This window comes from Paenibacillus algorifonticola (genome assembly GCF_000971975.1).
GTDB lineage: Bacteria > Bacillota > Bacilli > Paenibacillales > Paenibacillaceae > Pristimantibacillus > Pristimantibacillus algorifonticola.
Map to the genome: position 1 here is coordinate 57,672 of NZ_LAQO01000018.1, position 57,671 is coordinate 115,342.

Genomic DNA, 57,671 nt, shown 5'->3' on the forward strand with positions numbered 1-57,671 from the left:
AAGAGACCCGCTTTGATGGCATCCTGATAGTCTCTGCCGTTGGTGCCGAACACAACTAGATCGCCTAGATCGCCGGAGGCCATCATGGTCGCGATTTTTTGCTGTCCGCCAGCTAGATTGGAGGCGATGATGTTGAGCTTAATATTGAACTTGTCTTTCACAAGCTTGGCAAACCATCCAGGCTGCTCCCCGGCATAGTTAGCCAGCATCGAGAACACATCAATGGTGATCTCTTCTCTATCTGGGTTTTCGTTGTTACCGGAAGCGGCTGGAGCCTTTGTACCGCCGTCCGCCGAATTCCCTCCATTATTATTGCTGCAGGCTGAAGTAAATACGAGCATAGCGCACATTAGGATGAGCAGCGCAGAGCCATACCATCTTTTTTTCATATTTCCAAAATCCTCCCCTGTTCATACTCTTTGGCTGTCCTTCTTGCATAAAACAGACGTTCAGTAGAAGAACTTCACCTCCTTCAAGCAATTAACATCGGCCGTTTAGCCTTTGACTGCGCCAATCATAATGCCTTTGACAAAGAATCGCTGGAAGAACGGATACACGAGCAGGATCGGCAGCACAACGACCATGGACACGGTTGTGCGGATGGAGGTCGGCGTTGCCATATTGGCCAGATCCAGATCCATCGCGCCTGTAGATTGCTTCATTAGTTGGGCAATTGAAGTCGCTTCATTCATGTAGCGGTACAGAATGAACTGAAGCGTGAACATCTTCTGATCCGTGACCAGAAATAGGGTATCCGTGAAGCTGTTCCACTGGGTGACCGACGAGAAGATTGCAATGGTTGCCAGAATCGGCGTAATCAGTGGCAATATAATACTTGTGAAAACCTTGAAATAACCGGCCCCATCTATTTGTGCAGACTCCTGCAGGGCGAGCGGCGTAGACTCCACAAAGGTTTTGACGAGAATGATAAAGAACGGCTGGACGATGAACGGCAATACATAAGCGGCAAAATTATTGGTCAGCCCCAGATTCAGCATCGTTAAATACCACGGAATCAAACCGGCGTTAAAATACATCGTAATGACCAGATAGCGGTACCAGAATTTGCGTCCCCACATTTGCTTGGTGAACAAGTATCCCAGAAAGGCGGAGGCGGCAACCGTCAAAATGGTGCCAATCACCGTACGCCCGACCGACATAAGCGCTGCCTGTCCTAGACCGGGAATTTTAAAGACATCCATGTAGTTGGTAAAATGGAGGTCTTTCGGATAGAACATAATCAGTCCTCTGCTGCTGAGGTCATTATTGCTGATCGTATTAATGAACAGATAATAAAATGGAAATACACAAATGAGCGTGATGATCGCAAACACGGCATAGTTAATGAAATGGAACAACGTAAATTTCTCTTTGGCAGGCATGATGTCGCTTCTCTCCTTTTCTGTCTGTCAGATTAAAAGATGCTGTCACCGCGGATGATTTTGGACATGCTATTCGCTACGAACAGCAGGAACAGACTAACCAGTGATTTCAGCATGCTTACAGCTGTTGCGAAACCGAAGTTCGAGTTCGTCATGCCGATGTTGTATACATACAGGTCCAGAACCTCGATATGATTCGTATTCATCGCATTCTGGAACACATAGAACTGCTCCATCCCGTTATTAATGAAGTTACCGATCGAGAGCAGCAGCAGCACGAAGAATGTAGGCATAATGCCCGGTACAGTTACATGCCACATCAACCGGAAGCGTCCGGCACCATCGACTCTTGCTGCCTCATAGATCTCCTGATCAATGCCTGTAATAGCGGCAATATACATAATCGCGCCCCAGCCTAATCCTTTCCATACACTCCACAAGGTCATCGCCATCCAGGTATGATCATCGGAGGCGAGAATATTCAGCGGCCTAGAAATCCACCCCAAGTCCAGCAGCAGGTTATTCAGAAACCCGTTATCTACCGAGAACAGCATGAAGGCAAAGGAATAAACGAGTACCCAGCTGATGAAGTTCGGCAATGTTGTAAGCGTTTGTACAATTTTCTTGAATCTAGTGCTTCTGAGTTCAACTAGAAAGACTGCGAAGATGACCGGCAAAACGGAAGTCGCAATATTTAAAGAGCTGATGGCGAAGGTGTTGCGCAGCACTCTCAGAACTTCCTGACGCTGAATTTCATTGGATATCATTGATGTGAACCAGTCAAAGCCCATGAATTCGGAAGCAGAGAGCGGAATGCCGGGCCGGTAGTCATAGAAGGCATAGATCCATCCGTAAAGCGGCAGGTACGAGAATAAAAAAGCCAGAACCAGAAATGGCAATGCCATCAGAAATAAATAGTACTTGTCTTTGCTTTGAAACCGTTTGGGGGATTTTGCATCCACCATGGTTTTACTTGCCGTATTGATGTCCATAGTTCTCCTCCACTGTTTAATTCAATTTATATACTATTAAGTAAAATATTAACATTAAAAACGTGTGCGAAGCCGCGTCCGGGCCCCAATACCAAGCAGTCTCGGGTCCAGCATTATTTTATTCCTACTATTCAAAACAATTTATGGCGCCGGAAGCTGCTCCAGCGCCACGCTGGGAACATTCATGCTGAGCTTATCGGTTCAATTCATTTACTTCCCGAGTAATCTGTTCCCCGCCTTGCTTGATCCACTCCTCAGTAAACTGGTCAAAGGCATCCAGCGGAGCTGCGCCGAGAATAATCTTCAGAAAGGTCTCCTCTTCAAGCCGCTGAAGCTTTGGCCACCTGCTTTCCATGGTTTTGGTTTGGGCATAGGTGGCACTGAATATTCCATTAATCTCGTTGTCTACCAGCGGCGAACCGCCCACCATCAAGGAGTAGCCGCGTATCCACATCGCCCTGTTTTTATCAGGAGCCCAATACTTGATATCGTATTTGTCATAAGGTCCCAATTTGACTGGGCCAATATTCCGGATATCCGATAGCAGCATTTTGTATTCGGGCTTATCCAAGAAATCCTCAGCGGTGCTGGTTCCCGCCAACACCTGCCGGAGCGCCTTCACTTCATATTCGGTCTCATCGGTCGGCGCATAAGTTAATCGTAAAGGATATTCTGTGGGGCCCCTTTCGGTTGTGAAGGTTCCCTGGCTTTCCCCAAGAACCAGATTGTTAAGAATTAACATTGCGGCTTCCGGATGCTCATATCCTTTACGGACCACGACAAATTGACTTGTGGATGTACTCATGTGAGGACGATATTCGCCATTCCGGTTCAGCGGGAGCGCATAGGCCTGCCAATTGGCCTCGGGATTGCTCCTGACTGCATCGTCTATAGGTCCGTAAGGTGCCCACCACGGCGCAAAGAACATCCCCGTCTTTCCGCTCACAATGGATTCACCCGGATCTTCTCGCACCCCCATTTCAGGATCAATGAGTCCTGCCAAATACATTTCTCTTAATTTCCCCAAAGCTTCCTTGGTTCCCGGCTGGACTGAGCCATATACCACCTTGCCGCTATCCTCCAGCCAATAGCCCGGATAGGCATCATAGGCGGCAAAGATTCCGTCAAAGCCATATAAATTGTTGGTTGAATGAAGAAAATTCGCATACAGCCTGCCCGTCAAGCTTGGTCCAGCCAATCCTATCGTATCCCGCTCGTTGTTGCCGTCCGGATCCTGTTCCACAAAGGCTTGTGCAGCCGCTTCCAGCTCTTCCATCGTTTGGGGCGGCTCCATATGCAGCTTGTCCAGCCAATCCTTGCGGATCCATAAGAGATGGACTCCATCCGCACGCAGCTGTACATTGGGGAGTGCGAGAATTTTTCCGTTAAACGTTACGCTGTTAAGCGCTTCTCCATCTGTGCTGTCCACAATCCTCTTGATTACCGGAGAAGCATACGTATGATACACTTCGGTCAGATCCATGAGCTGATCGGCCTCAATCATTTCTTTTAACTCAACAGGACCTACAACCATCGCATCCGGCAAATCACCGCTGGCAATAGCCAGGCTTACTTTCTGGTTATAATTCGCCGGCGACGCTTTGAAAGAATAGTCGACGATAATATTCAAATTATTTTTGATATTTCGGGTATATTGATTATCGACAAGGGTTTCGCCCTCCAGCAGTGACTTAGTAGACTCGACGGTCGTACCAATTCTAATGGTAACGGGGCTCTCATATTTTCCGGATGAATCGGGAAGCAGCCTGGCATTTTGATCGGTGTCTGGATTGGAGCTCTTGGAGCTGCTGCACGCGCTTATAAACAGTATGATGACGATCAAAGCAATCATCCTATGTCTTCTGTTCATCTTACCTTCCCTTCCTTCAGTAAGATTGCCTTGTTACCTGAGTATACAGGATAGAAACCGCCTTCGTGGCAGAAAGCGGCTTTCAGTTTGGGTAGAGATATGGAGGAAGTTAGAGCCGCGTTAGTGGACATTTGTCCCCCTAAACATCGGACATTTGTGCCCCGGATTGGGCGGATTGCCGGTACTCACTGGGGAGCATGCCTGTTTTTTCATAAAACACCCGGCTGAAGTATTTCTGATCCGTATATCCGGTATGCTCGGAAATCCATTGCATGTTTTTTTGCGTATACTGCAGGTATTCCTTGGCCTTGTCCATCCGGATAGAACGTAAATACTCATTGAAGGTCATACCGACCATGTCCTTAAAGCACTGGCTGAAATAGCTGCGGCTCATATTCACTCTTTTGGCCATCTCGGAAGCAATGACCGGATCCGCTAATTCCTCATGCATGGCTTGCACCGCTTTCGCAATGCATTCCTTGACCTCCTCCGAATATTGGGGCTTGCCAATGGCAGCAGCCAGGGATGCTCTCGCTTTACGCAGACATTCCTCCACTTCAAACCATGCACCGAAGGTTTCCGGCAGCTCGATTTGCTGCTTGGTTACCGAGGCGTAGATCCGGTTCCATCCCAGCAATAATGCATGCAGGAACGCGGTCAGTCTTGCAGGCGGCAAAGCTGCCCTTTTCAAATTCTCCAGAAATTCGTCAAACTCGGATGCTTTGTGAACCCAGACCAAGGCGAGCCCCTGCTTCTTCAGATCAGCGAGCAAATTTTCATTATCTGGCGTGGGCAAAAATGATTTATCCTGGCTTGCGTCATCCAGTTTTTGACCGGGAACGGCATCATAGAAGCGGTTATTTGTTAGCTGCACCTCATCGGTTATGACCGGAGCAGCATTCTTCGTCTTCTCTTCCAGTATTCGTCCTCTGATTCTGCCCATTACCTCATCATAGCTGTCCGTTTCCAGTTCAACCTTTGCGATATAATCAATAGCCCCCAGTCTTAGGCAATCCTGAATATATTCAAAGTCCTGATGGAGCGTCAGCACAACTATAGAGATGTGGGGATATTGCTTCCGGACGGCCCGCATCAGCTCCATACCTGACATGACAGGCATTGCCAGATCAGTGAGCAATAAATCGACCTTCTGCGCAGCGAGAAATTCCAGAGCCTTTTCACCATTCTTCGCTTCTCCCACCACTTCCATACTGTATTCCTTCCAGGGAAGCATGGATCTCAATCCTTTGCGCACCAGGTTGTCGTCATCCACAATTAAGACTTTAATCATTCGGCAGAACCTCCATGCTCGGTAATTTCAGAAAGACGGTCGTTCCTTTGCCCAATTCACTTTGGATCTCAAGACTGGCCAGACCGCCATATTGGTTCTCAATCATTCGTTTGACATAGCTCATTCCAATCCCCATCCCGGCCTTCTGCTGTTCAACCTGCTTCTGATGGAGCAGCTTCGCGATCTCCTCTTCCGAAATGCCTGCGCCATTATCATAGACAGTTATTATAATTTGTCCTTCGTCCTTCCCCACCTCCACTTGAATATATCCCTCATCATGAAGACCGTGGTAAAGGGAATTCTCCAGAATCGGCTGTAAAATAAACCGTGGAATCGCAATATCGAGCACATCGTCATCCACATGGATCCGCACATCAAAGGCGAAATCATACCGGATCTGCTGGAGCGTTAAGTATTGCCTGATGGAGTCGATCTCTTCACGGATAGTGGAGACTTGTCCTCTTTTGCCCAGATTGTAATACAGCAGCTTATTGAGCGAGACCACCAGCCTGTCGATGTCCTTCTGTCCGTTCATCACGGCCAGCCAGTGGACCGTATCCAGCGTATTCATCAGAAAATGCGGGTTGATCTGGTACAGCAGCTTCTCCACCTCAAGGTCGGCTCTCCCTTTCTCTTTGACCTCCACCTCCTGGATCAGCTCAGAAATCTGGTTTTTCATATTTTGCAGCTGCTTGAGCAGAAAATCAAACTCTGGAATCTTGATACGCGGTACTTCGGCAAGAGCTGTGCTCCGCTGTGTGATGGATTTGATCTGATGATTGAACTGCTGCAGCGGAATGTATACCATCTTCCACAGGAACCAGGCAATCAGCAAGCTGACGGCAAGAAACAATAAGAACAAATAGATCATTTGGATGACCCAGCGATTTTTCTCCTTGTTATATTCGTCTTTGGGAATGAGCGATACTACGCTCCACCCCTGGTTGCTGGTGCTTTCAAACCAATAATACCCGTTCAGCAGACCGGACCCGTTATTGCCCCTGCTGTCATTAAAGTACTGGTTCATAGCAAAGTCAGCAGGCACATCGCTGTACGCAATCCTCTTGTCGTTATCCAAAATCAGATAATAGGAGGCACCCTCCAGTTTATTCTCAAAGATAGACGGGGTCATCTTAAAGCCTGACTCGACGTACACATACATATCATCAGGATCTCCGGGCAAATCCACCTTGCGGAGCGCTGAGATCACATATTCGTCATTATAGCGCTCATTGCTGATATGAGGCCCAAAATAAGAGATTCTAAAGTACTCAGCAAGCAGTGGCAAGCCATTTATTTCATAATCCTCTTTTACGATAGTACTGTTGAACATGTAGGTGCCTTTAGCTTGGGAATAATACATCATGAGGCCAATGGTCGGGTTGGTAAAAGAGATCAGATTAAGCTCCGTATTAATCTCTTCCGTCAGCACAGCTCTTTCAAATTGATTATCGGAGGAGAGGAGCGAATCTACTTTTTTGCCGATACTGCCCTGCAACGCAAGCTGCTGGGAGACGTGATTCAAGTTGCTGATGGTTTTTTCCAAAGAGAGTTCTGCCTGCTTCAGATTACTGCGCACACTGCTCTCCAAATTGCCCGACAGAATCGAAGACATCGTATGATAAGACAGCAGCGCGACACAAATAAAAGGAACCAGGGTGCCGCTTGCAAAAATAAACATGATCCTCTTCTTCATCGTCGCCTGCTGAATATAATTCACAATCAGCTTAAACATTCCTCCCACGGACATGCCCCCTTCTTGCCACATTTACCTCCACCTATTATCGCACCTATCATTCGACAAATTAAAGGGCCATACCTGCACGTTCTTATGAAGTGATGCTGAATTCTTATTAACATTAATTCAAAAAACAAAAAAGCTGCCCCTAAGATGACCATCCTCATTAAATAGCAAAGGAACCCCCTAACATAGAAGAGTTCCCTTGCTGGTTTTTATTATCCTCATATGGTCAAAACCCCTTTGTATAACAAGGTGTTGCGCGTAATGATATTGGCAACCGACAAAATTCGTCAGCTTCGTAGGGCTGCGGATAAGCAAATCATCTCCTTTTAACATGCTCTCAGTAAAAAAAAGAGCAGAAGCCGCCTGTTATGCTAGGCGACTCCTGCTACAAGAATATTGATTCCTTCATACAATAAGTTAATCTTCTGACACATCCACCCGTACAGGCCCAATTAGCCCGCTCGGTTCCTGCTGCGAGAAAGCCGACAAGTAGTCGCGCTGGTCCTTTACCAGCGTATTCGTAACTTCAATGACAAGCTTATTTTTTCCTTTTTTCAGCAGACCACCGATTTCGAACTGGTATGGTGGACATATACGCACGCCAGCTTGCTCTCCGTTTAACCACACTTCTGCCGTTTCATAGACTTCCCCAAGATTTAATAAAGCTTGATCCCTATGTTCCGTACATTCAAACTCCGTTTCATAACGAAAGGTGCCGGAAAATCGCGGTAAATAATCTGGCTTGCTCATGTTCGTTAAAATCGTCAGACTCCCCCATTGATTGAAAGAAGGATAATGCTCTGCAGCAGCGGTGGAAATCGTCCATTCGCCAGCTATATCCATTCCAGTTACGGATCGCTGCTCTGGAAGCAAGGTGAAGTCTCCAAGATCAGCTCCATGGAGAAGAACAATCGATTCATAGGGATGAAGCTCAAGCTGCACCGCTCCTGTCTCCCTGTTTGCCTTGCATTTGGTCAACCGATTCAGAAAGGCATCATAGGCATATATTTCGCCTTGGACAGGCAACGCAATTTCCGTAAAAATGCTTTGATGCGGATGCTCGTTAAAAAACATGAATACAGCCAAATTTTCATGAACATAATGATAATTCCGGAGATATGGCTCGTAACTTGCAGCTTTAATATCGTAATATCCATCAGCCATTAATTGTTGTGCTAGTTGGTCTAATGATACAAGCTTTACGTTCCGATGATGGGCAAGACTAGTTAGCTCGGCAGACACGTCACTGCCTTCGCTCGAACGTACAGGCCAGCCATCAACAAAGCGGACGGCAAGACCTTGATCGGCGAACTGGACCAAACCCCGGAGCATTGCCGCTGGCAGCGCCTCTGCATAAGGCACGATGAGGCAATGATAATCTTCTTGATTAATCAGCAGCTTGCTATCCTTTACACTCGCCGCCTCCATAAGAACATCAACGGGAACAACATCACAGTCGATCTGATTTTGCATCAATTGCTTGACGGGCTTATGAAAATACATCGCCTCCCCTGACCATTCGGCTTCAGCATGATAAACGACTGCTGTGGTTGCCACATGTCTTCCGCCTGAAATCAAGTGACTTATCCGATTCATATATTGATTCAGATGCTTATAATATCGGTATTGCGGATTTTTCCCATTTGCATACAGATGCGGCGGGCAATCGGGATCCGGAAACGTTTTTTGGCTGAATGCATGTGGAACAAAGTAATTGACGCCACGAACGAGCATATGGTCGGTGAGCCATTTCATCAGCTTTAGCCCTTCTGCCCATCCATAGGCTCCATACAATTCGCACATCGTCCGGCCCTTTTTTTTCGGATCGATATGCCCCAGCGACACACCTAGCTTTGCGAGGCCATAGTGGAAAAATTCACTGTCTGTCTCCCCTGCTGGCCAGCGAAAAGACATTTCATCGAAGCCCGGAACGATCTGCCACAGCACCACATCGAGACCCGACATATCTTGACCCCAAAGCGAGCGGAAGAAGTGACCTGCGCCGGAGCCAAGCCTTGCATGGACGTTATTATCTTCAAGCACATGTCCAATGTATTCTACCCCGTGGGCTCTGCACCACTCTCCGATCTGACTACAGAAGCTTTCCCCGTAAAGCTTGCTGACAATATTCATATAAGCATACCGAACAATGCTCGACTTTTCCCCCGCCTCATGCCAGAGGAGATGCAGGTGCTTACGGTAATCCTCACCCAACACTTGTTCAAGCAGGGCTGGCATTTCCTCGCTCCAAGGCAGTGACACTCCTTGTTTCCCCAGCTTCGAATTGAAATCAAAGGTCGCCTTATCGTTGTAGAACCCGGGTTCGTCCGAAAAAAAGCCAGCAAATGTCTTTCCAAAATCCGCGTGGTACCGATTATAAAAAGCCTCATAAACCGTATCGAGCAGAATGCGAACCGAATCCCGAACGAGCGGGTTTAAATAATCCTCCTGTGCCTTGCTGCCGCCATCTTTGTTTTCTGAAACAATGATTACCCGCCAATATCCTTCAGGAATATCCCAATATAGGATTCCGTCATGCACAAGCTCAGTTAGGTCGATGCAGTCACTGGTTAACGTTTCATGGGTTGATTCTCGACGAACAGCGACAACTGAAGTGAGCTTGTTTTTGCCGGTCGCGTATTGGCTCTGCGAAAAAGTAGGCCTAAGTCCGCTCATCAGTAATGTATCCAGCAACAGAGATGTGCCTTTGGCAGGACCGATCGTATCGATAAAACGTTCACCCAGGAACTTGCGATGAAGCTCCTCTGGAGCCTCCTTCACTTTGCCCGCCGCATGTCCGGTTGGAAAATGGTCGTCATCCAGCATCCATACCTTCATGCCGCGCTTTCGAGCTTCATCCATAATGATGTCCATGTCCGACCACCACTTCGGCCCAAGGAAATCAGGATGAGGCCGCGCCTCTACACAAACGGCACCGATTCCAGCCTCATGAATACGCGCCATCTCTTCGCGAATCGCTTGCTCCTCCTCGCCATGCTGCCAGAGAAAGGGAAGGATATAATTATGTTCTCGACCCTCAAGCACTTCCTTCAAAAGATTGCTCATCATAGCCTCCTGATTCAAATCCTTTATCTTTAGTGGATTAATTCTTTACTTTGGCATACCAGTCTCTGGCGCGCTTCGTCACTTCTTCTCCACCTGATTTGTACCACTTGTCTACGAATTCATCGAATTTGCTGATTGGATATTGTCCAAGTATAATTTTGGCAGCGTATTCCACGAACAGCGTCCGATTGTTAATATCCGGATAACCCTCGTATACGCTGGCAGACATACCATCGCCGGCAATGACCTTCGCATACTTTTGGGCTTCCTGCATATTATTAGTCACCTGATCGACGATCCACTCACTCTCTTCCGATGCGGTGCTTTCGAAGAGATCAATTGTAAAATCAAGGGTCGCTGAGCTTGAATATGGATTAATAACTAGATTTTCCTGCGTACTCTTATCGTCCGGAAGCTTGACAGCTTTGCCGTCCTTCATTGTATAGTGCATGCCTTCTACACCAAGGTACAGCGCTTTAAAATTATTTTTGTCATACATATTGTTCAGCAGCTTTAAGGTTGCCATCAGTTTCTCTTCATCCTTGTTGTTCTTCACGACCCATTGCGGGGGAGCAAATCTCTTCCCGGTGTAAAAGCCCTCATAACCCTCAACTTTAGGTACGGGGAGCACCGAAAATTCTGCTTTCACACCCGTATTTTTTTGTAGGTTTTCCAAATTGAGATTGAGCTGCTCTACCCAGTGGAAGTAGTTGCCGGCCTTATTGGACGTAATTTTCCCATCCCACTTTGCCTTGTCGTTCAGAAGCGTCTCCTTATCCAATAATCCGTCCTGATACAGCTTGGCGATGAACGCTAAAGCGGCTTTCATATTCGGTGTTACCGCTGAATAGGTCAGCTCACCATCGTACAAATCCCACTCCGGGTACCCTTCGAACATGGCGACACCGTACATGGCGAACAAGTGGTCCATCCATCGAGCATCTTGACGGCCGCCAGTAGGAAGCTCATCTTTCTGACCGTTGCCGTTAGGATCCTGATCCCGGAACGCCTCAAGTACTTTGACGTACTCGTCTTGCGTTGTTGGCATTTGCAGGTTCAGCTTGTCGAGCCAATCTTGACGAATCATCCCCGCATATCTTCCGTAGTCGACCGAGCCAGGGATGTAATAGATTTTCCCTTGACCGGTTGGATCGTTGGCCTTGACAACATCCCACATTTCAGTTGGTATCGTTTCCCAAAGATTCGGGGCATATTGCGGCAACAGCTCCGTCAGGTCGGCAATTGCGCCATTTTTGGCCAAGCTGTCTTCCATGCCCTGTTGGGGAGTAAACAAATCTGGCATTTCGTTGGCCGCGATCTTCAAGTTCAGCTGATTCAGATAATTCGTTCCGCCGTTCCATTCCACATAAGGATGGATGACGCCTACGCCAAGCTTTTCCTTATAAAATTCATACAGCTGGCTGCCTTTGGTGATCGGCTTGTAACCGATGTTGGTGCCCCATACTTCAATATCGACTATCCCATCTGTACTGCTCGTTTGACTCTGGGCAGCATGATTCGAAGTGTTCGCGTTGCCGCTGCAGCCATTTATAACCGTAACGGCCAAAATTCCCGCCGCTAAGGTTAACCCCATTTTTTTAATGTTCATGTGTTTTCCCCCATATCTTTCAGTAATATGTTTAAGGCTGTTTGCCTAAAAACCTAAAAAGGATGACTAGCCTTTTACCGAACCGATCATAGCCCCTTTAACAAAATACTTCTGTAAGAAAGGATACACCATAATGATCGGAAGGATCGCGAATATAACAGTAGCCGCTCTTAAGGTTCGCTCGTTATAGTTAAGATCAACCGTTGATGCAGCGCCCGCCATAATGACGTTATCGTCTGTAATAAACTGCCGAATCTTAATTTGCAGCGGAAACCAGTCTGTATTTTGCAGAAAAAGGAGAGGATGCTGGAACTGATTCCACAACACCACGCCGTAGAACAAAGCCAGTGTCGCAAGGACTGCCTTGGACAGTGGAAGCACCAATTGAAACAGCATTCGGAAATATCCACAGCCTTCAAGCAAGGCCGCTTCCTCCAGCTCCTTCGAAAATTGTTTAAAGAACGTTCTCATGATAATCAAATTAAAGGGGTTCAGAATATGCGGTATGATCAATACCAATGGATTATCATAAAGTCCTATGCCGCGAATCGTCAGGAAATAAGGTACGATAGGGGCTTTGAAGATCATGGCGATTACGACGCTGATCATGATTACAGACCCCCAGCGGAACTCCGACTTCGAAAGCGGGTAAGCAAGCAGCGCGGTCATTAGCAGCGCCAAAACCGTTCCAATCACCGTCGTGACCAGAGTCAGGAAGAACGATTTCCATAAATCAGGACGATCGATAATATAACTCCACGAGTCGAAGGTAAACTGCTTCGGCCATAAGGTGACCAAATTCATATCCACAGCGTTTTTGGAGCTAAGCGAGGTAGATATGACAGACAACAGCGGGATGAGAGCTATGACGGACAGGAGGATGAGAACGATCGTAATGCCTGATACAAATATTTTTTCGCTTCTCGATTCGAACATGTCTACCAGAGCCCCCCATCCGATACTTTCTTCGACATTCGATTGAATATATACACCAGTATCAGTCCAATAATCGACTGGAATAATCCAACCGCCGTGGCGAAGCTGTACTGCGCTTGCTGAATGCCGGTCCGGAACACGTACGTATCCAGGATATCTCCTACGTTGTAGGTCATCGGGGTGATTAGATTATAGACCTGATCAAAGCCAAGATCCAAAAAGTTGCCGATTTCAAGGAGGAACAGTACCAGTACGGTAGGCAGCAGCAGCGGGAATGTAATATGACGAATTTGCCGGAATTTGGACGCCCCATCCATCATCGCCGATTCGTACAGTTGAGGGTCAATCGCACTGATCGCCGCTATATACACAACGGTTCCCCAGCCAGCATCCCTCCAGATGGATGAAAGCACGTAAATGGGCCGGAAGTATTCGCTCTCCTGCATCGCCAGCAGAGGTTCAAAGCCGAACCAGCCAATAACGATGTTAAACAATCCGCTTAATGAAAAAAAATCAAAAACAATACCAGCAACGATTACCCAAGACAAAAAGTGCGGAATATACAAAGCGGTCTGTATTCCTTTCTTGAGCGCCGATTTTCGAATCTCGTTGATCATCAGCGCCAGAAGAACCGGCACTGGGAAAACCAGTGCGAGCTTGAGAAAACCTAGTATCAGCGTGTTTCCGAACACTCGGGCAAAGTCAGGATGCTCCAGCAAAGTCTCAAAGTGCTTGAAGCCTACCCAAGGACTATCAATCAGCCCTTTGAACACTGAATAGTCTTTGAAGGCGATTACAGCACCAGCCAGTGGAATATATTTAAATATAATGAGAAAAACGATTCCCGGAATCGCCATCACATACAACGGCCAATACACCTTCATTCGATAAAATGCAACTTCTTTCAACTGATCACCTCCAATATCTCGTTGTTGAATTCGCTTACATGAATAATATACAACTAGAGGTTGTGTCTCTCAATTGGGCATTTTTAAGGATAAACAAGGGCATTTTTAAGGGAAATAGAAAACCACTCCTACAGGGAGTGGCTAAAAAAGGCTAGCTGCTTGGCAGCCGCTTGCGATATTCACTTGGTTTGCAGCCTGTTAGTTTCTCAAACAACCGTGCAAAATGCTGCGTATCCGAATAACCTACCCTTTGGCAGATTTCGTACACCTTTAAATCGGTCCTTTCAAGAAGCTCTTTCGCTTTGCCAATGCGAATTCGGCTCAAAAAACTTACGTAGGTTTCTCCCGTCTTTTGTTTGAAAAACTGGCTTAAATAATAAGGGCTGATAAAAAAACGCGCAGACAAATCCGCCAGTGTAATCGGTTCATTGTAATGGGCGGATACATATTCCTTGATCTCTGCAATGATATCCTTCTTCTTAGGTATGTTATGCTCCAGCTTGAACTCAATAATTCTTCTAATGACTTGAATCATCCATTCCTCCAAGCATTCTAAGGTCCGAAACCGGGATATACCGTCCAGTGACAAAATATGACGGCCCAAAAAATCATTTTGCTGCAGCTGCTGAAAGGACATTTTCCGAATACTCGCTAACAGGATGTTCACGCATTGCATCTGTAAATCCGCGGGGGTCATGCTTGGTTCGGCTTCCATCAATTGAAAAATATCGTGTATGATGCCTGCACATTCCTTTTCATCCATGTTCTCAAGGGCCGCTTCCAGCTTGGCGATTCTCTCTTCTGGAACAGCTTGAATCCGTCCTGACAGATTTATAATATCAGTAAATGATATTACCGTGTTCGCCCCCTTGACGACTTTATAGCTTAGCGCATATCGGGCTTCTTCAAAAGACTGGCTGATGCCAGCGGCCCTTTCCTGAATCGTTCCAACACCGATGGTCACAGAAAGCTCCAGCTTTAGGTTTACTTCCTCTTTGAGACGTTGCACCGAACGAAGCAGCTCCGCATAACGGATAGGCCCCCCTTGAGTAACTACCACTGCAACCTGCGCACCTGTATAACGAAACCGATACACTCCGTCATACTGCTCAAGAGCCAGATCTACCTGACAGAACACCTGCTGAAGACTGACTTCCTTTAGAGCATCGAGTTTACTATCAAATTCAAGCACAAACCCCGCGAACCCGTTTCCCTTTGTCGGGATTTGTGCCATTTCAAGCAACTCTTCCATAAGCTCCGTATTATCGCTGCCGACATCAAGGATATCCCGCAAAGCGTTCTCTTGAATAAGATGACGGACCTCCTGCTTCAAGTCATCTACTTCCTGCCGCTTAGCCCGATCAGCACGTATCGCTTTCATGGCTTGCTGAACGCAGCTTTGAAGCTCCTCTTCCTCAACCGGTTTATTGATATAGGATTGTACGCCTAATTGCATACCTCTCCGTGCATATTCAAAGTCAGCATATCCACTTAAGAGAATAAATTTAGTCTGGCTGCCCTTGTCTTTCAGCCATTTAATCATGTCGAGGCCGCTAACTTGCGGCATCCGAATATCCGTAATCACAATGTCCGGCTGCAATTCCTGAATTAAGTTTCCACCCTCTAAACCATTATAGGCTACTCCGACAATTTCACATTCCGGGATATATCGGTTTATGATGATTTTGATGCCATCCACAATGCCCTTCTCGTCATCAACCAAGATCAGCTTCATGCCAAAACCCCTCTCCTTCTTCTGGTGCCGAACACCATCCTACCGTGTAGGAATTAATATTTCGACGATCGTTCCACGATCAAGTCTCTGGCGTATCGTTAAATAATAATCAGCACCATAATGGAGTTTGATACGCTCGGCTATATTTTTGAGGCCTATCCCATTACCCTCCGCTTCATCAGCTCCACCTAGTTTATATTTGTCCGATTCAGCATGCTCCAACAAGGCACGCAGTTCTTCTTGCTTCTCCAATGAAATGCCGATTGCATCATCTTTTAACCGAATGAGCATTTCTCCTTTATCCGTCCAAATGCCTTCAATCTCGATATTTATTATCCGGCTGTAGTCCTCAAATCCATGATTGATGCTGTTTTCAACAATAGGCTGAAAGATCAGGGGAATGATGCTGCAATTCAGCATCTCTTTGGGCATGCTGATATCCAGTCTGAACCGATTATCGAATCGGATATTTTGCAGCTCTAAATAGTTAGAGGTATATTCCAATTCATGCTTCACGGAATGATGCTTGCCTTCTTTACTTAAAGCCAGCCGAAACATGCGCGCCAAAATTTTAATCATATTTGAGGTTTCCTCATCCCCTTTAACGAGCGCCTTCATGCGAATAGATTCCAACGTATTGTAAAGGATGTGGGGATTGATCTGATTCTGGAGCGCCATGAATTTGGCCTGTCGCTGCTTGATCTCCGCAATATACACATCATTAATTAAGGTTCGAATCGTTATAATCATTTTGTTGTAGCTGTGCACCAAGCTGCCGATCTCATCGTTAGCCTGCTCTTTCTCTATGGGCAAGTATTGGCCTACCTCTGCCTGCTTCATGCTTCTGCGGAGGGCTTTAATAGGCTTCGTAATCTTATAGCTCAAACTAAGCGATATAAGGGTTATGACGAGACAGCTCATCAGAATGACCGACACCGTCACTCCTTTGATTTGATTGATGTTGTGCAGCAGCTTCGAGCGGGGGATCTCGGTTCTAATAAGCAAATTCCCCTGTGTGGTGCTTCCCGTTAAAATAATGCTGTCATCGCTGCCGTTATCCTGTAGAAGCTCTGTACCGGATTCAAGTACTTGCTGCCAAGATAAGCGGCCGCTGGCCGCATCGGAATGATAGACGATTTCATTTTGGTTATTGCTTATGATGACACTCATACCATATTTGTCCCGAGCCAAAACAAATTCATGATCAAGCCTCAGCAAGGTAAACGGATCCAAATCTATGAGAAGAAGGCCTGCATAGGCTCCGTCCGAACTGAACAATACCCGTCCGACCGTTACTACGGCTCCTGCCCCCTTATCCTCGTAATAGGAACGATCATGCAGCCCTGTAATAAAAAAAGTATCCTTTGAGCTGCTGAGCTGCTTATACCATTCACGGGACAACAATATATCCTCCACCACTCTGCTTGTTGTAGTCGTATATTGATACACATTGGTATCCCGGCTGATTAGCATCACGGTGCTGATTTCTGGTTTGAGCAATGCCACGCGCATTAATAGCCGCTGCACCTCAACTTTCTGAACGATTAATTCATCCATTGGCAAGCTTCGTTTATCTCCAATTCTGTAGATCAATTCGTTGTCAACCAATACCGACTTGGTTACCTTGTCATATTCCTCAAGAAATTCGTTCAATGTCGTCTTGAGCTGCGACGTGTACAGAGAAGCAAATTCTTGAGAGGAATCCTCCAGCGCCTCCGCCGATTGACGAAATATGATAACGCTTACAAACAATAAAGGAATAACACAGGCCAGCAAGTAGCCCATTAATAATTTGTATTGAAACCTCATATTTTTTATTTTCAACATTACCCTTCGCATCCAGCTCATATGCTCCATCCCCTAGCCCTTCCATGTCAAACCCCTCGTCTAACTATTGTACATGCCTCGCTGCGTGGACGCTACCGAAGAGCATCGGACAAAAGCTGGAACAGCTTTGTATCCAATTACACGAAAATATACGTTATAAATCGCAATTAATCAAAGGGGCATTTTTAATTTTCTACAGGGGCATTTTTATGGATTGTTAAAAACACTACTTAAGCATCTTCAAATGCATGTCTTTGAATTAGACGATGTGCACTCCTCCTTGGAAAAAAAATCAGGCCATGTCGAGAAAATGCTAGACTGGGTCGAAGTCCATTTCCGACAGCCCTTTTCTTTAGAGTCGTTGTCCCGGGAGCTGCATTTATCTCCGTATCACATTTCGCATTTGTTCAAGCAGCAAACGGGTATAACTTTATCCGATTATGTGGCTGGCCGTCGAATCCGTGAAGCGTGCGTACTGCTTGAGAATACAGATTTCAATCGGTGAAATTGGACGTATCATCGGGGGGTTCAGTGCGCCATATTTTTCTCAGCTTTTCAAAAAACATAAGGGGATAACGCCCAACTCCTATCGAATTGCAATTAAAAATACGTATCGGTAACATTTCATTCCAATAAAAATAAAGCGCTATTATTGTTAACTCCATTATGATACCTGATACAAAAAAGGTGATGACTGGTTTAATTTCAGTCATCACCTTAAGTGTAAATCCGGTACAATTGCAGTTGCCAGCCAAGCGTCGGTTTTTGCGGCAAACTCGCTTCTATATTAACTTTCTCTTCTTCTATATCTGCGATACTACAAGAATAGGAATAAGTAATTCATTTGATAACCGATTTTATCCTTCTTCTCTGTACTGCCCCGGCGTCTTACCCACGAGCTTGCGAAAGGAACGTATAAAATTGGCAGAATTATTATACTGCAGCCGTTCAGCTATTTCTATGATCTTTAGGTCGGACTCCTTCAGCCATTTCTTCGCTATATCAATCCGATACTGCGATAGATATTCCCCGAAATTAATGCCCGTCTCCTGACGGAACACACGGCTCACGTAATGCGGGTGATAGTTGATGCGTGAAGCGCATTCCTCTAGCGTAAGCGCCGAATCAAATTCTCTTACAATGATATCAATTACTGCTTCGGAAATATGCTTGAATTGAGAGTCCCGGCGAGTTCCTAACTCCTGGATATATGGCAGCACGAATATGGACCAGAACCAGTGCTCCATCTCCTGTACGTTTCGAAGCTTGAACAGCGACTGAATTAACGACGCTTCATCCTCCGGAATCCGCTCCATCGGAATAGATAATTCCTGTCCAAACTTGAGAAGGGCAATCAGAAGGCGCAGCAATGACAATTGATAATCACGATGTTGCGCTTGAGGCCGAAACAACTCGCCAATTAATTGCTTCAAAGCGCTCTCTGCCTGCTCCTCATTTCCAACCCGAATTGCATCTAACAAGGCTTGCTCGCCCACAATCGGGTATCTGTTCAAATTACTCTTCTGCGGCTGCACGTCTTCAATAAACAGGATCGATTCCTGCCCTAATCCTACTCTGGCCTTAAGGGCGGTCGTTGCCTCATGAAGTGCTTGCTGCGTCTCTGCAAACGACATGAACGGACGGCTAATACCGATACTTATTTTAATTTCCAAGTACTGGTATATGGCCTTCTGAATTTCGTCTGACAAGTTGAAAATCTGCTCTTTAAAGCGCTCCCCCGTCTCCGTGGAACCGATAAGGGTCACTTGGTAGTCCGATTTGACGATCGGCTCCAATCTTTGCTCGGAAAGGATCAACTCACCAACGATGTTGTTAATAGCGAACATCAGCAAATCCCGATTTCCTTCCGCGTACCTCGTATCCTTAAGCGTATCGATTTGAACCGCAACGACGCACATAGATGGCCACGGCTGCTCCAAACCATACAAGCTCAGCTTCTCAAAAAAATCATTAGGCTGAATCGTGCCGCCAAACAATTTTTGCATAAAAAATTCTTTAAGCTGAGTTTGCTGCCCCTTCAACTCATTCATAATGAGAGACTGATTACGAATCAAATAGTCAACGCGTTCGCCGATTACCTGAAGCTCGCCGCTCGACTTCACCTTTTCATTCATTGAAGGAACAACCGTTAACGCGGAATAAAGGGATTGAATGGGACTGTACATTTTTTTGGATCCAAACCAAGCAACGATGAGCGTTACGAGCAGAATAATCAAGCATACGAGCATGGTAATCCAGCCGATTATTTTATTTTGTTCGTATACCTGCTCATTGGAAATGACGGATACATAGCTCCATCCGTTATAGGCGGATTTACGAAAAGTGACAGTAACAGCCTCTCCGTACCGATTAGTCGCGTATTGACCGATAGTCTCATTCGTATCGACAAATGATTTCAGATAGGGTTCATCCACGATTCGGCTTCCCAGTTTATCGTGGTCACGGTGAACAATAATGTTGGCATTCTGATCCACGATAAACGCGCTGCCAAACTTACTGTTCAAAAACTCGTCCATATTCTTCATCACATCGGAGGACAACACCACACAAATAATACCTGTCGGGTTGGGAGAGTTGAATGGATACTTTTTCACAAAGTAAACGGACTGGAACGAATTAGGGAATTCTACTGATCCGCTGCTCCAGAACGAGCCCTTCGCGTTTCGTGAAAATGATTCGAGTACTGGCCTAAACTCAGGAAAGCTGTACTCGTTTACGCCGCTGCTCGAAACGATCCAATCGTTGTTCAGGCTAAATAGAAACACTTCCTTGATGCCGAGCTCATACGTTTGTATCTGCGAGATTCCTTTATATAGCTCTTGCACCAATTGGAAATCATGATTTGATAAACTTCGATTGAAAGCGCTTGTAACATTTTGCGACTGGAGCAGCTGTGTAGCAGAATTATCGATCGTCCTGAGTGTTTGCTCCGTACGCACCTGCATTTGTTTTAACAGCAGCTTGTTGCTCTCGTCCACTTTTTCCTGCACCGTTCTGGAGGCGTTAAAATAGGCGAACGTGCCTAGCGTAATGACCGGAAGCGTGCCGATCAATATAGACAATAGCATCAGCTTCAATAAATAAGACGGGGACCGGAATCTCATAATGCCTCCAATTGGTCGTTTCCTGATATTCCTTAAAGTGTACAAGAAAACTCCATATTAAGCCATGATACGGATCCTGACTTCCGGCAAGTAAGATTCTATCTTGAACGTGCCAGATCTGATTAATGCTTCATCGAATGCGAATCTGAGCTTTGCTATTTATGTTATTTCCCTGCCTGCTTGGCGTATTCGGCGTTCATTTCTTCAATCACTTTGCTGCCGCCGCTTTGAAGCCATTGATTGATCGCACCGTTCCAATCTTCCTCGTTGACCGCACCCATAATGAATTTCACGGTTGCGTCAGCAATGATTTTGGACAACTCCTTGCCTTTCTCAATATCCGTGTTTGAAATGAACGGCGCGGCCGGGTTTGGCACGGCGAACGTCGCATTGTCCTGAAACAATTTCGAGCTGAGCAACTCCAACTCGGTTCCGTAATTGACAACCTCATCCTGTAGGATCATAAATTGACCACCGTCCGTAATATCTGCTCTGAGCTTCGCATCTGAACTTGGAGTATACACACCGCTTTCTATCGTGTATTGCTGGCCTTCAATACCGTATTTCATCAGGTTCTGGTTTTCCTTCTCAGACACTTTATCAAAATATGCCAATATTTGCTCAAGCTCTGCTTCCGTTTTGACGCTTGTTTTCGGAATCATATACATGCCGAGATAACCAGAACCAGCGCGCGTACGATCGCCCAACGGTCCCTCGATGCGGTTAATTAAGTTGATTTTGGCGTTTGAATCGACCTTCTTGATGTTGTCCTCAATGTTTTTACCGTCTAGCATATTATCGATCCATAGCCCTGCCTGACCTTTATACATGACCGAACGGCCGTCCTGAACGGTTGCGAAGTCCTGATTAATGATTTTTTCGTCGTACAGCTTTTTGTAAAACTTCATTGTATCCAAATAGGCTTGCGTCATATGAGCCGGAACGAGCTTGCCATCCTGAAGCTCCCACTCGTTAGGGCCGCCCATATAAACGAGAATGTCTTTGAAGCCTGCGATGTTGTTTCCTTGCATGCCAACGGCGAGACCAATCGTATCCTGCTTACCATTTTTGTCTGGATCTCCGGTTGTAAAGGCTTTCAGAACATTGTAAAGCTCATCTACGTTTTTAGGCGCTTCAACCCCCAGATCGCTAAGCCAATCTTGGCGGATCATCAGCCCGAAGCGAGCGAGATCACGCTCGCGATACAAGCCGTAAACTTTCCCGTCAATCGAAACGTTGCCTAAGACGAGCTCCGACATTTTGCTTAGGTTTGTATAGTTCTTCAGATACGGCCCGACTTCCCAGAACATACCAGAACGGGCGGCGTTAACGATGTAGGATGCTTTCGGCTCCAGTGCCACGAACGTTTTTGGCAATTCGCCGGATGCGATAGTAGCGCTGAGCTTATCCGTATAAGAGGAGGATGGAACCCAGGAGACGCTTAGCTTTGCGCCTGTTTGCTCCTCCAGCATTTTCAGAACAGAACTGTTGGCCGGCATTTGCTCCGGGCTGTAGGTTGGGAGCATCATTGTCAGCTGAAGCGGTCCTTGTGCATCTCCTGAATTGCCGCTGCTTTGCGGATTTCCTTCATCGTTTCCTCCGCAGGCCGCAACGGTCAGCGCGATTGCGACCAGCAATGCCCCTGCTTTCGCTAATCTTCTTTTTTGATATTTTTTGTTCATACTTACATCCTCCCTTTATCTAAATACTATTATATCTTCATCCCTTAACCGAGCCCAGCAATACCCCTTTTGCAAAATGCTTTTGCAAGAACGGGTATACGAGCAGAATCGGAAGAGTTGAGACCACGATTACCGCCATCTTCACAGCTTGATCCGGCGGAGCGACATAGTCCAATTCCATTGAACTGGAGTCCCCAATGCCGCCCGAGGCCAGGATGACGATTTGCCGCAAGAGCACCTGGATCGGCCATTTGGTGTTGTCGTTGATGTAGAGAACCGCACTAAAGAACGTATTCCAATGGCCTACCGCATAAAATAACGAGAAGGTCGCGATGGCAGGCATCGATAGCGGCAGCACGATTTTGAGAAAAATGCCAAGATCGTTGCAGCCGTCAATTTTAGCCGATTCCTCCAGCCCATCCGGCAGCTGTTGAAAAAAATTGCGGATAATGATTAAGTTAAAGGCACTGATCGCTCCGGGAATAAGCAAGGCCCAATAGGAATCGATCATGCCGAGCTCCTTCACAACGAGGAAAGTCGGAATCATGCCTCCGCTGAACAGCATGGTGAACACAACCAACATTAAGATCGGCTTTTGAAAGTCCATATCCTTGCGCGCCAACGGATATGCCATCAAGCATGTGAAAAAAAGGTTAATCAGTGTGCCCACAACCGTAATGTAAACGGTTACCAGCAAGCTTCTGACAAGGGTTTGCGTAGAGAAAATGTACTTGTATGCATCCAAAGAAAATTCTGTCGGAAATAAAATGAATCCTTGTGTTAGCAATTCCTTCTGGGTGGCGAATGAGCCAGCAATGACGTAAATGAACGGAATTACAGTAATCAAAGCGAAAACAAGCAGTAATACGACGTTCACGCTGTCGAAAATCCGGCTCCCCCAGCTTTGTTTGATTGGCATGGCGGTTCAACACTCCCTTTCTCTAATAGATGCCTTCTTCTCCGAATTTTTTGGCAAGTCGGTTTGCTACAACGACAAGAATCAGACCAACGATCGACTTAAATACGCCTACCGCCGTGCTGAAGCTATATTGCCCTTGGCTGATTCCGACGGAGTATACGTACGTGTCGAACACCTCTCCAACCTCACGGTTCATTGCATTAAGCATGAGGAAAATCTGCTCAAAGCCCGTGTCGAGAAAGTTGCCGAGACGCAAAATGAGCAAAATAACGATGGTGCTGCGAATGGCTGGCAGCGTAATATGCCAAAGCTGGCGAAGCCTGTTCGCTCCGTCCATGCGGGCCGCTTCGTAGAGCTGAGGGTCCACGCCAGACAATGCCGCAAGGAAAATAATCGTGCCCCAGCCTGTTTCCTTCCACATAACCTCAGCCGTAATAATCGTACGGAACCATTCATTGCTAACGAGAAAATTAATCTTTTCGCCTCCAAAGCGGACTAGCAGCTCGTTCATAATGCCGCCTTCCGTCGTCAGAAACATGTAGGAGATTCCTACGACGACGACCCAAGACATAAAATGCGGAATGTAAATGAGCGTCTGCACGATACGCTTTGTAAATTCCAGTCTCAGCTCGTTGAGCATAAGCGCAATGATAATCGGCAGCGGAAAGAAAAAAAGAATGTTGTAAGTCGCAAGAATGATCGTATTCCGAAACAGAATAATAAAGTTGGAATCGCTGAACAATCGCTCGAAATGCTTCAACCCTACGAATGGACTGTTCCAAAAGCCGAGAAAAGGCTGAAAATCTTGAAAGGCGATGAAGATTCCGTACATCGGCCAGTACTTAAATATAAGAAAGTACAATAATCCGGGGAAAACCATCATATAGAGCCACCGGTTCCGCATAAGTCTGCCGACCAATGTAGATGACATGGATGTCCGCGGCGCGGGGACTTGCACTGACTCTGTATTTCTTTTTAACATGCTGCTGCCTTCCTTTCTTTGCATAGGTAATTGAATCTGCAGCCTCATCATACGGGCTAACCGTAATTACCGTCGATAGTCCCTACTTGATCTAATTGGCCAGTTATGTGCCATTTTTGCTGTAATTGCAGGGCATTGTCATTAGTTGAGGTCGCTGTCTTTGGATGCTTTTTCGTGTTTTTGCCCATGAAAAAAGGGCCCGCAGTATGCAGACCCTTCATTTCATATCAGATTGCTATTTGTCAGCAAGATAGCCTAAATCGTATTTATAAAGAGCACTGGAAGTTACAGGAAGCATAAATGTAACATCCGGTAAGCTGCCGTCTGGTTTTCTAGCAGCAGATAATTGGGTCGTATCCAGGCTTACAAAGTCATCGGAAGTGATCGTAAGACCATCATCTATGGTCCAAGAATTATTGGTTACATTTTCCGGCAAGTTATTATCATTTTTTATAGTTGTTCCCATATAAGCAATGTTATTATGCAGCACTTCTCTGTAGCCAGGAATGTTGTTTATATCCGTTGGACTAACACGCTCAAGCATATAGAAATTAGCAAACCATTATTATAAGCCGTGTTATTAGTCCAGTTAGCGGACTGCCCTGGCATATGATTAGCATAAAATCCATTCGCTCCATTATTAACAGCTAAAGAATATCTAACGGTATGAACGGGCAATGGATCTGGAATTCCGGTTGTTCTATAAGCATATCCGCCGACTTTAAACCCATTTTGGTCGCCTATCCCATCCTGATTGCCCCTGTTATTAAACGCCCAACAATGATCATAAATCACTGGTCCATTTGAGCTGATACTGTCGAATCCATCGTCACTGTTATTCCATGCACGGGATTTAATGAACGAAACAGCCCCTCCATGAGCACCCAAACCATCTGTATTTTTAGCGGATACCTCAGTTGGTCCAATGTTATGTAAGCATCAGAATTAAGAACAGTTCCTGTTCCACGTCCAGTAAAGTAAAAACCAATTGCCTCAATATCATGAGCAGCCACATTCACAATATCGGCTTGACCCCTGATTCTAAAAGCTTCAGATTGCGCTTGATCACCTACTTCAATCCCTGTCACATCAAATCCTTTGAAAGTGACTCCCGTTACTTGATCTTCAACAAAAAAAGCAGCCACACGCAAATTAGTTGGCACATTTTTGAATTCAAATACTGGCCTTTCTCCAGCATAAGCCTTGTAAGTAATCCCACTCTTCGTAATATCATTTACATAATTATAAATGCTATCGATTTTTGCAATATCAAAATCGTTATAAACTCCTCCTCGAATATATACGGTATCCCCAGAGGCAGCCGCTGATTGTGCTTTCATCAAACTTTTAAATGGTTTACTTTTAGTTCCTGCATTGCTATCACTGCCAGTTGGTGAAACATAATAACTTGTTGTACTTGTCGCTGCATTAACAGAAATTGTCATAAACAATGCTGCACACATAAAACCGATCACAAACAAACTACCCATTTTTTTCACAAAAAACTTCTCCTCACATCAATCATTTATTGGATTACAAATTATTAAATCGTGATTTTCCACAATTTTTATATTAGGAAATTTAACCTAATTTGTTTAATTAAAACCAATTGATGCAAAAGGAAAAGAGCTGATATAAATGGTCGAGTCGGATAGTTATAGTTGTTCAGTAAAATAGTTCCCCTCCTATTGCCCGATAAAACAACCTCACAACCGATTTGGGAGAAGCATATCCAGAAGCATATCCAGCAATATGAGGCCAATTCCCGAGTCAAAGCGATTTAAAATAATTTGTTGATGAACTTCTTCGATAACTTCAAAAAATTGGAGCAAAATAAGGTCTTTCTGAGAGGATAGCCATTTAAAAATCTGTTAAACCTACAATTTTGCTTAAACGATCAATCTCCTCACTTGGATAACCGCTGCCATCCTCTCGTTCATGATGCTGAAGTGGATCGGCTACACTTAGTTGGACAATAAAAATGAGGGCTTGTAGAATAAACCTATCATGCTAAGGAGCGGATCTCAGGAACTTAATTATACCGCCGCTGCCGCATCGCCTCATACAGCAGCACTGTCGCCGCCATCGCCACATTCAGTGATTCTGCCCGCCCGTGCATCGGAATAATAACCGTCTCATCCGCTGCCGCAAGCGAGCTTGCCGAGAGCCCTTCCGACTCATTGCCGAGCAGCAGCCAAGTCGGCGCTGTCCAATCATACGAATAACAAGTATGCGAGGCTTCAAGGCTTGTCCCTACCAGTGCAAAGCCGCGATCCTGCGCTGCAGGCAGCAGTTCCGTCAAGTCCGCCTCTATAATCGGCAAATGGAACAAAGAGCCCATCGTGGAGCGCACCGTCTTCGGATTGTACAGATCAGCACAGCCTCTGCCGAGCACAACGCCATTCGCGCCAACCGCATCCGCACTGCGAATAATCGTCCCCACATTGCCGGGGTCTCTTACTCCATCCAGCACGACGACAAGTCCACCTGCTGAAAATATTGCATCGTCCGCCGCTTCCAGCTTGCTCACGACAGCAAAAACCGGCGGCGGCGTATCCGTCCCCGAGCATTTTGCCATAACCGACCGCGCCGCTTGAATCCATTCGACGCTCGCGCTCACTTCCGCGTTCTCGGCAGCACTGCCCACATATCTGCTTCCGCGGCTAGTCTGCTCCGCCAGCTCGCGCAGCTCCTCCGGCAATCCGCGCTCCGCATCGTACAGGACCGCTTCAACTGCCGCTCCTGCGGCGAAAGCTCCCTGCACTAAATGAACGCCTTCAATAATAAACTTGCCGAGGCGATCGCGGTATTTTTTGTCCAGCAGGGAGGCCCACTGCTTGACGCGGTCATTTTGAATCGAGGTTAAAAGGCTATGATTGTTCATCTCTATTACTCAACCTTCCGAATAAGCAATTTCCAAATTGGATAAGTCTGAATTTTTTCCTACAATAACTAAAATGTCGATATCGCGAATGAGATCATCCGCGTAAGGCGCAATATTCATATTAGACCCCGTCTTGATCGCCATGACGTTGCATTTGAACTTCGCGCGAATGTCGAGCTGCTTCAAGCTTTTGCCGATCATCGCCTCAGGCGCTTTTATCTCAATGATGCTGTAATCCTCGGAAATCTCGATGTAGTCCAAAATATTAGGCGAGATCAGATGATGCGCGACGCGCAGCCCCATATCCCGCTCGGGATATACAACCTTGTCGGCGCCAATTCGGCTGAGCACCTTGCCGTGCAGCTCATTTTGCGCCTTGACGATAATGAGGCCGACGCCCATATCCTTCAAGATCAGCGTCGTCAAAATACTCGACTGAATATCCTGGCCAATCGCCACGACCACAACGTCAAAATTGCGAATGCCTAGCGCCCGCAGCGCTTCCTCATCGGTTGAATCGGCAACAACGGCATGTGTCACATGGTTAACCGCATCCTGTACACGATCCTCACTCGTATCAATCGCCAGCACCTCAAAGCCCATGTCCGTGAGCGATGAAGCAACGCTAAGACCGAAACGGCCAATGCCGATAACGGCGTATTGTTTTTTTGGCAAGCAGTACCTCTCCCTTCCCCTATGTAACAAAAATCAGCTATCTGCCATTATAACATACGAGCTCATGCAGAATGAAAAAACACCGCCGCGGACATATTAATCAGGCACGCCAATTAGCAGGTTTTTAGCGGCCTCGCTTACCATGCGAAGGACCACTGCGGTTGCGCGTAATAACGACGACTTGGAGGGAATCCGGTTGGATAATCTGGATTTGCGTCAAGCCATTATAAGGCGGGTTCAAGATAAGCCGCTTAATGAATTAACCGAAGTGATTGAAAGCTCGATCGGCAATGACGAGCGTGCGCTTCCCGGCCTTGGCGTATTGTTCGAAATGATTTGGAAGCAAATCGACGAGCAAGAGCAAGCCCGGCTGGTAACTGCGCTGCATACGCAGCTGTCACGGTTCGCCCAACCTGCCACGAGTTAAAATGCTTTAACGGGTCAACGCGGTATATACCGTTTTGCCGCCAACGATTGTCCGTTTGACCCATGGATGGCCTTCATAACGATCGACAATGACAAGGTCTGCCGCTTTGCCCCGTTCCAGCGAACCGACTTCACTTGCTATACCCAGCGCTTCGGCTGGAGCAAGCGTAGCCGTTCGAACTGCGGCTGGCAAAGCGGTTATTCCTTCATCAACTAGCCTGAAAATCGCGTTCAGCAAAGCTGAAGGATGATAATCCGAGCAAATGATGTCTGCCGCTCCCGCAGCAATTGCCTCAGCCGCCGATAAGTTTTTATCATGCGAGCCGCCACGCACAATATTAGGGGCACCTACACATACATGCAAGCCCTGCTGAACCGCATATAAAGCCGTTTCCAGCGTAATCGGAAATTCCGAGACACTGGCCCCGCACCCCTTCAACTGATCTACCCGCTGCCTCGAATCATCGTCATGCGAAGCAACTGAAATGCCGCGCTGCACGGCCAGCTTGCCAAGCTCCTCTAAGCCGGTCCAGTCAATTTGGCGCCTATTTTCCATCAGCTCTGCCACGATGGTGCGTACCTCATCGATGCTGACCGATTGATTTTTCATCACATAACGCTCGAAGGAACCTGGTTCCCTGTACTGCCCTTGGCCTGGCGAATGATCCATGAAGGACAAATAATCAATGGCCCCTTCATCCACATATCGCTTCACAATGGGCAAGCCCGGCAAATACGATATTTCATATCTTAAATGAATGCGATTGCGCACGACAGAGCGCTGCTCGCGGTAGCTGCGAATGAGCTCCACCATTTGCGTCAGCAAATGCTCGCCCCTCAGACTCAGTCCAACACCCAGCGATAAAGAATGATACATCGTCGTTATGCCATGGAGCGGAAGCTTGCGTTCGAACTCCAGCAATGACATATCCAGCGGAAACAGCGTATTTGGACGAGGCTGTACTTCTTTTTCGATTGCATCGCAATGAACATCAATGAGCCCAGGCAATACATAACAGCCATCCGCCTCAATGATTTCAAGCCCAAGGGAGCGATAACCCTCCACCTTTACGCCGCCGTCACTAACTGCCCGTCCATCATTTAGACCTCCATGCGCCAGCCAGCTTTGGATCTGCTCTGGGCCAATCAACACTTCCGCAATGATGCCTGCTTTTATAATAACAGCGCCCTCCGCTACCATTTCCGGCAGCACAAGCATCCCTTTTACCATTACAATCGATTGCAGCATCTCTGACTTCATCGAACACACCCCTCTATAGTTTTGCCAAAAATATAAAGTGATTATGTAAAAGCTACTAAGCTGTTGGACTCGCTTTATTTGATCTTAACATACCATTTTTGCAGGCAGGAACAAAGGGGTTCCAATACTCAATTAGCAGGTGAAAAATAAAAAAATCCCCTTGTCCCATGAGGACAAGAGGACCTTACACCTGCGTAAACCCGTTCATATTCCTGCACTATTGCCGCTCTTTTGCCGCTCAATTTCTGCCTTATACCGCTCAGCCGCAGGCTATAGGCGCTGCAGCTCCTTGGGAAAGCTCGTCAGCACCTGCGGCTTGCCATCCTCTCCGATATAAATATCGTCTTCGATGCGTACGCCGCCAAGCTCTGGCACATAAATGCCCGGCTCTACGGTGAACAGCAGCCCCGTTTCAATTAACGCCTCATTGTGGCCATGAACGGAGGGCAGCTCGTGAATATCAATGCCGAAGCCGTGACCGACACGGTGGTTGAAAAACTCACCATAGCCTTGCGCCTCAATCGTTTCACGGGCAGCCCGATCCACTACAGCAAGCGGCTTCCCCGCTTCTGCGGCCGCAATCGCCTGACGATTCGCAGCAAGCACCGTATTGTAGATGCGCTCCTGTTCAGTCGTTCCTTGTCCAATCAGAAACGTGCGCGTAATATCTGAGCAATAACCATCCTTGTACACACCCATATCAATGAGCAGAAAATCATTTTCCTGCAGCCGGTATTCGCCGGACTTGCCATGCGGCAGCCCAGAGCGCGCTCCGCCCAGCACACTCGTCTCAAATGCCGGCTTATCGCCGCCGAGGACACGCAGTCGATATTCAATCTCCGCATTCAGCTCAAGCTCCGATACGCCGACCTTCGCCTTGCTTGCCGCTTCCTGCAGCACCTTCTCCGCAATGACCACTGCGGCATGTACCCGCTGAATTTCCTCAGGCGACTTGCGAAGGCGCAAAACCATAAGCAGCGGCTCCACATCCCGAAATGCTGCCTTAGGAAACACCCCAGCCAGCTGCTCATAGGTTGCCACATTCAAATGCCGCTTTTCTATGCCAATGGCTGCGGCGCTTTTGTCAGCTTCTTTGCCAAGCAGCTCGTAGGGATTGTCGGTATCCGAAATCGCAACCAGCTTCGATACCATCGCCGCCCCGCTTGCGCTCTCCTGATCCAAAGCCGGGACAAACAGCGTATACGTCGACTCCTTCGGGTTAATGAGCAGTCCCATAAAACGCTCATGCGGGTCGCAATGAAAGCCCGTCAAATAAAAAACACTGCCCGGCGACGTAACGAGCGCAGCCTCCATTCCAGCAGCCGAAAGCTCGGCGAGCAGGCTTGATTTTCTAAGCTCATAAGGGTTATACATGTTTCGCTCTCCTCCTCCATCTAATGCGCCAATTTCTAAAGCCAATAACTCTATCATACCTCAAATCAGCCTGAAACTGGAAGCAAACGATGCAAGGCAAGCCAGAGCTTTTCTCGAAAAATAGTGCGATAACCCCGAGTAGCACCTTCCCCTACTAATCCAGCTGCTTGCAGCTTAAAAAAACAAGGCCCGCCAACCCGCGACTTACGCGGATTAACGAGCCTGCTGCCAAGCCTACGCCTACTACCTGCCTACTTGTCCAGCGTAAATTCCGCCAAACCGAGCGGAAACAACGCTGGCTTCTCGCAGCTGCTTTGCATCACATAATGCTTGCCTTGCTCAGCCGCATCATGGAAGCCATGCATCGCTTCCAGCACATGATAAGCAAGCTCTCCGTTCGCCCGATGCTTGCGGCCAGTAAGAATCGCTTGCGCCATGTCCGCTGCCCCAATGCCTCTGCCATTTTCAGAATGGCCATAAGCGAGCGGAATGCTTGACCATTCCGAATTTCTGCCCCTGCGCAGCTTAATTTCCCCGCCGAAATTATTCGGGTTAGTGACCAGCAAGGTGCCTTGACTGCCGTATACTTCAATGAACGGCAGCGAGGAGCCTCCCTTCACATCGAAGCTTGTCAGCAAGGTCGCAATCGGCCCAGCAGCAAACTCCATAATGCCTGCAACATGCGTTGGCACTTCGACCTGGATTTTTTGCCCATGCTTCGGTTCACTCGTAATCGTTCTCTCTGGGAAGGTAATGCGGGTCGAGCCCGTTACACGGGAAATCGGCCCCAGCATCGCAATCAGCGCCGTCAAATAATAAGGTCCCATATCGAACATTGGGCCGCCGCCTTGCAGATAATAAAACTCTGGTGCCGGATGCCAGCTCTCATGTCCGCCCGACATCATAAAAGCAGTAGCGCCAATTGGCGTGCCAATCCAGCCATCTTCAATAATTTTAATGCAGGTCTGGAGACCGCCGCCTAGGAACGTATCAGGCGCGCTGCCTACGAGCAGCCCTTTCGCCGCTGCCAGCTCCAGCACCTGCTTGCCTTCCTCGCGCGTAACCGCGAGCGGCTTCTCCACATACACATGCTTGCCAGCTTCCAGCGCCTGCAAGCACACCGGAGCATGCGCTGCTGGAATCGTCAAATTGATGACCAGCTGCACATCCGGGTCAGCAAGCAGCTCGTCGACCGAGCAGCCGCGAATGCCATACTCCGCGCCTTTCTCCTTGGCGCGTTCCACATCCAGATCGGCGCATGCAACAATTTCCATGGAGCTGAATTTTGAACCATTTTCCAAATAAATACGGCTAATATTGCCTGTCCCAATGATCCCAACCTTGACTTTACTCATGTTTGCCTCCGTCTCTGCCTGCCGCAGCTGCTTTGCCTTCCGCACACCAGTTAAACCCGCGTCGCATCATTTCCTTTACAACCGGAATATCCACAATGTTAGCCTGATGCCCAAGTGAATTATAATAGACGCGACCTACGCCCCAGCGTTTTGTCCAAGCCACCGGCATATCAACCGCTTTATTGAGTGCATGCGGGCCTTCTGCAACGGGGAATCTCGTCGTCGCCAGCACTTCAACCGCCGGATCCACATGCATATAATACTGCTCGCTGCTTACCGTAAAGTCGTCGATGCCATCGGTCAGCAGGCTGGAAGTGTTGGTCACATTGACCACATATTCCACGCCGTCATTGCCGGGATGCGACACCCACTGGCCGCCAGTCATAAACTGCCATTCCACGCTTTCACGGAAGGAATCGCACATGCCGCCGTGACAGCCTGCAAGTCCAACGCCGCTCTGCACTGCTGCGGATACATTTTTAAGCTGATCGCCCGTAATTTTCCCCATCGTCCAAACCGGAACAATCAGATCCAGCGCCTTCAGCTTCTCTCCATCCTCGAAAGCCTCCAGCGTGTCCGAAACCTCAACCTCGAACCCTTCACCAGCTAGCACCGCTTCAAAAATACCCGCTACCTCTTTCGGCTGATGTCCGTCCCAGCCGCCCCATACGATTAATGCCTTCGGTTTGCTCATCGTCTTATAGCATCTCCTCTATTTATACTCCGCCAGCTTGACCCAGCGGCGCTCTGTAATGGACTGCTCAACCGCCTCAAGCACCTCTTGGCACCGAAGGCCATCGTGGAAATTCGGCACGGGTTGACGGTCCTCGTGAATCGCCAGCATCAGCTCCTGCATTTCATGCGTAAACGTATGCTCATAGCCAATCGTATGTCCCGCCGGCCACCATGCATCCATATAAGCATGAGCCGGATCGGTCGCCAGCACGCGGCGGAAGCCTTGAACATCGTCAGCATCGTCGGTAAAATAAACCTCCAGCTCATTCAGACGCTCGAAATCGAATTTGACACTGCCCTTGCTGCCGTTAATTTCGAAAGCATTCGTAGAACGATGTCCCGCTGCGAAGCGCGTCGCTTCGAAGCTGCCAAGCGCACCATTTTCAAAACGAGTCATAAACAGCGTCGCATCATCAACCGTTACTTTGCCGCGAGCACCGGAAGCATCGCCTTTGGCGCTAAGCCCGGTCATTTCCGATGGCAGCGGGCGCTCTTTGATGAACGTTTCGCTCATGCCGATCACCTCATCGAACTCGCCGACCAGGAAGCGCGCCAGATCAATCAGATGGGCGCCAAGGTCGCCATGCGAACCGGAGCCAGCAACTTCCTTCTGCAGCCGCCAGACAAGCGGGAACGACGGATCAATGATCCAATCCTGAAGAAATACGGCGCGGAAATGATAGATTTCGCCCAATCTGCCATCGCTGACGAGCTTCTTCGCCAGCTGCACCGCTGGAGCAAACCGATAGTTAAAGCCGACCATATGCTTGATTCCGGCCGCTTCTGCCGCATCCAGCATTTCCTTCGCATCCGCTACATTGAGTGCCAGCGGCTTTTCGCAGAACAGATGCTTGCCAGCAGCGGCAGCCGCCAGCGCAATCTCCTTATGCGCATCGCTTGGCGCATTAATGTCGATCACATCGATGTCGCTGCGTTCAATCAGCTTGCGCCAATCCGTCTCGGCGCTTTCCCAGCCGAACTGGCTTCTAGCTTGCTCCAGTGCCTCGGCGTTGCGCCCACAGATCGCCTTCATGACAGGCAGCGCTGGCGTCTTTGGAAAAAACATCGGCAAAGCCCGATAAGCATTGCTGTGTGCTTTTCCCATAAACTTATAGCCGACCATTCCCACACGTACATTCCCCATATTCAATCTTCGCCTCCCGATTTATGAAGATGTTTCCCGCTTAATCAAATGCACGGGCAGCAGCCCTTCATCCGCCTGCGCAAGCCCATCCTTCTCCGGAGCGAGCAGCCGCCGCGCTGCCCTTCTTCCCATTTCGTAAAAAGGCACCGCTACCGTCGTCAGCTTCGGGCTCACAATAACCGAGCCTTCGGAATCATCATAGCCGACGAGCTTTACATCAACCCCAGCCTTGATTCCATGCACACGCAAGCCATCCATCAGACCAATAGCCATCCGGTCATTAGCGGCAAATACCGCATCCACTTGCCCGCTGCGGATGAGCGCTGCGACGGCTTCGGCTGCTTCAACCCCACTCTTTCGGCTGTAGTTGCCGAGCAGCGTCAATGCTGGATCGTAAGCCAGTCCCGCATTTGCAAGCGCCTGCTTGTAACCCGACATCCGGTCCATACTGCTTGAAAACACATCCGGACCATTGAGAAAAGCAATTCTCCGGCTCCCGCCGTCAATCAAATGCTTGACTGCCTCATAGCTTCCCGCATGATGATCCGCATCGACGGATAAATATCCTTCCTCCGCAAATCGCTGGTTAACGAGACAGAACGGATAGCCCTTCTTCTGAAGCTCGGCAAGCGCCGTCTTCTCCTCTGGCACATTTTGTGCGCCTAGTACAATACAGGCATCGATTTTCTGTGCCAGAAACAGTCTGGCGTAATCGCGCGAGCCGCTCGGCTCCCGGAAAATTAACAGCACATCATATCCATATTGCTTAGCCGCCTCGCCAATGCCGCTTAATATTTCCGCAAAATAATACGTGGAAAACAAATGAACTTTAGGAACAAATGGCAAGATAACGCCCAAATTGCCGCTTCGGCTTCTAGCGAACTGCTGCGCCAGCGCACTTGGCACATAACCAAGCTGCTGTGCCGCTTCCTCCACCCGAAGCCGAGTTTCCTCCCGAATAGGCCCTACCTTATTAAGTACTCTGGATACTGTCGCTTCGGATACGCCCGCAAGTGACGCAACTTCTTTTCTGCTGACCAAAGCAAGCATCCTCCTGATTCTCAAGCAAATTCACACAATGTACACGCGTACATTATTTCATGAATGTGGCAACTCGTCAATACAAAAAATAAGACCATCCATTTCCCTGCATTCAGCCAAATAATAGTATAGACAACAAAAAGCAGTGCGGACTCAAAGGTCTGCACTGCTTTTTGTTATTAACCACCGATGTTTATAAAAGCTTCTTTAGAAGCTTGACGGCGGCGGCGGCGGAAACGATTGATTTCGGTCTGCCTTCGACGCGCTCACAAGCAGCAAAATTCCTGTAATTAAATGCATGATCATGCCCACAATAGGAATAATCGCAATAACAGAAGTAACAATACCCAAAATGCTGCCATGTTTATCGGCATTATGCTGCGAAGCCAGCACCAAGGTCACAATATGCAGAGCCAGCATTACAACCAACGGAATATAAGAAAGACCCATTACAATCAGGCCGCCCATAACCGGGACTCCTATAATAATTTCAAAAATTCCTGTAATCAACAATAACGTTTTTACATTGCTCATTTTCCTTCAACCCCCCACTTCGATGCAATCGTCACCATGCAAGGAAAACAAATACAAGCTTCCTTCTTATATACTCTCCTATTGTATTCCAATTCGACTAGGTTTGACAATGCTTTTCCACAAGGTGAAACGGCTGTCGCCGTCCTTTGGCGGTGCAGCGCGTTTCAGTCCGAGAAATATAAGCCATTAATAAGGGAGAAACTTATATACTTATATTTCAAGCGTAAACGGCTGTCGCCATCCTCTGGCTGCAAAGCTACCGTTTCGCGGGTGAAAGATAAGCATTTATAGGTGTGAAACTTATAAATGCTTATCTTTCAAAAAACGCCAGAGCAGCTAGCCTGCTCTGACGTTTCCAGCGCGATTAAGGCGCCGTTTCAAGAAATTTCGACGTAGGATTTTTGTCCATCGCCGTTCTCATCGCATATTCATTCTCGAACAAGACGACATAATTGCCCTTCTTGTCTTGAACGAGCGTGGAGTTAATCCGGAATTTCGCCGGATCGATCTTATCGTCCACAATCCAGCGTGCGAACTGGAACGTCATGCGGTGCAATTGAATTTCTACGCCATACTCCGCGCGCATCCGATATTCGAACACCTCGAATTGCAAATGCCCAACGACGCCCAAAATCGTTTCATCAAAGCCGCCAACCGAACGGAACACTTGAATCGTGCCTTCCTCCGTCAACTGGTCAACGCCCTTTTGATATTGCTTATGCTTCAACGCATTTTTAACCGTTACTTTAGCAAAAATCTCTGGCGAGAACGTCGGCAGCTCGTCAAATACAACTTCCGAATTTTGCGACAGCGAATCGCCAATACGGAAAATGCCCGGATCGAACAAGCCGATAATATCGCCCGGATAAGCCGTCTCTACAATATCGCGATCCTGCGCCAAAAACTGCTGCGGCTGCGCCAGCTTAATATCTTTGCCCGCACGGACATGGCGAACGCTCATCCCGCGCTCAAAGCGCCCAGAGCAAATACGCAAAAAGGCAATACGGTCGCGGTGAGCCGGGTTCATATTCGCTTGAATTTTAAAGACATAGCCCGTAAACTTCTCATTTGTCGGTTCAACTGGGCCCGATTTACTCATGCGCTCAGTCGGTTTTGGCGCCAGCTCAAGAAAGTTATCCAAAAACGTTTGCACGCCGAAATTGTTAACCGCACTGCCGAAGAAAATTGGTGTCAGCTCGCCAGCGCGTACTTTCTCGATATCGAACTGATCGCCAGCTACATCAAGCAGCTCAAGATCCTGTACGAGCTGATCATGCAAATAGTCGCCAGCCATCTCGCGAATAATCGGATCGTTGTAATCATCCGTTTTCCGTACTTCGATTGTGCTGTGATCATTGCCTTGGAACAGCTCGACCTGATTTTTCATTCGGTCATAAACCCCGCAAAGCTCGCGGCCCATGCCAATCGGCCAATTCATTGGAACCGAGCGGATGCCAAGCACACGCTCCAGCTCCTCCATCAGCTCAAACGGACTTTGGCCTTCACGGTCCAGCTTGTTGATGAATGTAAAAATCGGAATGCCGCGTTTACGGCAAACTTGGAACAGCTTGATCGTCTGTGCCTCGACACCTTTGGCAACGTCAATCAGCATGACTGCACTATCCGCTGCTGTCAGCGTCCGGTACGTATCCTCACTGAAATCCTGGTGGCCAGGCGTATCCAAAATGTTCACCCGATGGCCGTCGTAATCGAACTGCATGACGCTGGAAGTAACGGAAATCCCCCGCTGCTTCTCAATTTCCATCCAGTCGGAGGTCGCGTGGCGGCTTGCTTTCCGCGCCTTAACGGAGCCTGCCAGACGAATAGCTCCTCCGAACAGGAGGAGCTTCTCGGTTAGCGTCGTTTTTCCCGCATCCGGGTGAGAGATAATCGCAAAGGTGCGGCGCTTATCGACTTCCAGCTGCAATTCATTGCTTAGCGTTTTGCTCATTGCTTGCCTTCCCTTCATTCATACAGCGCACGGCCTAAAGGCGGTGCGCTGTGGAATATCTTCATTTGAAATTATGCGAAATTGACGTCCAGCCTGCTGCTTAGAGACTGCGACGAAATAAAGTACCGCTAATTTGTTGACAAAACTCCCAAAACCGTGGAGATTTTGTCAACAAAAGCGGGTACTAATTTCCTCGCAGCTGCTTACTTGCCGCTGTTCGTAATCCAGATCACTTTGTCTTCGTCCTGCCCATTGACCGGCCACCAGTGGAAGCCATCCTCTGCAAGCAGCTTATCTGCCGCTTCCGGACCCCATGAGCCAGCAGGATAAGATTGAAGATCCTTCTTGTCCTCGCCCCATGCTTGAGCGATTTTGTCAACAAACTCCCATGCCTGCGCTACTTCATCCCAACGGGTGAAGTATGTGGAATCGCCGCGTACTGCATCATGGATCAGACGCTCATAAGCTTCCGGCGTGTTGAGGCCGATTTGGCAGCTTTGGCAAAATTCCATAGCCACAGGCTGTACCGAATTGTCGGCGCCAGGCGTCTTGGCATTGACTTTAATGTAGATGCCTTCCATCGGATTAACCCGAATGACGAGCAAATTCGGCGCAAGATCATGACGCTGCGCGAACAAGACGTTTTGCGGCATCGACTTGAACTCAATGACAACCTCAGTCGTCTTCACCGGCAGGCGTTTGCCTGTACGGATGTAGAACGGAACACCAGCCCAACGGAAGTTGTCTACCGCTACTTTAGCAGCGAAATACGTTTCCGTCGTCGATTCCGGATTAACGGAATCCTCCTGACGATAACCTGCCAGTTCCTTGCCGCGCGCTGAGCCTTCGCTGTATTGGGCGCGAACGACGTTCTCGCGAACTTCATCGCTGGATTTGTAGTTGCGCAGCGAGCGCAGCACTTTAACCTTCTCATCGCGAATATCTTCGCCATGCAGACGGCTAGGCGGCTCCATGGCAATCATGGTGAGCATTTGCAGCATATGGTTTTGGCCCATGTCTCTTAAAGCACCGGATTTGTCATAATAGCCGCCGCGATCTTCTACGCCAACCGTTTCCGACAGCGTAATTTGCACATTGGCGATATGATTATTATTCCACAATGGCTCGAAAAATGCATTAGCAAAACGAATAACCTGAATATTTTGCACCATTTCCTTGCCCAGATAGTGGTCAATACGGAAAATTTCCTCTTCCTTGAACACTTGGCTCAGTTGATCATTCAGCTTCTGTGCGGATGGAAGATCGTAGCCGAAAGGCTTCTCAATGACGACGCGGCTCCAGCCTTTGCACTCCAGCAGCCCACCGTCGCGCAGGTTGAAGGACACAGGTCCGAACAGCGCTGGCGCAAGTGCCAAGTAGAATAAGCGATTGCCTGGAATATCAAATTTCGCTTCCAGCTGCTCCGAAAGCTTGCTCAGCTCGCGGAAGCCGTCCACCGTGTTAATATCAAGCGACATATATTCGAAATGCTCGGCAAAACGATTCCAAAGCTCCGCATCATCCGCCTTGTACCGGCAAAATTCCACGATGGAATCATAAACATCCGAACGGAATTGCTCGTTCGTGCGAGGTCTGCGGGCAAGGCCCACGACCGCAAATTTTTCTGACAATTTTCCTTCTTTATATAAGCTGAACAGGGCAGGGAACAATTTGCGCTTAGCTAAATCGCCTGTTGCTCCAAACAAATAATATACGGCGCCTTGCGGCGATAGCGTTTCGGGATTCGTATTTTGCTCCATATTCCTCATTCTTTCCTATGAATTTTTATACGTCTTTGCATGGTATGTAGTTTAACATATTAATCCTGAAACTGCTACGCAATCCACCATAAAAAAAACTAATAACGATCGTTATTTCTCCTGATTCCATCACAATATTTCATCTATGGCAAGGCGCTGTAATCGCCCGAAATGAGCGGGATTCCGATCACGACCTCCAGCTTCCCCGTATCCGTTCCTTTATGCACCGCGACCTGCATATTCGCCTCCTTATCCCCGGTTCGTACAGACATCTTCAGCCCTCCAGTGAAAAAGCTTTCGCTCACCGTCCCGGCATCATCATACCGGTCCACCTGTTCAGCGGCTGCAAGCTGCGCAAGCCTCTCCGCCACATTATTATATTCTGTCAAGCCTCTGATGGTTATTCCCCCATCATAAGAAATATTTGTCCTTCTCATTGCAGATTCGATATGCTTAATGACGGAAAGCAGCTTATGCTGATCCGCTTGTTTGCTCTGTTCTGGCGAAAAAAGCAGCAGCATCTGCTGTTTCCCTTGCCCGGCAGTCGCGGTCACGCTCATCGACAGCTTGCCGCCTAATTCCGGCAGCAGGGTGCTCAGCTCGCCTTCCGCATCGCCTTCGTAGCGTGGAAATAGCTGCTCCCGCAGTTTAGCTGCCTCTCCGCTCGCGTACCAGCGCAGCGTCCAGCCTGCCCCGGGCGCCCCGGACTCCAGCAGCCCATCGCTCCAGCTCCACATTTGCTTCACGTCATGCTGAAGCAGGCTGCCCTCCGCTTGCCCTGCTGTCGTCAGCTTGTCCTGATTAACGAGCGCCCATACCGCGCCAAACATCAGCACCAATGCTGCTGCCAGCACGCCGATCCGGCTGCGCCGTTTTATTTTATCCGGTTCCGTGTACCTGTTCAGCTTTGCCATCGGTCACATCAGCCTCCTTGGTCTACATCGCCTACCAAATAGTGGATAACGCTTCCATTTTACATGAAATCCCATAAATGAACAGGAACGATATATTTATTTTTGCCTGCTTTCCTGTAAGCCTCTAGCCTTACGATTTCGCTTGCCCCTAAAATAAAAACGCGATTGCTGTTTGATTTAGGCAGAAAAAGGGGAATTTATAGTAGATAGGCTGCTTTCTTCTCTCAACTAGGTAAACATCCATACACTTCCGCCTGTAGGTGAATATACTGCTTGCAAAAGCATGAAGCCAACAGGAGGGAACTCGTACATGGAACAAATTTATCCACTTGAAGAAGGCGTCATCTCACGTTTTTGCGGAATGCCCGTCTGCATAGTGACCCATGATGGCGCAAGGCATGTTGGTGTATTAAGCCACTGCCGAGGCGGCAAGCTTACGCTGAATGAAGAGCCAGGCGCGCAGACGCTAGCCGAAACGGAAACGCCTAAAGCCGGGCAAGCTAAAGGCAAGCACAAGGGTAAAGCAAGCAAAAAAACCAAAGAAAAAGTCGCTCAAACCCAAGCTTATCCTTATGACCCCTACTATTATAATTACAATCCGGGGTACTACAGGCCGTATGGAGGCGCGTTCGCTATTGACCTTGCCCTGATTGCCTTTTTGTTCCTCCTCATTTAATAAGCCAGCTTTCGACAGCGATTTTCAGCAGTATTTGCAGCTGTCATCCCTTATGCTAGCTACAGGAAACCGATTTAAGGAGGTTATTGAAATGTCCATCCGTCCTATCGAACGTACGAACCGGAGAGCAACCTTCGAGCCTATACAGCGCATAACGCCTTACGCCAGTTATCCATACAGGGATATGGAGTTTCAACGACCTCCCGAGGACGATTTTGACTGGAATGATCCTTATCGCGAAGCTGCCGGCCATGCGGCCGTTTGGCTCGATCAATATAGACAAGCCCACAAAGAGGTGCAGGTCATTGCCCTGAAAATCCGCAATGATTTCAACGAGCGTTGCCTAATCGAGCAGCTGACTAAGCTGACAGGCGTCATGAATCGCTTGCAGCAAGCTTTTGTGCAGGCAGCCCGCTTCATTAAGCCATCGCTGTGGGATCGTGCGCAGCAGGCCATGAACCATCATGCGGCCGAGCTAGTTGGCTTCATACGCGACGACGTTACGAGCCGCTGGATGCTGCGTCCTGCCATCGCCGCTTCCATCTACCGCGAATATCCGCTGGCAGGCCAGCATCTGTATCGCCAGCTTCTAGGCCCTTACGGGCTAATGACGACGCTGCTGCAGGCCTTGTCGCTCGGCGGCGATGAAATCCGGACAACCGATCTCCTAAAAAACAGCTCCGAGCGTACGCAGCCATACGCCACTTACTACAGCTCGATGAAAATGCATTATCCGCTTCCCCCAAACGGCCTGCTGTTGAACGATGAAGGCTAACTTAATAACTTTCAAAAAAATAAGCAAGGAATCGCCTCCTATTCGGCAATTCCTTGCTTATGTGCGTATATGGCGGCCTGTGTCCGGTCATCTACGTTAAGCTTATTGAAAATGTTCGTAATATGAAACTTCACGGTTTTCACCCCAATGAACAGCTCATCCGCGATTTCCTGATTCGACATCCCCTGTGCAACCCGCTTCAGCACATCCATCTCGCGGTCGGTCAAATCATCATGCAGCGGAGCTACGACGGGCTGCTTAGGCTGGCGCATGCGGCTCATCATCTTGGCAGCTACTTGCGATTCCAGCACCGATTGCCCGCGTGCAGCCGCACGAATCGCATCCGCAATTTCGTTCGCACGGGAAGTTTTCAATAAATAACTGAACGCGCCCGCTTCAATGACAGGATACAGCTTGCTGTCATCGAGATAGCTCGTTAGAACGATGACCTTGCAGTCCGGGTACAATTCCAGCAGCTTCGCTGTTGTCTCCACGCCGTCCATGCCATCCATCACCAAATCCATCAGCACAACATCCGGCTTATACGATTGTGCCATACGAATACCGTCATACCCGTTGCTTGCTTCACCGACTACTTCAATGCCTTCTTCCGTATCCAATACGGCAGCAAGGCCGATTCTCACCATCTCGTGATCATCTACCAGCAGCACTTTTACGGGCACAGCTAATTGTTCCATCGACTCCACACGGCTCCCCACTTTCATTCTTTTCAGAGTTTACCCATTTATGTCCAGCGGCACCGTAATATGAATCAGCGTGCCTTCCCCCGGACGTGATGACATATACAGCCTGCCGCGAAGCTCATTAACACGCTCCTCCATCGTCAGCAACCCGTAGGAGGTCTTCTTCTTCTGCTCCAGATCAAAGCCTACACCGCTATCCTGAAGCAGCATGCAGACCGCTCCTTCTTCCCGATAAAGCTTTATGTCCATTGTATCCGCTTTGGCATGTCTAAGTGTATTGGACAACGCTTCCTGCGCAATGCGGAACAAATGATCCTCCGCAGCCGGCTTCATCGTGATGGAATCATCCAACGACAAATCAATGGTCATCGGCACTTTTTCCTTGAGCTCTCCAACGAGCAGCGTCAGTGCTTGAGCAAGATTTTTCCCATCGAGGTGTACGGGCCGCAAATGAAGCAGCAGCGCCCTCATCTCCGACTGCGCCACAGAAGCCATCTCTTCAATCAGCTGTACTTGCCGGCGTGCCCGTTCCCAATCCCGCTCAATCGTCCGGCTGACCGCAGTCGCCGTCATCGAAATCGCGAACAGCTGCTGGCTGACCGCATCATGAAGCTCGCGCGCAAGCCGCTGACGTTCTTCAATGACCGCAGAAAATTTAACCTTCTCCGTCCATGCATCGTCCTGATCTTCACGCTTTAGGCTTTCCGAATGCTCATCGTGTTCAGCCGAATCAATGGTCACCGGATAGTTTCGCCTGAGCTGCTGCTCGGTAAGCCGCTTAATGACCTCGCGCAGCTTCGAATTTTGCAAATAATTGTTTAAAGCTACAATGGCCATTGCCACACCCGTAACAGCGAGCCCAATAACCGCCCATTTCGCCTGCAGCGTATATAAATTCACATAACCGATGCCTTGCAGCATAATAACCGCGAGGCTAAGTATAATCAGCAGCCAGAGGAAGGACTCCGTTAAGTTTTTGCGTCGATTGGCTGCGTCCCGTCCATTACGCTGGCCGCCCCGCTTCTGCTGATGATGATCTGGCGGCCGAGGCCTTTGATCCTGTTGCTGCTGCGAAATAGGCTGATTTCCTTGCAAGGGCTTCTCTTCGGCCAACCTGCTCACTCCTTAAACGACAAGCAAGAAGGAGCAGACCGGTTGCCCGATCCGCTCTCTTCTCATCCTGCGGGTTCTATTATTCCTGTGGTGCTTTATCCAGCTTAAGCTTGTTTTTGAGCGCATCCAGCTGCTCATCCACTTTAAGCTGTTTTTCGGCTTCTACTGCATTAAATGGTGCAGCCGTACCGCTGTAGGAATACGGTGTGCGCAATACATCCGCTTCCGCTTCCATTTGCAAAATCTTCTCTTCCATACGGTTGAAGCCTCTGGAAGCTGTACCTTTATCAATCGTATTCGTAGTCGTCAATTGAGCAATATGCTTTTGCGCTTTCGCGACTTGAGCACGGGAGGCCAGCTCATTGCGTTTGTTGCGGAGCTGATAGAACTCGTCTTTCAGTGCATGCAGCTGCTGGGTCAGCTCCTCTGCTTGCGATTTGGATTGAGCATACAGATCGGTGTACTCGATTACTTTTTGATCGAAGAATAATTTCTCTTCCAGCAATTTGCGGGCAAGCTGCTCCTGGTCATTACGGATAGCCGCTTCTGCTTTCGACTCGCGGTCAGCTGTGCTGCGAACGGCTTCCTCCAAACGCTGCTTCATACGGCGCTCGTTAGCAATTTGCTTCGCTACTGTAACCTCCGCCGAATGAATTTCCGATTCCATGTCACGCAGGTACTGATTGAGCATCACAACCGGATCCTCCATTTTGTCCAATACCTCATTTACCGATGCTTTCGTCATATCTTTCATTCTTTTAAAGATTCCCATAATTATAACTCTCCCTTCTCGTGTTTGGCTAATTTTGCGCGTAATTCATCGATTTCCTTACGAAGCGCCTTTTTCTCCAGATCCTCAAACATGCTGTCGAATTGCGACGAGGATGGGTTTGGTGCTGTCGGCCCATTTTGGCCGTTCCATTGCTGCTGTGGTCCTTTAGTGAACGAGCCTTGGAATTGCGAACCGAAGTTTTGGTTTCCACCAGCACCGCCGCCGCCATAACCGTGGCCGTTGCCTTGTGGTCCTGGACCGCCATTACCGTAACCATTTCCATAGCCGTTGCCGAATCCATTTCCGAAGCCGCCATTGTAATAAGGAGGTTCTTTAGGAACGACCAAACCAGCCAGTAAGTAAATGAAAATTACGATTCCGCTCGAGAAAATGGTCACTACGATGAGTAAAATTCTGAGCAGTGTTACATCTATATTGTAGGCTTCAGCAATCCCGCCGCATAAGCCGAATAGTTTGCTGTCTCGTGACGAACGGTAAAGTTTCTTCAAATCAATCAGCCCTCCTTCTGCAGCTTCCTTTTGAGCTGCTCCAACTCTTGCTCAATCGCAGATTGAATCGAGTGGCCTGCTTCAGTAGCGAACTCTCTGCCCATCCGGCGCAAATCATGCAGGCTCTTCGCTTCCAGCTCCATGTTGCTGATGCTGTCTTCGAGCCTTCTGAACATGCTGCCAGGCTGCGCGCCTTGCTCGCCAATTCCGCTAAACCGTGCATTCATTCGCTGCTGCAATCGGAGCGATTCCATTCTTGCTGCATAATATTCGCGTCTATCATAAACCGATTGGTATTCACTGCGCATTTCACGAAGCTGTTCTTCAAGGCCGAGCGTATTCAACCTGCTTTGCTCGTACAAATCGCGGTATTGCGCTGCGCGCTCCTCGCTGCTTGCCTTCTCGTGAAGCGCCAGTCTTGCGAGCTGCTCCTCGCCTGCCTTCAAGGCGGTCATCGCTTGCTGCTCACGCTTTTCCTTCTGCTGCTCAGCTTGCAGCCATTGAATCTTCAAGTGGTTGGTATGCCCTGTATATTGCTCATACAAGCGTTCCGCCTGCAAAATATCTTCCCTTGTCGACCAGAGAAACTGGTCAATCAATTTAACGGGATCCTCTGCTTTTTCCAATCGTTCATTTAGTGTGGCGACCGTGATGTCGCGAACTCTACGCATAATGCTCATTGGCTTCCCTCCTTAATATCCATCTATATTTGATTAGTAACCGCGATAGCTGCTTTTTTTCAGAAGCGAAACGCCGTACACGACGAGTCCAACGGCCAAGACCAGCAGGATCAAGCCTGAAAATTTTGCGAAAACGCCGAGTGCGCCGATCGTTATGAGAATGCCGCCGATCCATTTCTTATTGTTGCTCCAGCCAAGTACACCTAGGCCGATCAGAATGAAAGGGAACAGGAAGCCGATTAATCCGCCAAGATGTACGCCGAGAAACTTGAGAACGATGAAGCCTCCTACTAACGCCAGTATAACACCAAGTAGTTTTTGATTTGCCATTTGTTTGTCACCGCCTTCCGTATAGTGAGATGTGAAATGCTGCCAAACCCAATCGTTTGTTTCGTGTGCTCGTATGTTTCGTTTGTTTCGTTTGTTGCGGTGTTGCTTATGTACTTATTGTAGGTTGTTTTGTATGTTTCTAAAATGGACCTGCGGCTGTTTTTGAACTAGACCTTGGTCGGGGAGGCATGCCGTACCGCAGTCTTAGTGCGGTTTTTCAACCAAAAACAAACCAGCAGCCCCCTCAGGTCGAGGGGGCTGCTGACTTGCTTGAATTACGTTATCTACCGGTATTTTTTTAAATATAGGAAAGTATATCGTAACGCTATCCTTTCTCTATATTTCTCGGACTGAAACGCGCCGCGCCGCCAGAGGACGGCTTTCGGCCGTTTCACCTTTATTTGCTAGCTAAAAACTTGTCAAACTGGCTTTGCTTCTCAGCAATGATTTTCTCGATGCCTGCGGATTTCAGCTTCGCTGTATATTCCGGCAGCACTTTATCGACATCGACCGAGCCTGTTTCGAGTGCAGTCAAATACTGTTTGTCGACGTTGACAACTGCACCGATTTCCGCTTTCAGAGACTCGCCGTCGAAGACGAAGCCAAGGCCAGGGGAAACTTTGGCATTTTGGTTAAACTCTTTGAATTTTTCCCACTTGTTCGGGTCCTCTGTTTCCCACACATAGTTCAGGAACTGGCTGCCGAACATCCAAGCTGCGCCTGGGTTGTAGTTTTTCGTATTATCGGTGGACTTAATCACTTCATCGCTAACCTTCGCATAGTGGTCATTCTCGATACCGAAGTTAAGCAGATTGTTGACATATTTGTCCGAGTGAAGCAGATTGATGAACATCATTGCGCGGGCAGGATCTTCCGAAGTGGAAGAAATGCCGAGCATGGAGCCCGCTGTTTCCGAAGTTGCAATCGTCTTCGTGTTCAGCTCCAGCTGCGCAAGCTTGCCAGTCATGCCCGTCTGGTTTTCAAGCTCTTTATCTTTGCCCGGCTTCAGCGACGAGGTCATCGAGAACACATTGCCCGCTTTCATGGCATCGTAGTTCATCGTTTGATTCGTTGCTGCGTCGCTGTTAATGTAGCCTTTTTTGTAAAAGTCACGAGTCAGCTTGAGCGTATCAACATAACGAGCTACGTCATAGTTAGCTTTAACCGTCGTGCCGTCTTCATCTTTCAAAATAATGCCCGGGATCGACGTATCGCCCAGCGCGTCATAATTTCCGAAATAATGGGAGTTGAACGTCTCGCCGTCTTTCAAATACAGCGGAGTCAATTCCGGATGTTTCTCTTTTACGACTTTGTATACGTTGTCAAGATCAGCAATCGTTTTTACTGCGGTCATATCGATGCCAAGCTCATCGGCAATGTCTTTGCGGTAGATGATGCCGCCTTGCGCCGCAAGCTCTTTATTCGTTGGAACGCCGTAGTTTTTGCCGTTGATTTTCGCGCCTTCCAAAAATACAGGATCAAGCGTTTTCAAAATATCTTGGCCATTTTCATTGAGCAGATCGCCCAAATCGAGGAATGCGCCTTTAGCAACGTTAACGGCATGCTTATTCCATTGCGCTGTGAAAATAATATCAACCTTTTGACGCGAAGCGATCATTAGATTGATTTTATCATCCCACGGACCCCAATCGATTGGCATTAAATCAATGGAAGCATTAATTTTATCCTTCAAATATTCGTTGAGCTTCGCTTCTACTTTCGTTTCATCTGCCTGTGGTGCTCCTGTATACACGAGTTTAATCGTATATGGCTCCAAAGCCGATGCTGCATTGTCTGCTGGTGTAGCCGTTTCTGCTGCCGGGCTTTCCGCTGCTCCCCCTGCATTGCTTGGTGAAGCATTTCCACTCGCCGCGCCTCCGCCGCCGGAACAAGCATTCAGCACTAAAGCAAAAGTGAGCATCGTGGTGGTAACGCCAAGCACTCCCTTATTTGTTCTAATCATATCCCCATTGACCTCCCCAAAAAAATGATAAATCTATGCTTGCACCGGCATTTATCCGGTTACAGCCCTTAGCAGGCAGAGCCTGCCGTCAGCCTTTGACAGCGCCGACGGTCAAACCCTTTACAAAATACTTCTGGAAGAACGGGTAAGCGAATACGATGGGTCCAATACCCATAATCGCCATGGCCATACGTACCGTTTCATTCGGGAAGGAGACTTGGCCCCCCGCTGCGGCAATGGCCGATGCCGCGTTGCTGTTGCTCGCCAGAAACTGTATGTTGAGCAGCATTTTGTACATGAGATATTGGATACTTAGCGTCTTGTCATCGGTTATGAAGACGAGGCTGAGGAACCAATCGTTCCAGTAATTGACGGTGCTGAAGAGCGCAACGGTTGCCAGCACGGGCAGCGAAAGCGGCGTGACGATCCGGAAGAAAATCAGCATCTCGCTCGCTCCGTCGATTTTGGCGGCTTCGAGAATCGCTACTGGAATCGTCGACTGGAAAAACGTGCGAATGACGAGCACGAAAAACGCAGAGACGAGCAGCGGCAGCACAAGTGCCCAAATGTTGTCCCTCAGGTTCAGCATGTTCACGTAAACGAGATACCAAGGCACTAGCCCGCCGTTGAACAGCATCGTGAAGAAAATAAAGAAGGTGAAAAATTTGCGGTGCGGAAAGTCCGTCCGCGAAATCGGATACGCATACAGCGCCATAATAATGAGGCTGAGAATGGTACCGGCGATCGTTACGAAGATCGTAACGCCGTAAGAGCGCAAAATTTGCTGCCAATCGGTAAAGAGAAACTTATAAGCGGTAAAATCGATTTGATTCGGGATGAAGCTGTAGCCTTTCGTCAGCACATCCTGCTCATTCGATAGCGATACCATGACGATCAAAAGAATAGGCAGCAGACAAGCGATCGTATACAGCATAAACCCAATGTTGATAATCGTGTTCGCTGTAGGCGAAATCGCGTTGAACGGGTTCGAGCCCGATTTGCTCATTTCAGTTTGCATAGTGTTTGTTTCCTCCCATTTTTATCCATGCTCTAAAACAATGCGCTGTCCTTGTCGACGCGGCGAACGAACCAGTTCGACAGGAATACGAGTATGAAGCCGACCAATGATTGATACAGCCCCGCTGCTGACGATAAGCCAATATCGCCCATTGCAATAAAGGTGCGGTAAACGTACGTATCAATAACGTTCGTTACCGGGAACAAAGGACCCGACTCGCGCGGCACTTGGAAGAACAAACCGAAATCCGCATAAAATACCCGGCCGATTTGCAGCAGCGTCAGTACGATGATGGTCGGCATAAGCAGCGGAATCGTTACACTTTTGATTTGCTGCCATTTGCTGGCGCCATCTATCGTTGCCGCTTCGTAATATTCATCGTCAATGCCGATAATAGCCGCCAAATAAAGCACGGTGTAATAGCCGACATTTTTCCACGTATTAATAATCGGCAGCAGGAACGGCCATATTTTCGTCTCGAAATACCACTGCAGCGGCTCTAGCCCAAGCCATTTCATAATGGAGGTATTCACGAAGCCATGCGTATCATGCAAAAACCCATACACCAAATAGCTGACTACGACCATCGATAAAAAATAAGCTAGAAAAATAACTGCTTGATGAAACTTGGCCATTAGCTTGTTTTTCATCTCATTAAGCATGATCGCAAATGCGACCGGCACAATCATATTCAGAATAATGAAGGAAATATTGTAAAGCAGCGTGTTTCTCGTGATAATCCAGGCGTCTGATGTTTTAAACAAATACTTGAAATTGTCGAACCAGACCCAAGGACTATTAATAATCCCATCGGCGTAATTGACGTTTTTGAATGCGATGACGGTTCCTAGCATCGGAATATAATTGTTGAAAATCAAAAACAATACTCCGGGAGCCATCATGACGTAGAAGATCCAATATCTTCTCATGTTGGTAGCGAGCGTCATATTTTCATCCTTTCTCCATCCCTCTCTATGTTTAAATTGTAATGAAAAACGGAGCCTCTCATCTATCGGCTCCGTGACTGTATTAACGCTATAATGACTTATTTAAATATGCTGGACCTTTTTGCGGTATTCCTGTGGGGTGAGACCCGTCTCTTTTTTGAACAGCTTGGAAAAATGGGAAAAGTTCGAATAGCCGATCATGACGGCGATATCGCTGATTTTCGTATTCGTCTTCTCCAGCTCTTCTCGGGCGCGGGCGATCCGCATTCTGACGAGATAATCCGTCAGCGAATGCCCCGTTTCCCGTCGGAACAACCGCGACAAATACGCTGGATTCAAATAGACGGCCTCTGCGGCATGCTCGCGGCTGAACTGCTCATCCAAGTGCTCCTCCATATAACGCTGCACCTTGGCTACAACCTGCGACACATCCTTGCCCGCCGCTCCAGCATAATCCGTTAGCTGCATGCATACTTGATGCGTCCAGCTGCGCATGCGCGGCAGCGACTTCATTACTTGCTCGCCCGCTTCCCATTCGCGCTTCGCGAATACGTCGGTGATGGCGACCCCCTGCTTGCTCAGCCACTGGAATACCATATTCATAAAGCCGAAATAAAACGAGGCAAGCTGCGTATAATCGCCGTTGTTGTGCTGTAAATGATCAAAATGCTCATCAATGCGCAGCAGCAGCTCCGCCCGCTTGCCCGGTGCCAGCAGCATCGCCCAATCGGTGAAGGGCAGCGGCTGTGAAGCAATCGATGCGCTCGCCGCCTGGCCGCTATGGCTGCTTTCGTGTATAACGGCGCAGGCCGCATTCACATTGCTGCGCTCCAGATCAAGCAGCCGCTGCACGCTGTCGCGAAGCTGCTGCGCCACCGTCGCGGCGCCGATATAGCAAGACAGCTGGCAATGCAGCAAGCCCCGTGCCTGCTGGATGAAATTATTGCAGCGAATGGCAATCGCCTGCTCGTCCTCCTCATTACTATAGAAAAGAGCGTACAAGATGCCGTTTCCGTCCTGCACAATATGCCCCGGCTTGCCGCCAAGAACGAGCTCGGCCGCGGCATTTTTCACCCCGTAGGTCATAATTTCCTCATCGCGCGCCGACCATTCCTCCCGCCAATGCTCAATGCTGATCAGCACTACCCGTATTTCACTGTCCGCACGCAGCGGTATCCCGTACGTTTCCATCGAAGAATCCAAATGCACGGGGGCAGCCGAAACCCGGTAATGCAGCATATCCTGCCAAAAACGCTCAATAAGCGCAGGCCGCTGCTTGTTCCACTGCTCATAATAATGGCTGTAGGTGCTGCGGATTTCTTCAAGCTCTTCCAGCTCCACGACCTTCTCAATCGCCTGATTAATGCAGGTCTTCAGCACCTCATGATCGACCGGCTTCAGCAAATAATCGAAGCAGTCCAGCTGCACCGCCTGCTGTGCGTATTTAAAATCAGCATGGCCTGTCAAAAACACGGTAACGGAGGAGGGAGAATGCTCATTGACCCACTCCAATAGCTGAATGCCGTTCAAATCAGGCATATCAATATCCGACAGCACAATATGCACCTTCTCCTGCAGCAGCACTTCCTTCGCTTCCTCCGCATCACAGGCAGTAAACAGCTGGCCTATCGGCACATCCGACCAATTAATGCCCTGCACAATGCCGCGAACGGCAATATCCTCATCATCTACTACTAGCAAATTATACATTCGCAATTAGCTCCTCTTCCCCTACCGGGAATCGAATGGTAACGGCAGCGCCGCCTTCTTCTATATTTTTGAACGTAATAGCTGCCCGTTCGCCATAAATTAATTGCAGCCGATGGATGACATTCATAATGCCGAGCCTGCTCGTCTCTCCTTCGGTAAGCGGAATTTTGCGCTGCAGCTGTTCCAGCACCGGTTCCGAGAAGCCCGTTCCATTATCGGTAATCGTCAAATAAAATCCGCCATCCTTTTGCGTCTCCGCCCCAATATGAATAATGAACGGCTTGCGGCGGTTTTTGAACCCGTGAATAATGGCATTTTCTACAAAAGGCTGCACTGTCAGCGCCGCGACCTTATAGTTTTTCACAAATTCCGGTACATCATATGTAAATTGCAGCTTGTCCGGAAAGCGCATTTTTTGAATCGTAATATAGTTGTCGATATGATCCAGCTCCTCGCTGAGCAAAATCATGTCGCGGTTCGCCCGCATAATAAAGCGGAAATAATCGGCGAGATGCAGGGACATTTTTTTCACCGATTCCGTATCGCCTAACGCCGCTAAATTATAAACAATGTTTAGGCTGTTCATATAAAAATGCGGGTTGATTTGCGCTTGCAGCTGCCGCAGCTCTCCCTGCTTGACGCGCAGCTGCTCCTCGTAAACGTCGATTTTGAGCGTCTTGATTTGCTCGGCCATTTTGTTGAAGGTGTTGCCTAGAAAAGCAAACTCCAGTGACTGCCCAGACTGCTTCGCCGCAAGGCGGACATCGAGCTGGCCGATGGCGATTTTTTTCATCCCGAGCATGAGCTCGCGAAGCGGCTTGAACAGCATATTGCGCATAAACAGCAAATAAATGCCCAGCAGCAGCAGGAAACCGAACGGCGCGAGCAAAGCTGCATTTTGGAAAAAAATCAGGCTTTTCAACAGCGTCTGCTCCGGCACAAGCACCCTATACGCAATATTTGCCAAACTGCTGTTGCGGTTCAGCACCAAATACGATTGTTTCGTATCCGGATCAACGACAGAATTGAGCGCTTCCGCACCCGCAGCAGGCTGCCCGTTCAGAAGCCTCGGCGCTTGCTCGGTCAATGCCTGGGCGGACTGATTGCCATCACGCAAATATATGCCGTTGTTCCCGATATCACCATCGCTCCATTGAATCGCCAGCAGCCGCTCCAAATCCATCACCCGAATGATGCCGCCGACGTAAAGCCCATCTCTGACCTCAATAAAGTTAATGAGAAAATAATGCCCGGGAATACGTTCGTCGTATTTGACCTCCCACGTTTCGGGATCATTGTGCTGCGCTTGTTCGTCCTTCGTCATCTGCACCATATTTTGCTTGATAATTTGCCGCGCATCCTCGTACACCGCATTGTCCGTGCCAAATATAATGTCACGCTCATGATAGACGAAAATGCTGTCCAGCAGGCTGTACACGCCAACGTCCCGGTTCAGCTTGGAATCGATCTGCACCTTCGTGAGCATATACCAGTCACTGTCCATCGGGAACGAGGTGAGCAGGCCAACATCGGAATCAAGCACCGACATCTGATACAAATATTCATTGATTTCCTCCAGATTGTGATCCATCTGGCCGCCGAAAATATCCAGCGTATTGCGATACGTTTCTGAAACCTTCTCCCGTACAATTGTTTTCGCATACATATTATTAATAAGCATGTATACGACAATTGGGAGCATAACGCCCATAAAGCCGATGATCAGCTTCGTTTTAATCGATTGCCCAAACCTCATAGGCCGCAATCCTCCCAAATTTATCTACTAATTACTCCTATATTACCATTGAAAGGCTTTTCTTTGAATCATAATCTATGAGGTGAAAAGAGCCCTTTTCTCCTTGGTGGCGCCACTTGCAGCCTAGTTGTCATTCGTTTCTATCATTTAGGAAAAAAGCAGCTAGTTAAACTGTCGAAAATGTGTCGAACACTGTAGAAAAAAGGCGTTTTAAATGTTATCTTTGAGTTAACCTGGGACTTTGATTGAAAGTTTCACAATTAAAAGGGGGACAACCTTATGTTTCTCAAGGATATACAGACAAAGCCTATGACAGCACTGCTAGAAGAAGCCAGAAAACGCTCCGAGCTATTTTCTCAGCATGATTTTTCACCTTTCGAGCTGCCTGCTGTAAGTTCCAAGGAGACGAAAGAAATCATCGAGCATTTTAATGCTGTCCTCCAAATGGTGACCCAACAAGCCGCAGATGCAGAGATTCGTTTAAATCTCGTTACTCAAGCGATTCAAGTCGGCTTATGGGAGATGCAAGTTATTGCTGGGGACCCTGTGAACCCAAATAACACGTTCATCTGGAGCAATGCTTTTCGCAAAATGCTAGGTTATCAGAATGAAGCTGATTTCCCGAATATACTAGACAGCTGGTCGTCTAAGCTGCACAAAGATGATCATGACTGGGTGCTCGCTGACTTTGCCAACCATTTGAACGATCGAACCGGTACAGTCCCTTACGATTTGGAATACCGCTTGCTACTGAAAAATGGTCAATATCGCTGGTTCCGTGCAACCGGGACGACGATTAGGGACTCGAAGGGCGTTCCGCTCCGCGTTGCTGGCGCTTTATTCGATATCCATGACAAGAAAATGAAGGATCAGGAAACAGCGGCTCTCGTTACGCGTTACGATCTGATTAACCGCGCTCTAGTCGAAGCTCCATGGGATATGACGGTCGTAGCTGGCGATGTCGTCAATCCAAATAATGAATTTTGGTGGTCGCCCCAATTCCGCAAAACGCTCGGCTTTCAAGACGAGAGCGACTTCCCTAACGTCTTCAGCAGCTGGAGCAGTCGGCTGCATCCAGACGATGCTGACCGGACCATTAAAGGCTTTGCCGATCATATGAACGATTACAGTGGTAAAACGCCGTATGATCTGGACTATCGCCTAAAGTTAAAAAATGGCGAGTATCGCTGGTTCCATGCAGGTGGAGAAACGATCCGGGATTCGAAGGGCGTTCCGCTTCGCGTTGCCGGCACGATTCGGGATGTTACATATGAGAAAAAAAAAGACGATGTCGTCAAGCTGATGAATGAGAAAACCCAGCAGCTTTCGCAATCGATTTTAGATATGGTCAAAGGCATTAACAATGTCACAACCCAGGCGCAGGAGCTTGCCGTTGCCCAAGAGCAATCGACCGAAGCCGCCAATCATGCCAAAAATAGTGCCGATGAGACGAAAAACATTTCTAATTTCATTAAAGAAATCGCCAATCAGACGAATCTCTTGGGCCTCAATGCTGCGATCGAGGCAGCGCGTGCTGGGGAGTTGGGCCAAGGCTTTTCCGTCGTTGCCAACGAAGTTCGCAAGCTTGCCGTCCACAGCGCCGATGCAACCGTCAACATCGAAAACAGCTTGAACACGATGAAGGATTATATCGAGGAAATTCTCCAGCACATTCATAACATGGCTAGCTTAACGCAGACGCAGGCTGCGCTGACCGAGCAGGTCAATGCCTCCATGGATGAAATTAACGATATGTCGCAGTCGCTGGTGGATATTGCGAAGACGTTGTAGGTGCCAAGTCTTTAATGAAGAAAAAGACGATTCCCTCTCCTTTTTAAAGGGGATGGATCGTCTTTTTTCTACTTATTATGATGCAAAACTTATCTGCGCCGCTTATATATGAGCAAAAGCTCTAAAAGGCTGGTACTCCATCGTGCCGATCAAAGCTTTCACGCTGTCATGCTCCCAGAAGCCGAAATCATTATTTACATAAAAGGCGTTATTTTTTCGGTAAAAGATTTCCGAATCGCTAAACGTCAAGAGGGCATCCGAGCCCACCGTATCGAGAAGGCTGAACACCATTTGGAGCATCAGTTCGCAAGCCTCCGGCTCTGTATCGTACGAATTGTACAGCTTAAAGCTCACATGCTGCTGGTATACGAATTCGTCCTCCAAATAGTCGGAATCCCATCCAAATGACATATTGAGCGTATTGATTACGGTCATCGAAAATCCGATTCTTTCATTAAACTCATCGATTCGAAATCCACCCGCAAGCGGAACCAGCTGCTCGGCTACAAAGCCCAATTGCCTCAAAACCTTTGTCGCCATCGACTGTGTCAACGACCGCTCCTCAAACATTAAGGAATATTGCAGTGCCATAAATTCCCCTCCGCTTTATTGATATCAGCATCCTACATGCATCATAGCATTTAGCTCTGAACGGATTCTGACCGCAGTGCTGAGTGGAAAATTTTTCTTTTGCCAGCTTGCCTGTTGTTGACGCCTTCCTTATTCTCCATTACTATAGAAAATAGTGATTGATAATGATTTTCATTATAACTGGAGGCTAGCTCAAATGTCTGAATCCTTGGAATTATTTGATGTAACGATTATTGGTGGAGGCCCTGCGGGCATGTACACTGCTTTCTATAGCGGAATGCGCGATTTGAAAACAAAACTGATTGAAGCTCAAAATGAGCTTGGCGGCTTTCTGCACACATACCCGGAGAAAATGATTTGGGACGTCGGCGGCATTCCACAGATGCGCTGTGACAAGCTGATTGCTTGGCTGGAGCAGCAGGCACGCACATTTGACCCCACTCTCGTGTTCAACCAAAAAATCGTTGGCGTCGTTAAGCAAGAGGATGGAAACTTCCTGCTTACCTCGACAACTGGCGAGCAGCATCTATCGCGTACGGTCATTGTGACCGTAGGCCGCGGCATCACGCAAATTCAGAAGCTGGATATACAAGGCGCTGACCGCTACGAGGTAACGAATCTTCATTACACCATTCAAGAGCTTGTATCGTTCCGTGGAAAAAGAGTGCTGATTTCCGGCGGCGGCAATTCCGCAGTCGATTGGGCGAATGAGCTTACGAGCATCGGGGCAGAGGTTATCGTTATTCATCGCCGCGACCAATTTAAAGCGATGGAGAAGCATGTCGCGGATATGATGGCAACCGCCGATGTACGTACGCCTTATTTCGTCAGCCAGCTGAACGGGCAAGGAGAGACGATTCACAGCGTTACGATCACTCATGCCGAGACGGGCGAAACCGAGGTGCTCGACGTTGACGCAGTAGTCGTCAACCATGGCTATACGAGCGACTATGGCCCGATTGCAGAATGGGGCATTGAGCTGGGCGAATGGGCGATCAACGTCAGCAACCGTCTGGCGACGAATGTACCAGGCATTTTCGCTGCTGGCGACTGCGTGCATTATGACAGCAAGGTAAGGCTGATTGCCGGAACGTTTACCGATGCTGTACTTGCCTTGAACAGCGCCAAGCTGTATATGGAGCCGGAAGCGGATCAATACGCCTACGTTTCCTCCCATAATGTGCGCTTCAAAGAACGTAATAAGCAACTGCATATCGCTTCTATTAAAGCGTAATGCTCGCAGTATTATAATGCTGCTGCTTGTGTTTAGCCCCTGTCCGGCTCTATCGCCGGATGGGGGCTTTTGCTTATGATGAAGCCCATTCCAGAAACTCAAGACGGTTTCCAAAAGGGTCGTTTAAGTAGAAGCGCTTGACGCCTTCATCTGTTCTGGCTTCGTCGTCGATCACTTGAATGTGATGCTGAAGCAAATGGTCACGCAATTCCTCTAGGCTCTGTACGTGGAAGGCAGGATGGGCTTTCGTTGCTGGGACAAAATCCTGCTGTACCCCAATGTGTACTTGATGGGTGCCGCATTGAAACCAGACCCCGCCACGTTTTTTTAACGCTTCCGGCTTTGGAATTTCCGTCCACCCCAATAAGCCGTTAAAAAAGCTTATTGCCTCTGTTTCGCAGCCTTCCGGGGCTGCAAGCTGAATATGGTCAATGCCATAAAAATGATAAGCCATGTATCTCGCCTCCTGTTTCATTAAGTGAAACCTAGTTTCATTTTATAAATCTATTTTAAAGCTGTTTCCAATAAAAATCCAGACTATTTTAGTAATACGTATGCGCAAACGGTTTATAAATATTTGTACAGCTTAACGCAAAATGCCGATTTGTCGGAGGAGCTAACGCAGGAGACGTTCTATCAAGCGATGAAGGGCATCCATAACTTTCGCGGTAATTGTAAAATGTCTGTCTGGTTATGCCAAATCGCTAAGCGCGCGCGGTATAGGGAGCTTAATAAAAACAAAAAGATGCCATCCGTTTCCTTGGATGCATGTGATATTCCTATTTCTATGGGGCAGCAGGTCGAAGCAGATATTTTACATAAGGAAGATAAGCTTTCCTTGTTTCGTATGCTGCATCAATTGGATGAAACGACGAAAGAGGTTATGTACTTGCGGCTTTCCGGCGAATTAACCTTTGCCGAGATCGGAGAGATTTTGGGGAAAAGCGAAGCTTGGGCCAGAGTAACCTTTTACCGCGGCA

General features: G+C 48.1%; 52 protein-coding genes (2 of these 52 cut by a window edge). 8 read left to right on the top strand and 44 right to left on the bottom strand.

The genetic code is table 11. The features are described 5' to 3' along the window. From WH37_RS22240 to WH37_RS22295, 12 genes are all read right to left on the bottom strand, one after another. On the bottom strand, positions 1–389 hold the 5' end (the start) of the coding sequence (locus WH37_RS22240) for an extracellular solute-binding protein (RefSeq protein WP_046232842.1). The gene continues 1,381 nt to the left of window position 1, outside the view; 389 of the gene's 1,770 nt are visible here — the first part of the coding sequence; the start codon lies at positions 387–389; its stop codon lies beyond the left edge, outside the window. A gap of 105 nt (positions 390–494) precedes the next feature. Then, positions 495–1,382 carry a carbohydrate ABC transporter permease gene (locus WH37_RS22245; protein WP_046232843.1) on the bottom strand — a complete coding sequence of 296 codons (888 nt, stop codon included), beginning with the start codon at positions 1,380–1,382 and terminating at the stop codon, positions 495–497. Positions 1,383–1,414: 32 nt separating this feature from the next. Beyond that, the gene (locus WH37_RS22250; protein WP_046232844.1) at positions 1,415–2,374 is read right to left on the bottom strand and encodes an ABC transporter permease; all 960 of its coding nucleotides are present in this window, start codon (positions 2,372–2,374) and stop codon (positions 1,415–1,417) included. 193 nt (positions 2,375–2,567) lie between these two features. Next, the gene (locus WH37_RS22255; protein WP_046232845.1) at positions 2,568–4,244 is read right to left on the bottom strand and encodes an extracellular solute-binding protein; all 1,677 of its coding nucleotides are present in this window, start codon (positions 4,242–4,244) and stop codon (positions 2,568–2,570) included. Positions 4,245–4,383: 139 nt separating this feature from the next. Further along, on the bottom strand, positions 4,384–5,535 hold the full coding sequence (locus tag WH37_RS22260) for a response regulator transcription factor (protein WP_046232846.1): 1,152 nt from the start codon (positions 5,533–5,535) through the stop codon (positions 4,384–4,386). Beyond that, positions 5,528–7,270 carry a sensor histidine kinase gene (locus tag WH37_RS22265; protein WP_231594333.1) on the bottom strand — a complete coding sequence of 581 codons (1,743 nt, stop codon included), beginning with the start codon at positions 7,268–7,270 and terminating at the stop codon, positions 5,528–5,530. The genes WH37_RS22260 and WH37_RS22265 overlap by 8 nt, the downstream gene beginning before the upstream one ends. A 426-nt stretch (positions 7,271–7,696) precedes the next feature. After that, positions 7,697–10,345 carry a glycosylhydrolase-like jelly roll fold domain-containing protein gene (locus WH37_RS22270; RefSeq protein WP_046232847.1) on the bottom strand — a complete coding sequence of 883 codons (2,649 nt, stop codon included), beginning with the start codon at positions 10,343–10,345 and terminating at the stop codon, positions 7,697–7,699. A 37-nt stretch (positions 10,346–10,382) separates the two neighbouring features. Beyond that, entirely contained in the window at positions 10,383–11,954 is a 1,572-nt protein-coding gene (locus WH37_RS22275) for a type 2 periplasmic-binding domain-containing protein (protein WP_046232848.1), read from the bottom strand. Positions 11,955–12,020: 66 nt separating this feature from the next. Then, entirely contained in the window at positions 12,021–12,890 is an 870-nt protein-coding gene (locus WH37_RS22280) for a carbohydrate ABC transporter permease (protein WP_046232849.1), read from the bottom strand. Between the two features lie 2 nt (positions 12,891–12,892). Beyond that, on the bottom strand, positions 12,893–13,798 hold the full coding sequence (locus WH37_RS22285; protein WP_046232850.1) for an ABC transporter permease: 906 nt from the start codon (positions 13,796–13,798) through the stop codon (positions 12,893–12,895). A gap of 151 nt (positions 13,799–13,949) precedes the next feature. Next, entirely contained in the window at positions 13,950–15,533 is a 1,584-nt protein-coding gene (locus tag WH37_RS22290) for a response regulator (RefSeq protein WP_046232851.1), read from the bottom strand. 39 nt (positions 15,534–15,572) lie between these two features. Continuing rightward, entirely contained in the window at positions 15,573–17,360 is a 1,788-nt protein-coding gene (locus tag WH37_RS22295) for a cache domain-containing sensor histidine kinase (protein ID WP_231594321.1), read from the bottom strand. Positions 17,361–17,574: 214 nt separating this feature from the next. Between WH37_RS22295 and WH37_RS33905 the strand changes: the two genes are divergently transcribed. Both WH37_RS33905 and WH37_RS37485 read left to right on the top strand, forming a co-directional pair. Next, positions 17,575–17,865 carry an AraC family transcriptional regulator gene (locus WH37_RS33905; protein WP_052737149.1) on the top strand — a complete coding sequence of 97 codons (291 nt, stop codon included), beginning with the start codon at positions 17,575–17,577 and terminating at the stop codon, positions 17,863–17,865. Next, complete coding sequence (locus tag WH37_RS37485; RefSeq protein ID WP_082110956.1) at positions 17,801–17,980, top strand: helix-turn-helix transcriptional regulator; 180 nt, start codon at positions 17,801–17,803, stop codon at positions 17,978–17,980. Before WH37_RS33905 ends, WH37_RS37485 begins: the two co-directional genes overlap by 65 nt. 237 nt (positions 17,981–18,217) lie before the next feature. Here WH37_RS37485 and WH37_RS22305 read toward each other — a convergent pair whose 3' ends face one another. The 9 genes from WH37_RS22305 to WH37_RS22335 all read right to left on the bottom strand — a co-directional run bounded on the left by WH37_RS22305 (position 18,218) and on the right by WH37_RS22335 (position 27,627). Next, positions 18,218–20,485: a helix-turn-helix domain-containing protein gene (locus WH37_RS22305; protein ID WP_046232853.1), complete on the bottom strand. Its 2,268-nt coding sequence runs from the start codon at positions 20,483–20,485 to the stop codon at positions 18,218–18,220. 164 nt (positions 20,486–20,649) lie between these two features. Beyond that, positions 20,650–22,167 (bottom strand): extracellular solute-binding protein, encoded by a 1,518-nt coding sequence (locus tag WH37_RS22310; protein ID WP_046232854.1) that lies wholly within the window; start codon positions 22,165–22,167, stop codon positions 20,650–20,652. Between the two features lie 37 nt (positions 22,168–22,204). Beyond that, complete coding sequence (locus WH37_RS22315) at positions 22,205–23,086, bottom strand: carbohydrate ABC transporter permease (RefSeq protein ID WP_046232855.1); 882 nt, start codon at positions 23,084–23,086, stop codon at positions 22,205–22,207. Between the two features lie 22 nt (positions 23,087–23,108). After that, complete coding sequence (locus WH37_RS22320) at positions 23,109–24,017, bottom strand: ABC transporter permease (protein ID WP_046232942.1); 909 nt, start codon at positions 24,015–24,017, stop codon at positions 23,109–23,111. Between the two features lie 286 nt (positions 24,018–24,303). Then, on the bottom strand, positions 24,304–24,612 hold the full coding sequence (locus WH37_RS36620; protein ID WP_231594322.1) for a DUF4990 domain-containing protein: 309 nt from the start codon (positions 24,610–24,612) through the stop codon (positions 24,304–24,306). Continuing rightward, a complete protein-coding gene (locus WH37_RS37490) occupies positions 24,582–24,956 on the bottom strand; it encodes a right-handed parallel beta-helix repeat-containing protein (RefSeq protein ID WP_414812159.1) in 375 nt (124 codons plus the stop codon). The genes WH37_RS36620 and WH37_RS37490 overlap by 31 nt, the downstream gene beginning before the upstream one ends. Beyond that, positions 24,860–25,558: a right-handed parallel beta-helix repeat-containing protein gene (locus WH37_RS36625; RefSeq protein ID WP_244898595.1), complete on the bottom strand. Its 699-nt coding sequence runs from the start codon at positions 25,556–25,558 to the stop codon at positions 24,860–24,862. Before WH37_RS36625 ends, WH37_RS37490 begins: the two co-directional genes overlap by 97 nt. Positions 25,559–26,100: 542 nt before the next feature. Next, a complete protein-coding gene (locus WH37_RS22330; RefSeq protein ID WP_046232856.1) occupies positions 26,101–26,952 on the bottom strand; it encodes a TrmH family RNA methyltransferase in 852 nt (283 codons plus the stop codon). Positions 26,953–26,961: 9 nt separating this feature from the next. Beyond that, the gene (locus WH37_RS22335; protein WP_046232857.1) at positions 26,962–27,627 is read right to left on the bottom strand and encodes a potassium channel family protein; all 666 of its coding nucleotides are present in this window, start codon (positions 27,625–27,627) and stop codon (positions 26,962–26,964) included. A 196-nt stretch (positions 27,628–27,823) separates the two neighbouring features. Here WH37_RS22335 and sspI point away from each other — a divergent pair, with 196 nt between their 5' ends. Next, positions 27,824–28,054 (top strand): small acid-soluble spore protein SspI, encoded by a 231-nt coding sequence (gene sspI / locus WH37_RS22340; protein WP_046232858.1) that lies wholly within the window; start codon positions 27,824–27,826, stop codon positions 28,052–28,054. Positions 28,055–28,060: 6 nt separating this feature from the next. On the opposite strand, the gene WH37_RS22345 is transcribed toward sspI, so the two are convergent. The 10 genes from WH37_RS22345 to WH37_RS22390 all read right to left on the bottom strand — a co-directional run bounded on the left by WH37_RS22345 (position 28,061) and on the right by WH37_RS22390 (position 40,122). Then, entirely contained in the window at positions 28,061–29,314 is a 1,254-nt protein-coding gene (locus WH37_RS22345) for an alpha-D-ribose 1-methylphosphonate 5-triphosphate diphosphatase (RefSeq protein ID WP_063838036.1), read from the bottom strand. A 270-nt stretch (positions 29,315–29,584) separates the two neighbouring features. Continuing rightward, the gene (locus WH37_RS22350) at positions 29,585–30,688 is read right to left on the bottom strand and encodes a M24 family metallopeptidase (protein WP_046232859.1); all 1,104 of its coding nucleotides are present in this window, start codon (positions 30,686–30,688) and stop codon (positions 29,585–29,587) included. Positions 30,689–30,939: 251 nt separating this feature from the next. Next, complete coding sequence (locus WH37_RS22355) at positions 30,940–32,043, bottom strand: Gfo/Idh/MocA family protein (protein ID WP_046232860.1); 1,104 nt, start codon at positions 32,041–32,043, stop codon at positions 30,940–30,942. Continuing rightward, positions 32,036–32,737, bottom strand: a complete 702-nt coding sequence (locus WH37_RS22360; RefSeq protein WP_046232861.1) for a ThuA domain-containing protein — start codon at positions 32,735–32,737, stop codon at positions 32,036–32,038. The genes WH37_RS22355 and WH37_RS22360 overlap by 8 nt, the downstream gene beginning before the upstream one ends. Positions 32,738–32,755: 18 nt before the next feature. Continuing rightward, positions 32,756–33,922 (bottom strand): Gfo/Idh/MocA family protein, encoded by a 1,167-nt coding sequence (locus WH37_RS22365; RefSeq protein ID WP_046232862.1) that lies wholly within the window; start codon positions 33,920–33,922, stop codon positions 32,756–32,758. A gap of 21 nt (positions 33,923–33,943) precedes the next feature. Next, positions 33,944–34,972: a LacI family DNA-binding transcriptional regulator gene (locus tag WH37_RS22370; protein WP_046232863.1), complete on the bottom strand. Its 1,029-nt coding sequence runs from the start codon at positions 34,970–34,972 to the stop codon at positions 33,944–33,946. Positions 34,973–35,170: 198 nt separating this feature from the next. Then, complete coding sequence (locus WH37_RS22375; RefSeq protein WP_046232864.1) at positions 35,171–35,497, bottom strand: hypothetical protein; 327 nt, start codon at positions 35,495–35,497, stop codon at positions 35,171–35,173. Between the two features lie 364 nt (positions 35,498–35,861). Continuing rightward, positions 35,862–37,448: a peptide chain release factor 3 gene (locus WH37_RS22380; protein ID WP_046232865.1), complete on the bottom strand. Its 1,587-nt coding sequence runs from the start codon at positions 37,446–37,448 to the stop codon at positions 35,862–35,864. A gap of 203 nt (positions 37,449–37,651) precedes the next feature. Continuing rightward, on the bottom strand, positions 37,652–39,208 hold the full coding sequence (gene zwf / locus WH37_RS22385) for a glucose-6-phosphate dehydrogenase (RefSeq protein WP_046232866.1): 1,557 nt from the start codon (positions 39,206–39,208) through the stop codon (positions 37,652–37,654). Between the two features lie 143 nt (positions 39,209–39,351). Beyond that, complete coding sequence (locus WH37_RS22390) at positions 39,352–40,122, bottom strand: YwmB family TATA-box binding protein (protein WP_046232867.1); 771 nt, start codon at positions 40,120–40,122, stop codon at positions 39,352–39,354. A 310-nt stretch (positions 40,123–40,432) separates the two neighbouring features. Here WH37_RS22390 and WH37_RS22395 point away from each other — a divergent pair, with 310 nt between their 5' ends. After that, a complete protein-coding gene (locus WH37_RS22395) occupies positions 40,433–40,798 on the top strand; it encodes a hypothetical protein (protein ID WP_046232868.1) in 366 nt (121 codons plus the stop codon). A 91-nt stretch (positions 40,799–40,889) separates the two neighbouring features. Continuing rightward, on the top strand, positions 40,890–41,573 hold the full coding sequence (locus tag WH37_RS22400) for a hypothetical protein (protein ID WP_046232869.1): 684 nt from the start codon (positions 40,890–40,892) through the stop codon (positions 41,571–41,573). A 38-nt stretch (positions 41,574–41,611) separates the two neighbouring features. Here the strand turns inward: WH37_RS22400 and WH37_RS22405 are convergent, their stop codons facing one another. The 11 genes from WH37_RS22405 to WH37_RS22455 all read right to left on the bottom strand — a co-directional run bounded on the left by WH37_RS22405 (position 41,612) and on the right by WH37_RS22455 (position 53,075). Then, positions 41,612–42,271 (bottom strand): response regulator, encoded by a 660-nt coding sequence (locus WH37_RS22405; protein WP_046232870.1) that lies wholly within the window; start codon positions 42,269–42,271, stop codon positions 41,612–41,614. Positions 42,272–42,310: 39 nt separating this feature from the next. Next, complete coding sequence (locus WH37_RS22410; protein ID WP_231594324.1) at positions 42,311–43,390, bottom strand: sensor histidine kinase; 1,080 nt, start codon at positions 43,388–43,390, stop codon at positions 42,311–42,313. Between the two features lie 79 nt (positions 43,391–43,469). After that, a complete protein-coding gene (locus tag WH37_RS22415; RefSeq protein WP_046232871.1) occupies positions 43,470–44,162 on the bottom strand; it encodes a PspA/IM30 family protein in 693 nt (230 codons plus the stop codon). A 2-nt stretch (positions 44,163–44,164) separates the two neighbouring features. Continuing rightward, positions 44,165–44,671 carry a PspC domain-containing protein gene (locus WH37_RS22420; protein ID WP_046232872.1) on the bottom strand — a complete coding sequence of 169 codons (507 nt, stop codon included), beginning with the start codon at positions 44,669–44,671 and terminating at the stop codon, positions 44,165–44,167. A gap of 5 nt (positions 44,672–44,676) precedes the next feature. After that, positions 44,677–45,351, bottom strand: coding sequence for a PspA/IM30 family protein (locus WH37_RS22425; RefSeq protein WP_046232873.1), 675 nt, complete (start codon positions 45,349–45,351; stop codon positions 44,677–44,679). Between the two features lie 33 nt (positions 45,352–45,384). Next, positions 45,385–45,681: a LiaF transmembrane domain-containing protein gene (locus WH37_RS22430; protein WP_046232874.1), complete on the bottom strand. Its 297-nt coding sequence runs from the start codon at positions 45,679–45,681 to the stop codon at positions 45,385–45,387. 397 nt (positions 45,682–46,078) lie between these two features. After that, positions 46,079–47,644 (bottom strand): ABC transporter substrate-binding protein, encoded by a 1,566-nt coding sequence (locus WH37_RS22435; RefSeq protein WP_046232875.1) that lies wholly within the window; start codon positions 47,642–47,644, stop codon positions 46,079–46,081. Between the two features lie 88 nt (positions 47,645–47,732). Further along, positions 47,733–48,662: a carbohydrate ABC transporter permease gene (locus WH37_RS22440; protein ID WP_046232876.1), complete on the bottom strand. Its 930-nt coding sequence runs from the start codon at positions 48,660–48,662 to the stop codon at positions 47,733–47,735. Positions 48,663–48,694: 32 nt separating this feature from the next. After that, positions 48,695–49,609, bottom strand: a complete 915-nt coding sequence (locus tag WH37_RS22445; RefSeq protein WP_046232877.1) for an ABC transporter permease — start codon at positions 49,607–49,609, stop codon at positions 48,695–48,697. 102 nt (positions 49,610–49,711) lie between these two features. Continuing rightward, positions 49,712–51,319 carry a helix-turn-helix domain-containing protein gene (locus WH37_RS22450; protein WP_046232878.1) on the bottom strand — a complete coding sequence of 536 codons (1,608 nt, stop codon included), beginning with the start codon at positions 51,317–51,319 and terminating at the stop codon, positions 49,712–49,714. Further along, entirely contained in the window at positions 51,312–53,075 is a 1,764-nt protein-coding gene (locus tag WH37_RS22455; protein ID WP_046232879.1) for a sensor histidine kinase, read from the bottom strand. Before WH37_RS22455 ends, WH37_RS22450 begins: the two co-directional genes overlap by 8 nt. 279 nt (positions 53,076–53,354) lie before the next feature. Here WH37_RS22455 and WH37_RS22460 point away from each other — a divergent pair, with 279 nt between their 5' ends. Continuing rightward, positions 53,355–54,866, top strand: a complete 1,512-nt coding sequence (locus tag WH37_RS22460; RefSeq protein WP_046232880.1) for a methyl-accepting chemotaxis protein — start codon at positions 53,355–53,357, stop codon at positions 54,864–54,866. Positions 54,867–54,968: 102 nt separating this feature from the next. On the opposite strand, the gene WH37_RS22465 is transcribed toward WH37_RS22460, so the two are convergent. Then, entirely contained in the window at positions 54,969–55,457 is a 489-nt protein-coding gene (locus WH37_RS22465) for a SitI3 family protein (RefSeq protein WP_046232881.1), read from the bottom strand. Between the two features lie 196 nt (positions 55,458–55,653). On the opposite strand from WH37_RS22465, the gene WH37_RS22470 reads away from it, so the two are divergent. Next, positions 55,654–56,691: an NAD(P)/FAD-dependent oxidoreductase gene (locus tag WH37_RS22470; protein ID WP_046232882.1), complete on the top strand. Its 1,038-nt coding sequence runs from the start codon at positions 55,654–55,656 to the stop codon at positions 56,689–56,691. Between the two features lie 73 nt (positions 56,692–56,764). Here WH37_RS22470 and WH37_RS22475 read toward each other — a convergent pair whose 3' ends face one another. Further along, positions 56,765–57,145, bottom strand: a complete 381-nt coding sequence (locus WH37_RS22475; RefSeq protein WP_046232883.1) for a VOC family protein — start codon at positions 57,143–57,145, stop codon at positions 56,765–56,767. A 48-nt stretch (positions 57,146–57,193) separates the two neighbouring features. Between WH37_RS22475 and WH37_RS22480 the strand changes: the two genes are divergently transcribed. After that, positions 57,194–57,671, top strand: partial view of an RNA polymerase sigma factor gene (locus tag WH37_RS22480; protein ID WP_074904904.1) — the 5' portion only. It continues 29 nt past the right edge of the window; 478 of the gene's 507 nt are visible here — the first part of the coding sequence; it begins with the start codon at positions 57,194–57,196; its stop codon lies off the right edge, out of view.

Coding starts and splice junctions, on each gene's coding strand:
- WH37_RS22360 (WP_046232861.1), bottom strand. CDS start 32,737: ATGAGCAAACCGAAGGCATTAATCGTATGGGGCGGCTGGGACGGACAT.
- WH37_RS22450 (WP_046232878.1), bottom strand. CDS start 51,319: ATGTATAATTTGCTAGTAGTAGATGATGAGGATATTGCCGTTCGCGGC.
- WH37_RS36620 (WP_231594322.1), bottom strand. CDS start 24,612: ATGCTTGAGCGTGTTAGTCCAACGGATATAAACAACATTCCTGGCTAC.
- WH37_RS22305 (WP_046232853.1), bottom strand. CDS start 20,485: ATGAGATTCCGGTCCCCGTCTTATTTATTGAAGCTGATGCTATTGTCT.
- WH37_RS22290 (WP_046232851.1), bottom strand. CDS start 15,533: ATGAAGCTGATCTTGGTTGATGACGAGAAGGGCATTGTGGATGGCATC.
- WH37_RS22320 (WP_046232942.1), bottom strand. CDS start 24,017: ATGTCATCTACATTGGTCGGCAGACTTATGCGGAACCGGTGGCTCTAT.
- WH37_RS22435 (WP_046232875.1), bottom strand. CDS start 47,644: ATGATTAGAACAAATAAGGGAGTGCTTGGCGTTACCACCACGATGCTC.
- WH37_RS22345 (WP_063838036.1), bottom strand. CDS start 29,314: ATGAAGTCAGAGATGCTGCAATCGATTGTAATGGTAAAAGGGATGCTT.
- WH37_RS22245 (WP_046232843.1), bottom strand. CDS start 1,382: ATGCCTGCCAAAGAGAAATTTACGTTGTTCCATTTCATTAACTATGCC.
- WH37_RS22265 (WP_231594333.1), bottom strand. CDS start 7,270: ATGTTTAAGCTGATTGTGAATTATATTCAGCAGGCGACGATGAAGAAG.
- WH37_RS22295 (WP_231594321.1), bottom strand. CDS start 17,360: ATGTTGAAAATAAAAAATATGAGGTTTCAATACAAATTATTAATGGGC.
- WH37_RS22380 (WP_046232865.1), bottom strand. CDS start 37,448: ATGAGCAAAACGCTAAGCAATGAATTGCAGCTGGAAGTCGATAAGCGC.
- WH37_RS22465 (WP_046232881.1), bottom strand. CDS start 55,457: ATGGCACTGCAATATTCCTTAATGTTTGAGGAGCGGTCGTTGACACAG.
- WH37_RS22440 (WP_046232876.1), bottom strand. CDS start 48,662: ATGCAAACTGAAATGAGCAAATCGGGCTCGAACCCGTTCAACGCGATT.
- zwf (WP_046232866.1), bottom strand. CDS start 39,208: ATGGAGCAAAATACGAATCCCGAAACGCTATCGCCGCAAGGCGCCGTA.
- WH37_RS22365 (WP_046232862.1), bottom strand. CDS start 33,922: ATGGGGAATGTACGTGTGGGAATGGTCGGCTATAAGTTTATGGGAAAA.
- WH37_RS22375 (WP_046232864.1), bottom strand. CDS start 35,497: ATGAGCAATGTAAAAACGTTATTGTTGATTACAGGAATTTTTGAAATT.
- WH37_RS22405 (WP_046232870.1), bottom strand. CDS start 42,271: ATGGAACAATTAGCTGTGCCCGTAAAAGTGCTGCTGGTAGATGATCAC.
- WH37_RS22270 (WP_046232847.1), bottom strand. CDS start 10,345: ATGAGCAATCTTTTGAAGGAAGTGCTTGAGGGTCGAGAACATAATTAT.
- WH37_RS22370 (WP_046232863.1), bottom strand. CDS start 34,972: ATGCTTGCTTTGGTCAGCAGAAAAGAAGTTGCGTCACTTGCGGGCGTA.
- WH37_RS22470 (WP_046232882.1), top strand. CDS start 55,654: ATGTCTGAATCCTTGGAATTATTTGATGTAACGATTATTGGTGGAGGC.
- WH37_RS22390 (WP_046232867.1), bottom strand. CDS start 40,122: ATGGCAAAGCTGAACAGGTACACGGAACCGGATAAAATAAAACGGCGC.
- WH37_RS22260 (WP_046232846.1), bottom strand. CDS start 5,535: ATGATTAAAGTCTTAATTGTGGATGACGACAACCTGGTGCGCAAAGGA.
- WH37_RS22455 (WP_046232879.1), bottom strand. CDS start 53,075: ATGAGGTTTGGGCAATCGATTAAAACGAAGCTGATCATCGGCTTTATG.
- WH37_RS22425 (WP_046232873.1), bottom strand. CDS start 45,351: ATGAGCATTATGCGTAGAGTTCGCGACATCACGGTCGCCACACTAAAT.
- WH37_RS22350 (WP_046232859.1), bottom strand. CDS start 30,688: ATGTATAACCCTTATGAGCTTAGAAAATCAAGCCTGCTCGCCGAGCTT.
- WH37_RS22400 (WP_046232869.1), top strand. CDS start 40,890: ATGTCCATCCGTCCTATCGAACGTACGAACCGGAGAGCAACCTTCGAG.
- WH37_RS22275 (WP_046232848.1), bottom strand. CDS start 11,954: ATGAACATTAAAAAAATGGGGTTAACCTTAGCGGCGGGAATTTTGGCC.
- WH37_RS22475 (WP_046232883.1), bottom strand. CDS start 57,145: ATGGCTTATCATTTTTATGGCATTGACCATATTCAGCTTGCAGCCCCG.
- WH37_RS22255 (WP_046232845.1), bottom strand. CDS start 4,244: ATGAACAGAAGACATAGGATGATTGCTTTGATCGTCATCATACTGTTT.
- WH37_RS22355 (WP_046232860.1), bottom strand. CDS start 32,043: ATGAGTAAAGTCAAGGTTGGGATCATTGGGACAGGCAATATTAGCCGT.
- WH37_RS37485 (WP_082110956.1), top strand. CDS start 17,801: ATGTGGCTGGCCGTCGAATCCGTGAAGCGTGCGTACTGCTTGAGAATA.
- WH37_RS22315 (WP_046232855.1), bottom strand. CDS start 23,086: ATGCCAATCAAACAAAGCTGGGGGAGCCGGATTTTCGACAGCGTGAAC.
- WH37_RS22415 (WP_046232871.1), bottom strand. CDS start 44,162: ATGGGAATCTTTAAAAGAATGAAAGATATGACGAAAGCATCGGTAAAT.
- WH37_RS22395 (WP_046232868.1), top strand. CDS start 40,433: ATGGAACAAATTTATCCACTTGAAGAAGGCGTCATCTCACGTTTTTGC.
- WH37_RS22460 (WP_046232880.1), top strand. CDS start 53,355: ATGTTTCTCAAGGATATACAGACAAAGCCTATGACAGCACTGCTAGAA.
- WH37_RS22280 (WP_046232849.1), bottom strand. CDS start 12,890: ATGTTCGAATCGAGAAGCGAAAAAATATTTGTATCAGGCATTACGATC.
- WH37_RS22430 (WP_046232874.1), bottom strand. CDS start 45,681: ATGGCAAATCAAAAACTACTTGGTGTTATACTGGCGTTAGTAGGAGGC.
- WH37_RS22310 (WP_046232854.1), bottom strand. CDS start 22,167: ATGAACAAAAAATATCAAAAAAGAAGATTAGCGAAAGCAGGGGCATTG.
- WH37_RS36625 (WP_244898595.1), bottom strand. CDS start 25,558: ATGGGTAGTTTGTTTGTGATCGGTTTTATGTGTGCAGCATTGTTTATG.
- WH37_RS22250 (WP_046232844.1), bottom strand. CDS start 2,374: ATGGACATCAATACGGCAAGTAAAACCATGGTGGATGCAAAATCCCCC.
- WH37_RS22330 (WP_046232856.1), bottom strand. CDS start 26,952: ATGAACAATCATAGCCTTTTAACCTCGATTCAAAATGACCGCGTCAAG.
- WH37_RS22445 (WP_046232877.1), bottom strand. CDS start 49,609: ATGACGCTCGCTACCAACATGAGAAGATATTGGATCTTCTACGTCATG.